Here is a 57,671-nt window from a genome sequence, read left to right on the forward strand (position 1 = left end):
TTCTTAACTACAGGAAGTTTTCTATGATCGTTAGCATTTAAGTTTTCTACCTTAAGGATTTCACGACCTACTTTTGCTTCAGCCTTCTGTACTACAAGATTAACTTTTCTACCTACCATTAGCTCCGCTAATTGGTCGATATTAGTATCCTTAGTATTTACAGTTCCAGTAACCTTACCTCTTCTTATTATGGTTACTCTGTCACTCATCTTCATAACTTCTTTGAGCTTATGAGTGATAAGAATTACTGACTTGCCTTGTGACTTTAGGTTATCTATAATAACTCCAAGCTCATCTATTTCTTGAGGAGTTAGAACCGCCGTAGGTTCATCAAGTATTAATATATCTGCTCCTCTATATAAAGCCTTTAGTATTTCTACCTTTTGTTGTTTACCAACTGTGATGTCTTCGATTACCTCGTTTGGATCTATATTAAAACCGTACTTTTTAGCAATAGCCTTAACATCCTCTATCGCTTTCTTCATGTCTACCTTCAAACCTTTTTTAGGTTCAATTCCTAGAACTATATTTTCTGCAACTGTAAAATTATGAACAAGCATAAAATGTTGATGCACCATACCAATTCCAAGCTTTATAGCATCGTTAGGGTTTGTTATCTTAGCTAGCTGTCCGTTAACGTATATTTCACCCTTCTCCTGTTGGTACAACCCATATAGTATGTTCATTAAAGTGGTTTTTCCCGCTCCATTTTCACCTAACAAAACGTGAGTTTCGCTTTTGTTAAGATCAAAATTAACATCGTCATTAGCTATGGTTCCTGGGAATATTTTTGTGATGCCCTTCATTTCTACCACTTTTGTCATGACTAATACCTCCTAATCAAAACTTTTTTCTCTTAAATTAATATTGATATGAGACCACCTATGTTTCAATTTCCAACCACAGACCCCTCAAGAGTTTAAAAAGATGTTTAATTATTTAACTTGTTCGTCTTTACGCCATATAAATATATAAGATTTCTACATTATTAAAAACCTAATTGTATAACAACAAGAATTTCTTATATTATTAGGCTTAGGCATCTTAAATATTATCTATTATGTAAGTGTAGTTAAATATGTTATCGCTTACATATTTATATTAATATACAAAAACTCTATCGTCAATTATATTTTTATGGTATTTGTAAACAATTTCAATATGTAACGCCTATAATTCTACATCTATCGACAAAACACTCTCGTGAAATTTATTCTAACATATTTTTTTCAACTAATAAAGTAACTTTATCATGTTAACTAGAGGAAATCTTAGCAAATAAACTAAATAGATGAAACTTATATTTTGGGTATATTTAAAGGTACTGTTGAAATTAAATTGTTATTCATCCGATGACTTGATGAGCTTTCGCAAAGAATTAATATGGCATCTCCTGTATAACCATTTAATTTCAAGATGGTACTTGAGCAAATCATTTGTTTAAAATAGCTTATATATGATAAAGCGCTTTCAAAGTAAAAAAAGGTAAACCAAATGACTTTAAAAGTATATTATGTGAAAAGTCTTATACTTTTCTAAACAAAAATAAAGTTATTATATTAAGAGAACAAAATTTCTCTTAATACAATAACTTTTACAACATATTGATCTCTATTTTTCTATATCCAAGTTACTACTTTATCTATACTTTGTCTTGTCTTAGGTCTTGGATCAGCTTTTCTATACCCGAAGGCTACCATATATGATACTGTAAGGTGTCCATCTTCAAGTATACCTCTGCTATTTAATACCTCTTCAACTTTATCCTTATTAAAGCCTTCTATTGGACATGAATCAATTCCTATTTGTGCTGCAGCGGTCATCATATTTCCTAAAGCGATATAGGTTTGCTTTGAGGCCCAGTCATTAAGTGCAGTGCTAGTTTCAAACAACTTAAAATCATTTTCTTGGAAATCTTTAAATGCGTTTTTCTTGCCTTCAGCAACTTCAGCAGGAAGCTGTTGAACCTCTCTCATTAGATCAGCCACATATTTTTCATCATACTTCATATCTTTATTTGTTCTTGAGAGAGCTACAATAAAATGACTAGCTGTAGGTAATTGCTTTTGAGCCCCCCATGAAACTTTTCTTAACTCTTCTCTAAATTCAGGGTTTTGAACAACAACAAACTTCCAAGGTTCAAAACCGAATGAGCTAGGTGATAATCTTGCGGTCTCTAATATAAAATCAAAATCTTCTTCAGATATCTTCTTACTATCATCAAACTCCTTACATGCGTGTCTAAAATCATATGCTTCTAATATTTTTTCTTTTATTGAATCCATTATGGTATTCCACCTTTCTAAATATATCTATTGAGGACTTACTCTTTATCTAAAATTATTTTTATAACTTTCTCGAGCTCTTAAGAAGGTTATAAAAATATCAGTTTCATCAAAAACTTATACATACTAAAATTCCAATAAAATAAAAATTACTTGTGAAACCTTAAATGTTATAGTTAAAAATTAAGATATAAATTTAATAGTAAGAGTATTTCCAACCTATGAATAGATTATATTACACCTTAATCATATATTGAAGAATGCACATTTTTAATATATAATATACAATAATATATCTAGGTATAAATTTTATACTTAGTATCAAAAGTGATGTAAAGAGGTGTCTTATGAATACAGAAGAAACTTTACCTATTGATCCACCTTGTGCCTCAACCAAGTGTGCAGTAGAGGCCACTTTAAGTATTATAGGTGGAAAATGGAAGGGAGTCATACTATATAGACTCTTATATGGAAAGAAAAGATTTAACGAACTAAGACGAGACATGCCAACCATAACTCATAGAATGCTTACCTTGCAGCTTCGTGAACTTGAAAGTGATGGACTTGTAAAAAGAACTGTATATGCAGAAGTTCCTCCAAGGGTTGAGTATGAACTAACTGAACTCGGATTAACTATAAAACCTATAATTAAAGAACTATACAACTGGGGAAAGACCTACTTACAAGAATTGCCATAAGCCATAATATATTTAAAAGGTTAGTTTAATTTTAGGATATGTTTAATATTATTGTTAAAATTAAGTGGTTATACTGGAGATGCTATATGAGCGAGCTATTAGAATTAAATGATTTTTTCAGATGTAGTGGCGTTAAAAAACTGTACTGTTCGAACGTAGTGAGTTTACAGTTTTAGCCATGGAATATGACAAAATCATATTAATTCTTTGCGTAAGCTCATTAAAGCATCGGATGTATAACCACTTAATTTCAACGCAAAACTTTAACAGCAACTTAAACTGATAATTTTAGAAGTTTAGTTCTTTCTCCAACATGGTAAATCTTTAGATAATGAAGAGGTCTTGTCATCGCCACATATAAAAGTTTTATATCTAAATCACTATCGGTATACATATCTTCTGAGGCATTACAGATTATTACCATATCAAATTCAAGTCCCTTTACTAGATAGGTTGGTATTATTACTATACCTCCATTAAAGTCACTTTCTCCTCCAGAAACCATCGAAGTATCTATATTTAAATTATCTAACCTTTTCTTGAGTTTTTTGCACTCTTCTAAGTTTTTGCAGATAAGCGCTAATGACTTATATCCTTTCTGCTTCCATAATTCTATATCATCTTTTATCCTTAAGGATAATTCATCAACACTGCTTACCTTATTGATTTTTATTGATTCACCATGTCTTATAACAGGCTTTGCTAAAGGAAGTTGCTTGCCTTTCAGGTTTTTAATCACCTCAGTAGCACCACTCATTATCTCAACAGTTGTTCTATAACTTTGCTCTAACGTAAGCATCTCAGCTTCTCCGTCGAATATACTCTTATTCACATATTCCCAATCCGTTGTGCCTCTATAGCTATAAATACCTTGGCATATATCTCCTAGTATAGTCATAGAACTAGACCCTATTACCTCTTTTAGCACTAAGAACTGAAATACACTAAAGTCCTGTGCTTCATCCACAACCACATGTCTTAGATTTAATTTCTCTTCTAATCCATAGACTCTTAACTTTATATACATGAGTGGCGCTAAATCTTCTATTTCTATGCTCTTACTATCTACAGAAAGAATAGTTTGCTCTGATAGTTTTGCTATAAGTCCTTCAGATTTCCACTCTTTCAGCATCCTCATGAATTCTTTATAATATTCACTAACACTAAGAGGATTTATTTTTTCAAAGTAGTCTCTGACTAAGCTGCTCATTTTAGTTTTTGCTCTTTTTACAACAAGATCCCTCTCATCTGCTATTTCAATTATCTTAGCTCTTCTTTCAGCGCAGTCACCCATATCTCTTCTTAATTTATTTATTCTCCAATCATAGTCTCTTTCAATAGTTTCAAGGATATCTTTTTTATTTAACTTTAATTTGTTAGAAAGGTGTTTCCTTATTTCAACTATTCTTTTTTCAAAAGGTAAGTGATTATAACTACTTATAAAAAGTGACTTAATATCCTTATAAGAATATATAATAGTATCATGAATCTTAAAATCTGCTTTTGGAATATATTTAGATTCAACAAACTTCAGAAATTTATCTAACATCAGTTTGTATTCAATAGATGATTTGAAGGCACTTATTTTATTGACCTTAATATCTCCTTCAATTATATCTTTCAGTTTTTCAGAAGGCTCTTTTATATCAAATTTTTCTCCAATAATCTCTAATGCAAAGTCTTCAAAGGTATTTTGCCGAACACTGTGAACGCCAAGTTCAGGAAGTACATCTGAAATATAACTTAGAAAAAACCTATTTGGTGCTATTATCATAAAACCATCTGAAGATACTGTATTTTCATAATTATATAAAAGATATGCTATTCTATGAAGTGCTATTGTAGTTTTTCCTCCACCTGCGGCTCCTTGTACTAATAAAGGTTTCCACATGTTTGCTCTAATAACTCTATTTTGTTCTTCTTGTATTGTGGATACAATGTCCTTTAGTCTGTTATCTTTTAAAGAATTTAGGCTTGCCTGTAGGAATTCATCATTTGTAGTTATATCTATATCATATATCTCTTGAATCTTTGACTTTTCAATACTGTATTGCCGCTTTAGACTTATGTCACCTTTTATATTTCCATCCTCGCAATCATAGTGAGCCTCACCTAGTCTACCCTCGTAATAAAGCGTTGCCACCGGTGATCTCCAATCTATAATTATCATTTCATTAGTAGCGTCATCAAGCAGTGAAGTCTTACCTATATAAAGTTGTTGAATCCTATCTTTATCTTGTTCTTTAAAATCAACTCTTGCAAAGTACGGTTTTTCTATGCTGCTTGCTAGACCCTTAGTTTTAAATTCTAAATTCTTCTGAAGCACATAATTTATAGATAATTCGTTGAACTGCTCTGCATTATCTGAGTTATAGTGAGATAAACCATATTCAACCTCTGTATCAACTTTATTCTTATGTGCTAATACTTTTTCATTATAGTTTTTTAGATACTTTAGAGTTAACTCTAGTCTTTGTATTTCCTTTTCATAATCAGGATGCTCTGTTCCTGCCATTCAACTCACTCCCTAAATTTTATTTTGTGCCACATTGTTTAAAGATGAAACATTTTCATCACTTTATGTATTAACTGAGATAAATAATATTTTATAGTAATTAGATAAAAATATAAAACATTAATTACCATTATATTACACCCCTTAATACCGTCTCTAATAATCGATTTGCTTCAAACTATGTTTTTTCTAAGTTTTTCTTCATTTCTCTTGACAACATCTAATTTTTTGTTTATAGTATAAGTATAAATTAGAAAAAGATATTAGTGTGGTGTATTTATACCTAAAATAATTTGTCAAATTTTGTCAATTGCTAGAGATTATACTTCTCTAGTTTTTTTATTTTATAAATAAATTAAAACTATACTAGAAGTAATCTTAACTATTAATAGCAACTTAACTGTCAGTTTTGATTGTATTTGGAACTGGTTTATCTAAAGATGCACCACTTCAATCCGAAATCTATTTTCATAAGCCATGATTATGAAACAAATATAACTTAAGTTTCTATAAAGAAACACCTTATAGTGCTTCTAGCACAATTACACATAGGAGAATACATAATGAAAAAATTCAAGAAAATATATATTGAAATTACTAATGTGTGCAATTTATCTTGTGAATTTTGTCCACAGACAAAAAGAAAACCTAAAACTATTACTGTGGATAATTTCAGCGAAGTTTTGGATAAAATCAAAGGAAATGGCGATCACATATATCTTCATGTAAAAGGTGAACCTTTGCTTCATCCTCAGTTAGAGCAATTGTTAGAAGTGAGTTATTTAAAAGGATTTAAAGTTAATATAACTACCAATGGAACTTTGATTAGTAAAGTAAAAGAAAAGATAATCAACAAACCTGCCTTAAGGCAAATAAACTTTTCATTACATAGCTTTGATGGAAACGAAACGTCTAACGACAAATATTCTTATATAAATAATATCTTAGATTTCACGAAGGAAGCCATAGAGAAGTCAAACTTAACTATATCCTTAAGACTTTGGAACCTTACTGAAGACAACACCATAAATATAAAAAACAAAAGAAATAATTATATATTAGAAATGATAGAAGACTTTTTTTCATTAGATTACAAGATAGAGGAGAAAGTCATTCCTGCTAGAGGTATAAAGATTAAAGAAAGAGTTTATCTAAATCAAGGCTCTGAGTTTAAATGGCCAGATACAAAGTTTGAAGCTGAAGACACCGTTGGTTTTTGCCATGGTCTTAGAAATCAGATAGCCATATTAGTCGATGGAACCGTCGTTCCTTGTTGCTTAGATGGTGAAGGTGTAATAAATCTCGGAAATATATATGCAGCTAATTCTCTTAACGATATAGTAGAAGGCGAGCGCGCATTAAATATATTTAACGGTTTTTCTAATAGGCAGGTAAAAGAAGAACTTTGCAGAAAGTGCGATTATAGAAGACGCTTTAGTAAATAATTTAAAGAGCATTCAGTTTTATTTCAGAATAAAACTAGATGCTCTTTATTTTTATCTCATTTGTTTTTCATACTAAATAGCACTTTAAATTCTCTAATTAAAGAATATACCGATACTACTAAGATCAATATTATGCCAAATAGTTTTGATACTCTGTATAGGAAGGTAGATATTATTATAGCCATTCCGATAAGAGCAGGAGGTATAGCAATTTCATTTATAAACCTATCCTTTTCCTCTATGTCTTCTGACGTTACATTATCATTTATCTTTGAAAAACTTTTGTTCCCCATACCAACTAAATAACTTAGTAAAAGTAATACAAATCCTACTGCAATCAGAATATATTCATATCCCTCCATCTACACTCCTCCAACGACATTGATAAATAACACTGCATAACTATAACTTAATTGAGGAACAATTTGTCATGGTTATACTTACGGTCTTATATCTCCTCCTACAAACCTCAATCATATTTTATTATATGTTCATTAAAGAACGAATATATATTGATAACTATTATATTAATTTATAAAAAGCAGCTAATGAGTTCAATGATGATCTCATTAGCCGCTTCTATATTATATATTATTCATTTTGTAATAAACTATGTTTTCTTCCATAAGTAAAGTAAACTATAAGCCCTATTACAAGCCAAACTGCAAAGCCGATCCAAGTTTTAGCTTGTAGTCTTGAAAGAAGATATAGACAGCATATAACAGTTATTATTGGTGTAAATGGAACACCTGGACATCTAAATATTCTGTTAAAGTTAGGCATTCTCTTTCTAAGAACTATTACACTTAAAGACACCACTATAAACCCTAATAGAGTTCCTATACTTAAAAACTGAACTATTATATCAAGAGGAAGTAATCCAGCAATAACAGCAGCAACAGCACCTGTTATTATAGTAGATAAATATGGTGTTTTATGAACTGGATGAACCTTTGAGAATAGTTTAGGTAAAAGTCCATCTCTAGACATAACCATGAAAACTCTTACTTGACCATAAAGCACTGCTAAAAGCGTAGAAATCATCCCTATAATTGCGCCAGTACCAACTAAAGCTGATCCCCAGTTAATTCCCACTCTAGCTAAAGCTCCTGGTACTGCATTTTCAGAAATTATCTCTTTAAAAGGAACCATTCCTGTAAGTACAGCTGCTACTGAGATATAAAGCACACTTACTACAATAAGACACATTATTAATCCTAAAGGTATATCTCGTTTTGGATTTTCTGCTTCTTCTGCTGCAGTTGAAATAGCATCAAACCCTATGTATGAGAAGAAAATAGTAGCTGTGCCTGCAAATATTCCCTTTAGTCCATAAGGATTAAAAGGTTTATAGTTAGCTACATTTATATGTGTAACTCCTAGTCCAACAAATAGAATTATTATACATATCTTAATTCCAACCATTATGTTGTTTACTTTTGCACTTTCTTGCATTCCATAACACAAAAGTGTTGTTATTAAAATGATTATAAGTACAGCAGGCAAGTCTATTATTCCACCTTTGCTTGGTGAAGCCGCTAAAGCTTTAGGTATATTTATGCCTAAATTAGCTAATATTCCTTGGAAGGTTCCTGACCATCCTGAAGCAACGGCACTACAAGCAACTAGATATTCAGCAGTTAAACACCACCCTATAATCATAGCTACTATTTCTCCAAAGGTAATATATGCATAAGAATACGTACTCCCTGCTACAGGAAACATTGTAGCAAGCTCTGAATAGCTAAGTCCACATAGGCATGCTACTACGGCAGCTATAATGAATGATATAATTACTGCAGGTCCAGCAAGATGAGCACCTTCTCCGGTAGCTACAAATATACCAACTCCCACAACAGCACCAATTCCTAATGCGGCTATATCTTTGGCCTTCAAATTCTTTTTAAGACCAGTCTTCACTACGCCTTCAAGCATCTGCTCTGCTGTCTTTCTCTTGAAAATATTCATTAAAATCCTCCTTAAATAGGCCCCAAAACAAATAATTTATTAATAAATAATAACATTTACTAAAAATATGTCATCTCGTTAATATATTATATATGAAATTATAAACTTTTCAAATTATATTCCTTTTGTTTAACAAGGTTTTTATTATATATCATCATTTTCCGCTAATTTCCCCTAAATTTCTTATATAAATTAGAAAATAGTTAATTTTATATGTTTTATAGTATAAATAACCAATATTTATTTGTTTCATTTTAACAATTTATTATTTTAATAGCATTTAATATTGTTTCTTATAATTTATTAGACTAATTTGTACTAATCAATTAACAATTTTGCATTTTATTCACTATCGGATATTCTATTACTGTAAAAGGTACATTAAATATATTCATAATGATTGCTAAAAAAATCAATGCTATAATCCAACTCAGCAAAGGTTTTCTATGATGTAGTGCTATTAAGGGAAACTGGACAGTATTGTGCAGCAATGACCACCATATACTCCAACCGTTAGAATATACTATTATTCCGGTTATTAAATCAACTACTTCTATAAACATATAAATTGCTATCCACATAATAATGTAGCTGATTTGGCAATATAGTTTTTGGGGATAATAGGTCAAGAGTAATAAAGTTGTAGGGAAGAATATACCAAATATTAACAGCAATTCATCAAGAGAAGAAACCAAAAAATTTGTTGGAAAATCCCATAAAACTTTATCATGAAAAACAGTAATATAAATTAAATCTCCAAAGCCGAAGAAAAGCATGGTAGGATAATACCTCTGCCATCTCTTCCAATCTCCCCATCTATATGCACTAAAAAGAAATACGAAAACTGGTATAATTCGTAACAAGATATGTCTCATTTAATATCCCCTTTATCTCTGGTATTAGTTTTCTGTATTATAGTATTTCTAAAAGATTTTTTAATTAATCACGGTCTCACAAATATATCTCCAGCTAACATCCCAAATAATAAATAAAAAAATCCGCTCCTGCGGATTTTTAGAAAATCAATTATTAAAATTTCTTAGCCATTATTATTGCTTCTGCAAAGGGTTCATCTATATTTTTTATTTCTTTTAGATGTCCTTGGAATATCTCTACTGGGTTTTTAGTTGGTTTCGACTCATCAGTATAATCGTTACTATGCTTTATATTTTTATCCTTCATAATAAAATTCTCCTTTTCTAAATAATATTTCTTTATATAAAGTTTTTTTATTTAAATCTATACTATCTATACATGAGACACCTTGTTTTTCCCGGTTTTTTTAGATTGATATAGGGCTTCGTCTGCTAATTCATATAGCCTTCTTATATCTTTTGTACTCTCAGGAAAACTAGCAGCTCCTATGGATACCGTCACATATATCTGATGCTCATTTAATAAAACAAAACTATGATTTTCTATATTGGTTCTTATCTTTTCGGCTATTTTTATAGCATTATCCTTGCCACAATCAAGAAGTATAGCTGTAAATTCTTCTCCTCCATTCCTCGATATAACATCAAAAGACCTGCTACTGTCCTTTAGTATACTAGCAACCTCTTTTAAAACTATATCTCCGTTGTTATGCCCATATGTATCATTAACATTTTTAAAATTATCTATATCTATTACCAGTAAAGAAAGCCTCTCAGCTTTATCTACAGCATTTACTGCAAGCTGTTTTAATGTTTTATGAAACTGCCTTACATTGTTAACCCCGGTAAGGAAATCTTGAGACGACTCCTTTGCTAACTTTATATATAACTTATTCAATGTAAAGCAATATTCTAGATAACTAAAGGTTATTACTGACACAACAATAGATGCTATTATATACACACTCAAAATAAACTTAAAATCTTTCCTATAAAAATAATTTATTATCAGCACTATGCTTGAAGCTATAGTATTGAATAACGTACAATAAACCCACTTTTGCCAGGTTCTAAGCTTATTACTAGCTATAAACCAACAGCCGGTGCCAATAATTATAGTTAATATTACACCATATATTGCTAGCGGATTAATTCCAAAGTATATGATTCTAAAAATAGCAGTCATAATACTACACAAATATATTGATACCCCTCCACCATATATAGCAGAAATCATTATAGCTACGTTTCTGAAGTCTATAACTGAACCATCATATATTATGAAACCAAAATACATTAGTGTAATGGACAGAATTCCTGTAAAAAATCCAAAAATTAATTGATGAGTATAAGGATTTGCTTTTAAATGATCATGCCCCTTTCCCAATTGTGTGCCTAAGCTTATGGCACTTATCAGTATTGAAAGGTTTATAATTAATTCTTTGATCATATAAAAAACCTCCTCTCACTCTTAAGTAACTGATTATAACCATTATAAAAGTTTTATTTTATTATTTGAAAACTGGCGCTTATTTATGTATCAGCCAATTTTCAAGTATAAAATATATAGATGAAACACTTCATAATAAAAAACTGTCTAAAGGTAATGCTATTACCTTTAGACAGTTTTTTTAATATCTTATTTCTATTATTTGACCTGGGTTACATATAAGCTTCTCGCCGTTTATAACAAATTCATTGCATTTATGGTTTATATTATCTGCTTTAATCGTTATTTGATCTTTTGTAATCTTTATAGAGTACTTTTGCCCATAATGTACTACTCTAAATTTTAGGAAAGTCCAACTTTCTGGTAGTTTAGGACTCATAGTTATCTGTCCTTCACTAGCTTTAACTCCCCCAAATCCTAAAACTGCAGTCATCCAAGCTCCACCATTAGATGCAGGATGAGTTCCTCCAATATAAAGAGTTCCGACATATTGTTTAGAATCCCCTGTTAAATCAATCGTAGCTGTCTTTAAGAAATACTTATATGCCCAATCAACTTTACCAAGATCAGCAGCTAGCAATGCATAAACGCAGGCACTTAAGCTAGATCCATGCTCAGTCTGAGGTTCATAATATTCCCAGTTGCTTTTCTTAACTTGCTCTGAGTATCTGTCCTTAAACAAATTTAGAGCCAATACAACATCTGCTTGTTTTAGTATTTTAGTAGTTGTAGCTAATCCATTACCACCACCTAAATACTCATTCGGATCTATAATTCTCTCTTTTAATTTTTCAAGGCTTATATTTTCTAATCGCTCATATCCATCAAATTGTTCTATTATATTTGTTTCTTTATCAGGAGTAGGAATATATAATTTTTCAAACATGTCTTTAAAATTATCTATTTCTTGTTCAAAATTAATTTCCAAATTTAAATTTATATATTCTTTTTCATATTTAGCCTTTAGCAGCTCAATACATGCTAATGCCGCTTCTAAAGTATACTTAACCATTATACTCGTATACGCATTATTATTTACTCTCTCGTGATATTCATCTGGACCAGTAACATCTAATATTTCATATCTGTTTTTATCCATATTAAAATAGCCATAAGAATAGAAGAACCTAGCACATTCAATTATTGTTTCTGCCCCTCCTTCAACAAGGAGGCTTTCATCTCCTGTAGCAAGATAATACTGCCATATAGCGTATGCAACATCTGCACTTATATGAACTTGCTTATCTCTAAAGTAAGTTCTCATAGGCCTTCCAGTAAATACATCTGTAACATTAAAATAAGTGCAGGCATCATCACCAGTATCCTGACTCTCCCAAGCATAAAATGCTCCTCTATATCCATAATCAGCCGCTTTTCTTCTAGCACCATCTAAGGTATTACATCTATATTTTAATAAGTTCCTAGCTATTTCAGGTTTCGTATTTAAGAAAAATGGTAGCATGAATATCTCTGTGTCCCAAAATATCGCACCTTTATAAACTTGACCTGAGAGTCCTCTAGCTGGTATTGATGTATTATCAGTATGAGTTGGTGCAATAATCATCAAATGATATATACTATATCTTAATGCTAATTGAGAATAGTCATCTCCTTCAATCTCTACATCAATATCATTCCATCTCTGATTCCATAACTCCTTATTCACTTCTAATAATTTATCATATCCAAGATTAACTGCTGCCTCATTAGACTCAATTGCCACACCAACACAATCTTCAACATCATCTCTATCTTTAAATACAGATACATACTTTACAAAGGTATATTCTTTGTCTGCTTCAATACTTGATGATATTTCTCTAAAGGAATTATAGCTATTGCTATCATAAACTTCACTACCAAAACCAATTTCAATTCTTTCTGCTATTGCTAAAGAATTTTTATTTTCATTAGTAATTGCATGGAATATGCAATTATCTTCGCGCTTGTATGTTTCTATATTTATAAGATGAGGTCCATTTATATCCCACACCTGTCCATCAATTCCTGTTTCAATCAATATATCACATGGTTCTGATGCCTTAAATGAGTACTTCATACATATAAGATGTAGATTATATAAGCTTAGAAATCTTTCAGCTTTTACTTCAACCTTTATTCCACTGCTAGTGATAAACTTAGTATATCTTCTATGAGTTGAATTTCTTATATTAAGCTCTTGTTCATGACACTCTATATCACTACTAAGAACACTAAGTAATTCTCCATTACAATATAATCTTGTAAGGAGTCCGTTTGGCGCATTGACTGGCTCTCTCCATTTATCGCCTACCTTATCATATAAATCAGATAAATTACATGCAACTAATTGCTCCTTTGAGAATTCCTCCATAGTGCCACGATAGCCCATATATCCATTGCCAATAAGAAATTTATTTCCATTTAGCTCAATTTTATCTTTATCAAATATATTTTCTTTTATTAACCACTCCACGATATCACCTTCCTATAAATATCCTCTTCAGATTTACTTTAACCTCTTGCAACCATAGGAATCTCCAGTGCTATTCCTTCCTTGTTTACAGCATAGTCCTTTCCATATACCTCAATATTAATTTCTGTTCCTTCCAAAACCCTTACTTTTACATCTGTTTTACTTACAAAAATCTCTACAACAGTTCCTTTATACAATATCCTAAAAGAATAACTATTCCAGGACTTTGGTATAGACGGATTGAGTTCTAGCTTATCACCATCAGACTTCAAACCTCCAAACCCATATACAATATTTACCCATGCTGCTGCAATTGAAGTAGTGTGCAAACCTTCGTTGGTATTTCTATTGTAATTATCTAAGTCCATTCTTGTTGCAAAGTTAAAAAAGTTGAAAGCCTCTTCATGCTTATTAAGCTCTGATGCAAATATTGAGTGTATTGATGGCGAAAGTGAGGATTCATGTATACATCTTGGTTCATAGTACTCATAATTCACTTTTTTACTTTCCTTTGAAAATTCACTACTGAAAAGGAACATAAACATAAGTACATCTGGCTGTTTGATCATATCATTTCTATAAATCCTGTCATAAGACCAATTGTTATATAGAGGGAATTCCTCTACAGGAATACTGTTAATGTCTACATGTGGAAGATTAAAATATCCTTCATGCTGTTCATATATCCCTGTCTCTTTATCTAAAGTTATCTTCATACTGTTTGCAATATCTGACCATGCCTTAAGCTCATCATCCAATAAATTAACTTTTTGTGCTAGGCTTGATAAACTATCAGCACAATTAATCTTCATATCCTTTATTACATCAATTGTATATTCAAAGGTTTTCTTAGCCATATAATTTGTATAACAATTATTGTTAACCATCATCTGGAACTCATCAGGACCCATAACCCCGAAATATCCGTACTCTCCTGTCTGCCCGCTCCAATCACCTCTAGTTGCTAAGTACCTGCATATCTGTACTAACATCTCACATCCTTTGTCATATAAAAATTCTTTATCGTCTGTAAGCTTAACGTAGTGAAACACTCCATAAGCTACCGCAGTGCTTGGCTGCATTTGAAGACTTGCATGCTGCCATAAAGAGCAAGCTTCTTTACCGTTCAGTGTGGCTATAGGATAACAAGCTCCCTGGCAGTCTAACTGCTTAGCTCTTTCTATTGCCATTGGCAAAGTATTATATCTATACTCTAGTAAGTTTTTAGCTGCTCTGGGATTATTAAAAATATAAAACGGCAGACAGTATGTCTCTGTATCCCAGAAGGTATGTCCATTATACGCTTCTCCAGTTAAACCCTTTGCTCCAATGTTTAGCGAAGGATCTTCACCATGATAAGTTTGATGCATTTGGAAAATACAGTATCTTATACCTTGCTGATTATCCATGTCTCCATCTATTGTTATGTCAAATTTATCCCAAACCTTTGTCCAATAATCTATGTGCTTTTCTTTTTCATTGTCATAGCATATGTTCTCAAAGTTATTTACTAGTTTAGATGCTGTACTTATGACTTCATCCGCTTCAATCTCTTTTCTTTTTTCTACGTAATTAAGTACAGCTTTATCTATTTTCGTCTCAATCCCTTGTCTTCCACTTATGATGATTTCATATCCTATAAAGTCTTCCTTTTTTACAACTTTACTCTCATGAGTACTATCTACTGATATATTAGAAGCTGATAATACCTTTTGCTCAGTGAAAGAAGTCTTACCAAGTATATATATATAATCCTCTAGGTTTTCCCTCCCAATAGTTGTCCAATACTTTTTCTCTGTAGATTTTTGAAGAACATCAAAATCAAGCCCCATGATAACCTTTACTTGACCATCAAAGTTTAGTGGTTTAATAGTGATTCTTTGATATCCATACCTTGGGCTATCCATACTAACAAATCTTTCAAAATCAAGTTGTACATGCTTTCCACTATATGTTTTCCATATAAAGCTTCGATTTAAGATTCCAGTTCTTAAATCAAGAACTCTCTTATATCCATCAAATTCACTTGAAGATAGATCTAATACTTCATCATCTACATAAATTCTTGTATATAGCCAATTGACAGAATTAATCATAAAATGAGTATATCTTACTATGCCTTTATAGTGTAGCGCTGCCGCTTCTTTGGTTTCTTCATACACTCCATTAAAATAAGATCCTATGAATTCACCTTTTTTATAGCCTTCCTCAAAATATCCTCTTACCCCCATGTACTCATTACCTAAGGAAAAAATTGATTCTGATACATTACTTCTATCTGAATCAAATCCTTCTTCAATTATCCTCCATGGATCTAATTTCAAGTACTTATCTGCATATTTTTGCATGTTTTCTGCTCCTCCTATATTCAATCCCATAGTTACTTCCAATTATGATTAAATTATAGTTTCTATAAATATCTGAGTATAGGCTGTAATTCTGCTAAATAGTTTCTAATAATGCTGAGTTTAAATATAAATAGTGAATTCTTATTAATCATTTGTTAGAATATATTTGAGGTAGTGTTTATACAGACGTACCACTTCGATCCGAAATCTATTACGAAGTTGTACATCATAAATGTATACGTTTTAACAATCCAGTAAGTAAGGGGTGGGGTTACTATGTATTCAATGTTGATTTTAGACGATGAGTATATTGTCAGATATGGAATTAGAGAAACAATTGATTGGAACGAATACTCCATTGAGATAGTTGCAGATGCCGATAATGGAAAAACCGGTTTAGAATTAGCTCTTAAGTTTAATCCTGATATTATAATAACTGATATCAGAATGCCTGAGTGGGATGGTCTAGAGTTTTTAAAGGCTATAAAAGCTTCTAATATAGACTGTATAGTTATTATTTTAAGCGGCTATGAAGAATTTGAATATGTTCGAACAGCACTTCACAGCGGAGCTTTTGCATATTTATTAAAACCTATTGATAATAATGAACTTATAAAAACCGTTTTGGATGGAATTAAAGAGTTGGACAAGAGGCGCAATAAGCAAAAACAATATTCATTGTTAGAAAGTGAACTTCCAAATGTAAAGCAATTATTTTTAAATAACCTCATTACAGGCAAGCTCTCTGACCTAGATGCGATAAAAGAAAAACTTAAACTATATAGCATTGATATATCTCCAACAAACAATTATGTAGTATTCTTAACAGTGAATTCAAGTGATGACATTCTTAAATCTTCAGATAAAGATACAATTAGTTTAATTCGAAATACTTTGACTAGCTTAATCTCCAAGTATTTAAATGATGGTAATATTAGTTATCTCTACACAGAAACTTCTGAATTGAAATGGACTATAATTTTAAGTCATCCACATATTGAAAATGCAGTTAAGGCAATAAAGAATGCTGCTAAAAAAATCATTTATGAATTTGAACAGATTACAACACTTACGTGCTGTGTAGGAATAAGCAATGTATGCAAAGACTTATCAATTATTCACAGTGCTTGTGAAGAGGCCGAAAAGGCTGTAAACAATAATATGTTCACTGATATAAACCGCATATTAAGTATTGATGGGATAGAAAACAATATGTCTTCAAGAAAGATTAATGAAGCTATAAAATATATAACATCAAATTACAATAAAGATATTTCAGTAGATGATGTGGCAAATGCATTATATATAAGTCCTTCTTATCTAATGCATCTGTTAAAAGATAATATAGGTAAAACCTTCAACGAATGTCTAAAGGAAGCTAGAATAAATGCGGCTAAAGAGTTGTTGGTTAATCCAAAATATAAGGTTTATGAAGTATGTTATAAAGTAGGATATAACGATATAAAATACTTTAGCCAAGTATTTAAGCGTTCTACTGGAATGACTCCTAGTGAATATTCAAAAAAGGCTCATATATAGCAAGTTTGATCTGACTGGTATATCTCTAGGCATATACCAGTCATTTTTGTACTGTATATGAAAGTATAAAACTTCCAGGTTAGTTAAACCTAAAACTTTTAAATAGTTCCAATAACCCCCTATTAATCTACAGTAAAAAAATAAATCTTATTCGCCTGCCAGAATTTCTTCACTACGTTTAGAAAAGGCAGATGCGTAAAAAAAGCTCGCTGAAGAAAGTCGCTTCAGCGACTTTTTTATGTGACATTAAACTGTCCCACTAGTAAGTTTAATTCTTCAGCTAAGCCTGCTTGATTCATTGCTGACTTTGCAACTTCTCTTATTGCTAAAGTAACTTCTTCTACACTTATGGATATTTCTTCTGATCCTCCAGCTGAACGCTCTGAAGTTGCTGATACATCTCCAATAGCTATCTCTACATCTGCTATCATGGAATTTATCTTATTAACAGAATGTGCCATATCTATTATTATGCTATTTATAAACTCTGTATCTTTATCATATTGATTTCCTATATCATTTAACATTCTATATGTTGGTTTCACACTTCCTTCCATGTAATCAAGGACTTCTTTTGCACTATTTGTAAGATTGTTAACTGAAGTTCTCACCTTTAACATCATATCTTGTATGGTTACAACCGCCTTTGATGATTTATCAGCTAAAAGCCTTACCTCTTCGGCCACAACAGCAAATCCTCGTCCATTTTCTCCTGCTCTAGCAGCTTCTATTGCTGCATTTAATGATAGCAAATTTATATTATCAGCAATTTTTCCAATAGATTCCGCAACTATTTTCACTTCATCTACCACCTTAACTTCTCTTATGGCATTAGATATATTTTCATAGTTTTTGCTATATATTTTGTTATTAACTTCTATACTAACCACTGCTTTTTCTTTTATATTAACAACTCTATTTTTTATATCTTCCAATGAATCCGCTGAATTTTTTGCTGTAACAGAAAGCTCTTTAGTTGTTCTTCCTATTTCTGATGTTGAAGAACTCACCTCTTCTGTTGAGGTTTTGATATTTTTTACTCCGAAGAAAATTTCATTAGTAGTTCCACTTACTATTTCAATTTTTGAAGCAACTTCTTCAGTTATGGCGGAAAGTTCTTCACTAGCAGCACCTATACTTTCTGAACTAGTTATTACTTTTGCAACTAGATTTTTTATATTAAGCGTAGCTCCATTTAAAGCTTCCCCCATTTGTCCTATCTCATCTTTAGAGTTAATTATTATAGAACTGGTTAAATCCCCCTTACCAAGGGACCTTGCAAAAATAAGTACTGCTTTTAATCTTTTAGATATATTCGCAGCTATACCAACTCCAAATATGATAGCTATGACAAATCCAATGCCAGTTATCACTATATTTATAAGCTTCGATTGGTTGTATGTTTTAGCGTTATTGGAATAAGCTATATCTGCTTTTTTTATGTTTCCTTCTATTAATTTATCATACTCACTATCTGCAGCAGCTCTTGATGATATTACTTCTGAAAAAGCATTTTTTGCATCCTCGTATTTATCTTGTGCTGCATACTTAATCACAACATTACTAGAGTCTCTAAACTTTTCAAGATCTTTTTTTAAATCTTGAAATCCATCACTTTCATCTTTTGATAATAGTTTTTGCTCATAGATAGCTATAAGCTTATTATTTTTATCTCTAAGGGAATTAATTTGTTGCTTTACACTTTCTCTCTCACTTACTGTTAACTCTTGATAAGTAATAATCAGCAATTCAGATCTTATATCTGCAAGATTTTGCTTCATATTATCAAGACTTTTAATAGCTTCCAAATTATAATCATGCATAGCTCTAGCGTTTGAATTTATATCACTTATATCTCTCAGTGAATTTAATCCTGAAAGCATTATAAACACTGCTATTAAAATAAATGCTGGTATCAATTTGTAGTATATTTTTAAATTATTGAACCATCTCATTTTTCATCCCCCTTATCTGTAGGAGGCTGTGAAAAAAGCTATTCTATAGGTTTCGCTATACCGCACTTGGGCGCCACGAGCGGCTCGCGAAAAAGAATAGCTACATTTTTCACATCCTCCTCTAGGTAAACTATACTGTATATATGTAAAAACACAGACCTTCTTCAGTTATAGATTAGTTGACTAAAGAAGGTCTGTGTACATTGACTCTATTTAAAATATTAAACTATTCCTTTATACTACCTTCCATTGCTCCTGCAGTAATCTGCTTTTGGAAAAGTATAAACAAAATTATAGGTGGTATGATTGCCAGAGTAATACACATCATAAGCTGATCTGGTGTCATTTTTCCACCTTGACGAGCCACAAATAACTTAACCATAACAGTGAAACTACTATCCTTCTTTAGAACCAAGTAAGGAAGAAGGAAATCAGACCATGCTGCATTAACTGCATACATACCGATAACCATATTTATCGCTTTACTTAATGGAGCTACTATTTTAAAGAATATCTGAAAATCTGAACATCCATCCAACCTAGCAGCCTCAATAAGAGATGTTGGAATTGACTTAAAAAATGTGATATACAGTATAACATAAAATGCATTTGCTCCTGCCACAAACCATAGTGGTGTGATTTGGTTGTTCAAATTTAATGCTACTATGTTCTTAAACACTGGAACTAAACTAGTAGTTGCTGGTATCATTAAGCTCACCATAACTAACGCATGAACAACTTTACTTCCTCTTGGTTTAATTATAGCTATTACATAAGCAAGTAACCCATTAAACACTATTGCACAAACTACACTACCTACAACGGCTATTAAAGAATTCTTGTAGTACTTTATAAAATCGAGTTTCTTCCAAGTTTCTGCCAGTCTTTCTGGATGAAATTGATCTGGCCAAAAAGTTGGTGGTTGTCTAAAAAACTCTTCTTGGGATTTAAAGCTTGATAGCATTACCCATAATGGTGGCACAACGGAAGCTATCACTATAACAAAGCATATTACAATCATAATTAGATATGCAAGCTTTACTGGTTTTCGTTTTAAATCAAAGGTAGTTATAGCACCATAGCTTTTATTACTTATTTTAGATTTAAACATTTGGCCTCTCCTTTCTATTCCTCACTGTTTCTGTTAAGAAGATTGTACACACAAGTTAATGCAATAAGTATTATAGCGATAATAACACTTAGCGCTGTTGCTTGAGCAATCTTCATATCTTGGAATGCATATTTATAATTTAACTGCATTAGAGAAATAGAAGCATTATTAGGCCCACCACCAGTCATTACCATTGGTTCATATAATACTTGGAAAACAGCTATAATTTGAAGTATAAATAAAGTTTTACAAGTACTAAATAGTCCTGGAATAGTTATATAGAAAATTCTTTGCCATATTCCTGCACCATCCATGGCTGCAGCTTCATAATGATCTTGATTTAAGCCTTGCAATCTTGCGAGGTAAACTAGAGCAGTTGATCCTGCACCCTTCCAAGTCATTGTAATTACTATTAAAAGAATAGTCCACTTTGGATCTTCTAACCATTTATGTGGCTCTACTCCAAACTTACTTAAAAAAACATTTAAAATACCATTTCCTCCTGGGGTCATGATTAAAGACCACATCATAACAGTAGCTACCCCTGGAACAACATTAGGAAAATACATCCCAACTCTAAATAACGATTTAAAGTACACAACTTCATTTAATAAAATTGCCATTATTATAGGGACTAAAAACCCTACTACTAAGGACCAAAAAATATAAACAAAAGTATTGCTTAACGCCTTCATAAACACTGGATCTTGAAATACATTTATGTAGTTTTTAAATCCTACAAAAGCTACAGGATTGAACCCCTGTGTACTATAAAATGATAGTTTAAGACTTTGAAGAATAGGTACCCATACGAAAAAAGCAAATAACACCAATGACGGAATCATTATCATCCATCCTGATATATCTTTTCGCCATACATTTTTGCCGATTTTTCTACTTTTTATTGGTGTTTGTGTAGCAAGTTTCATGGCATCATCGACTCCTTTCTTAATTCTTTATAATATAAAAGGCTGCATACCACTTTCTTGATAGATAAAGATGAACAATCTCTCTGACTAAATATTTCAAAACTCTGGGGGGTTAAACCAAGATGATTTGAATAAAAATTTAAATAATATAATTGTTCATCTTTATATCCTATTAGTGCTTTATACAGCCTTATTTAGTGCTAAAATAAATTATTTTTTATTTATATTCGCATCTAACTTTTGTTGGAAGTTGCTATTAGCTTTATCCATAAGAGCTTGAACATTTGCATCTTTGTTAGTTAATACTGCTTGAATAACTGGATATAATTCAGCATACATATCTTGAGTAAGATTTGGTTCTTCAGTGTGAAGAGTTTTTGGTACATTACTGAAGTAATCCTTAAATAAGTTGTAGTTTATATTTTCATTAGCTTTTCTAATTTCTTCAACCTTATCTAGGTAATCTTTATTTGTCCAAACTTGGAATGATGGAATAACTGGAATGTTATTTTTCTTACGATAATCTGCATCATCCTTAAGTCCCTTTTCTGTATCAGCGTTAAGAACTGGTGCTTTACCCATTATTTCTATGAATTTAAGAGCTCCATCTATTTCATCCTTTGAAGCTGTTGAAGAGAACATATAAGGAGTACCACCCATTAATGAGTATTGTCCACCAGGACCTGCTGGGAATGGTACTAAAGCTAAATCGTCTTTACTTAAACCGTAATCTTTAGTTGGAACATTTACACCATCTTGTGCTGCAAAGTACATTGCTGCATTGCTAGTGCCTATTGCTTGCATACCTGATGTCCAATCTTGAAGAATTTCATCAGTTAACGCATTATATTTCCATTTTAAATCCTTTACATATTGCATAGCTGCTACGGCTTCTTTAGAATTTAAGTTAGATTTCCACTTTCCATTGTCTTCTACTTGAAGCTTTGCTCCAAATGCCCATGCTATATTTGAGAAATGCCATCCACCAGAATTGTCTTTTGATAGTAATACAATTCCTGCTTTTCCTGTCTTTTGTTTAATAGTTGCAGCTGTTTGAGCTAATTCATCCATAGTCTTTGGATACTTAGGTATGTCTCCATCCATTAATCCTGCTTGTTTAAATAATTTTATGTTAACATACAAACCTAATGCGTATCCATCACGTGGAACTCCATATGTCTTTCCATCTTTAGATAATAGATCTTTTATCTTTGGATCCATTGCATCCAACCACTTATTATCTTTTAGTTCACCAGTGATATCTGCAACATATTTGTTTGCTATCAACTTTTGTGGCTCTGTATACCAAGTTTCAAATACTGTTGGTAGTTGTCCACTTTCTGCCAAAGGAACAAAGCTTTCTACACTATATTTATAGTGCGAAGGTTCAATTGTAATCCAATTATATTTTTTCTCACATTCTTCTTTGTACTTATTGAATAATGCAACTTGCTCGGCATCAGTATCCTCTGGCCACATTCCTATCTTTACTGTAACCTTCTTGTGTCCATCAGCTGTAGCTGGCTTATCTTCTTGCTTATTACATGCTGTCAAAGATGTAACTGCTAACATTGCAGATATAAGTATTAGTGCTAAACGTTTTCTCATTACATTCCCTCCTTAAATATTTCGCATCCCTCTTACAATTAAAAGTATACAAGATTCCCAAAAATGAAAACAGGCTATAATCATGCTAAATAGTTTGTTAATCTGCACATATTTTATACACAACATTGAAAAGGTTATCACGTACATATATAATTTAAATTAAGTTAGTTTCGTGAGGTGATTTAATGTCTGCAAAAACACGTATAATATTTCAATCAGTAGCAATTGTTATCTTATCTATTATTTTAATAATGTTTATTGGATATAAAAAAATGCAAAATGTACTTCTTCAAAATCGTATTCAGTCTTATGTGGAAACCATGAAAATACAGTCACAAAATATAGATTACTTTAGAAAGCTTATCGAAAACATTACCGATTATTCAATTAACTCTCCTCAAGTAACTGATTCACTTAAGGATACTTCATATAATTCTATTGTAACTAATAGTCTATCCGATTTGAGATCTATAAATCTTGATATAATTGGATCTACCATCTATTCCTCTAATGGACTTAGATATGAAAGTAATAGTAATTATAATTTTCCATCCTTTGATTCGTTTTCTAAAACAAAAGAATATAGTAACTTTATTAAGACTTCTAAAAGTTCAATGTGGATGCTATGTTCAGATGATATTCCTAAATACAGGTATACTAACTCAAAAAGTACAAACGTAGTATCATATATCTCCAAGATATATGATGTTTCTTCTTCCTTAGGAATAGTTATCGTCAACATAACCACTGGTTCATTTATGGATTATTTCTCTTATGATGTATTTGATTCTAAGTTCTCTCTTTCAGTATACACTCCTGGAACTGAACCAATATACGAGTACGGTGAACAATCCCTAATGCCTCCTAAAGAAGCAGAGCTTATGAACATTCTTTCTTCAGGAAAGAATTATACTCTCAGCAAAGATAAAACCAAATTAATAATAATAGAAAACTTACTAGATAAGGACACTTATGTTGTAAAAACTATATCCTTAGATAATTTCTACAAGGAGACTGGAAAGCTAAAGGCTTCTTTTGTATTGATAGCCATTGTATTACTTATGACACTCATACTACTTTATAGCAGGTTTGTGAATAATATATTAAACCCAATAATATCTCTTCATGATAAAATGATTCAATATCATGATTAACACTCTATAAAAAAATCGCTAAGTAATCTTCTTAGCGATTTTCTTATACATTTAATGAAGCAACCTCTCTATTTTAATACACTATTAAAATACCTCTAGTAACTTACTGTTTTTCTCTTCTTGCTATTCTTATGATTACAGTAGTACCTTTATTAGGTTGACTTAATATACTAATACCATACTTACTTCCATATTCTAATTTTATTCTCTCATCAACATTCTTCAACCCGTATCCACCAGATTTGCTTTTATCCAAGTTATCAAATTCATCTAGCATTTTAGGGTCAAAGCCTTTACCATTGTCTATAACTTCAAAAATCAACATATCATCATATTTAATCCCATTAATTTCTATCCTGCCATTTTCCTTCTTGCCCCTAACTCCATGCTTTAATGCATTCTCAACTATAGGTTGAATAGTGAGTTTAAGAATATATTCATCAAGAATATCATCAGGTATGTTATATGAAATTTGAAGTTCATTAGGAAATCTCATCTGTTCTATAACAACAAAGCTTTGTATTAAACTTATTTCTTCGCTTATTGTTATGTACTTTTCTCCCTTATGCAAACTCATTCTGAAAAACCTCGAAAGAGCCATAGTTATTTTTTCAATATCCTGTTGTTTTTTTATTTTTGCCATCCAAACAATTGTATCTAAAGTATTATACAAAAAATGTGGATTTATCTGAGCTTGCATCGCAGCCAATTCTAATTCTCTTTGTTTTTCTTTTTCCTCATTATTTTTAACAATAAGTTCATCTATTCTTTCTACCATATCTACATATGCTTTTTCCAATTCAAAAAATTCATCATGTACTTTAGTTTCTTTAGCTATACCAATGCTTTGTTTTCCTCCTTTAAAGCCCTTCATAGCAGCTTGCAATCTTCTTAGAGGTTTTAATATATATGCAACTGTTAAAAACGAAAGTACTATAGCAATCACTGCACTTACAGTTGATATAATCCATACGTTATAGCTTATCTGTTTAGTTATCATATCAATATTTTCTTCTTTTATATAAGTAAGTATATACCAATTAAATCCTATATCTTTAAGTTGTTTATCAAAGGCAGTATTGGCAACTACCATCTTTTCTCCCTTAAAATCTATATGATTCAATTTTTTATCTGTGATAGAACTAAATTTATAATCATATATAGTTTCACCTATACTTTCACTATCCATTGAAGACATTATTTTTCCTTCACTGTTTACAATCATAGAAAAGCTATTATTAACAAGTAAATGATTATATATTTTAATAAAATTATTAGATTTAACATAAGTTACTAAGTACCCATTTATTCTTCCAGTATCTAAATTTCTAAATTTACGACCAATCATTATATACGCTTGTCCGTTTTTATCTTTAACTACCGCATCGCTATATGTTATTTTGCCTGAATCATCAATCTTATCAAGAAAATTCTTATCAGGTAACGACAGATTTTCATCCTCAGCCATCCTGTAACTCTTTCCTTCTTTTGTTATTATAACTACATCTGCAATATTATCATACTCTTTCATCTGAGATAGCAACTGCTCCTTTATACGCCTTTGCTTTTCTTCATATGTTATTGAATCATCATTTATTATTTGATTGTAGATTTGTCTAGATAGAAGCCTCACCGAAGCCATATTTACGTCATTTATTACCAAGTCCATACTTTGACAAAGTTCACTTTGAGCAGAATATAGATATGCCGTTAAATCACTGTATATTATCCTATTAGAGTAAAAATTCATCACTGCAGAAATTATTATGGTTACAACCATTAAAGTTATGGCTGTAATTCTAAAAAAACTATTATATAAGCTTCCCTTTTTTAAAATGAATTTCTTTTTTAACATTTTAACTCCTTACTAGAGTGTTTCTCTATACATTTTAAATACCATCATAAAAACCGTTTACATTTAATATAACAAAATTTAAAATACATTATAACTAACTATATGTATATGTTTATATTGAAGTATCACATCTTTATCTATATTATATGGTTAATGTAATATGCTGTAAATATATAAAAAAACACCTACATAGGTGTTTTTATTCTTACATTATTTAAAAACTTTGATTCTCTCATCTATTGGCATAAAACTTTTTTCTCCTGGAATTTGTAGTGGTTTTCCAAAAGGCATCTGTGCAATTAGTTTCCACTCATCAGGTATATTCCATGTTTTTTTAACTTCATCATCAATTAAAGGATTGTAATGTTGAAGCGAAGCTCCTAGTCCTTCTATTTCTAGTGCTGTCCAAACCACATACTGAAGAATGCCTGAAGACTGCTCAGACCATACAGGGAAATTATCTTTATATAATGCAAACTGTTCTTGTAATCCCTTCACAATAGCTTGATCTTCAAAATACAATATAGTTCCGTGCCCCTTACTAAAAGAATCTATCTTTTCTTCTGTTTGAGCAAAGTTTTCTTCAGGTACTACCTTTCTTAAAGCTTCCTTGGTAATATCCCATAATTTTGTATGATGCTTATCTAATAGCAATACTGCTCTACAACTTTGTGAGTTAAAAGAAGTTGGAGCACATTTAACGGCTTCCTCTACCATATGTGCAATTCTTTCATCTGGTATTGTAGACTCATTACTAATTGCATAGATTGATCTTCTGCTCTTAATAGCAGTATAAAAATCAATAATCATCTTTCTGCCTCCTATTTTTAATTGCTAATTAAAGATTATTCTAATAACTTATTATGGATGTACCACTTCATAGTAAAATTTATTATTTTTAAATTCTCTCACCAGAAGCCGTGAGAGTTTTAAAAACAGATTTTGGATTGAAGTGGTACATCTAAAGTACGTTATTATTTTTAACCTTCATAGGAGGCTTTATGTATCCTATAATAAACCTTGTATCTTATTCCATATTTCTATATTGTTCTTTTTTAAGTTAATTATTTTAAAGTCCTTATTAACAAATGCATGAACTGTTTTTCCTTTAGCTAAGGTAATCTTATCTGCATCTCTTATTACTTCATATGAAAATACTACCTTCGCACCATTAAGTTCTTCAACCCAAGTTTTAATTGTGACTTCATCTTCATACTTAGCTCCAACCATATATCTGCAGTTGCTTTCTACTAAAGGCATCATTATGCCATTACTCTCCATATCACTATAGCTAATTCCTGATTCTTTTATGAATTCTGTTCTTCCAACCTCAAACCATGCATAATAGTTAGAATGGTGAACTATTCCCATCTGATCAGTTTCAACATATCTTACCTTAATTTTTGTTTCGCTTATATTCATATATATCTCCCTATATACAGATACCCTTATAATTGAATTTATTTTTAAAACTCTGGTCAGAATTCATCAGAGTTTTAAAAATAACTTTAGATTTAAAGTTATCCATCTTCATTAAACTATATAAAAGAATGAATTTATAGCCATGCCTTCAATCTCTCATAATTCTTTTTTGCATCTTCATAACCCAAATCATAAAGTCTATACAACTTCTCTGGTCTTTTTTCCAATCTATCAACTTGTAAGTCCTCACTTGGTCTTAATATGAATACATTTCCTTCTTTCTCCATGTCACCAGCTAAGTCCAAAGTTTCATTATAAACAGCGTGTCTATTTACCATTGCCTTTGATAACCCTTTGTATTTAGAATATACTTTATCTACAACCCACTTTCTCTTGAAAGCTTCTTTTCTGTATCCATCAGGCCTAGTTAGTATCACCACATGCTTTTTATTGCCATCATTAATAGATTTATTTAATGGAATTGGATCAGATATTCCTCCATCCAATAGACTATAATTATTGTAGCTTACCACTGGTGCAACAAAAGGCAGGCTACTAGACGCACGTATAATTTTTAGAATTTCATCATTGTCTTTAAAACACTGATTTTTTTCCACATAAAATGGCTCTCCAGTTATGCAATCAGTTGCTCCGATTATAAATTTTTGTTCTGAATCAAAAAAAGTATCATAATCGAAAGGATCTAACTCATTTGGTATTTTGTTATACACAAAATCTATTCCAAATAAACTTCTCTCTTTTAGCATATTTCTATAACTTAAGTATCTATGGTCTTTTACATATCCTATATTAATTCTTTTGTTTCTCTCAAACTGTTTAGAAATATATGATGCTGCATTACATGCGCCTGCCGAAACCCCTATTATGTATGGGAAGTGTAAAGACTTTTCCAGGAAGAAATCCAGTATACCAGCTGTATATACTCCCCTTAAGCCGCCTCCTTCAAGTACTAATCCTATATCTTTCATCATAACACCTTCTAATTTTTATATTTACTTTATTATACTAAATTGTTTCAATTTATAATAGTAAAAATACTTATGTAACCATTTATTTACATAATATATATTTGTAAAACTAAAGTCCATATGCATAAATAATATTAAGTAAGGTATCTATGGTATCTTATGTTGTGTAATAAAGTCTATTATTTCTCCATATATTATCATGCCATATACTCCAAGAAGCGAATAAAAAGCTTAGACTAACCCTTTTAAATTAGTCTAAGCTTTTCTTAAACTGTATTAATACATTACGTCACATACACTTAAGTAGCTTTAGCATTCTATATTTGCATAAATACTTAAAACTAATTAAACTTAGGAATTTCATAATAGAACATTGAATTATTCATTTTACTTATTATTGATTTCATTATCTGTGATTGCTTATACGCCCAACCTATATCCGTTGCATACTGATGAGCATATAAAGTATTTGGAGATTTATATATAGTAAGCATATCCCATCTCATTTTATAGAGAGTATCCTGCTTATAGGTTGTGCTGTTTATATAACTTTGAGATATAAACTTAGCCCCACCAATGATTGCTTTATCAACCGTTGACCAGCCTTGCTTATAAGCATTTTCTGAACCCCATAAATTAGGATTTGAATCATAAGCTGCAACTCCATAAACATTATATACCTTAACTGGAGCAGTTACATCTATAAGCTTAGAGTTCTCATCACCAAATATCTCATGTACTGCACTAACTGTTATTCCTGTAGCTAAAGCTGAAGTACCATTACCAGTTTCTAATAGTGAATGAGCAACTAAGTATACTGGATTGATGTTATAAGTCTTTCCTGCTTCAATAAAAGCGGCTCCCTTACCTTGAAGAACTCCTTTACCTGCTAATACATTGTTTAAATCTTCTACAGTTATCCCATCAACATAATTAAGCTTTAAAAATTGATATATACCATAATCATTAATAAAATTATTTGGGTTTACATAGTATGCTACCTGATCTTTTGTGGCATCTATCCAATTACCATTACTCCAAACTTGTGACTTAGTGTATAGCCCCATTTCACTGTTAATAAAGCTTTCTAAACCTAGTTTTGAGTCTACGTAACTTACTATCCCATATTTTAATATCTCAAAGTCAATCTCTTTCGAGTTATCTAAACTTCTTAATGAGGTTGTATCTTTTATATCAACTTTTATCTTATATTTTCCTTCTTTTATCGGAACCCAATTATAGTTATTATCATTAGAATAATCTCTAACTAAAGTCCATTGAATTCCGTCGCTAATCCAATATCTATATAATATTGTAGTTCCTCCTACTACTTTAGTAGTAGCAGTTATTGTATTACCAAGTCTTCTTGGTGAAACTAGATTTGTTGATAAATTCTCAATCTGAGGTATATTATTCACTACAAAGGTTTTCTCCATGAAATTGTCATAATTACTTGTAGAGCCTTGATATTTAACTTCTACTCTTACTTTATAGGTACCCTCTGACGTCGGCATCCATATGAACTTACTACTGCTAGAGTAGTCCTTTAAGATAGCCCATCCTGTTCCTTTATCTACCATAAACTTATATAACACATTGGTTGTACCACCACTTACTGCACTGATTGTAATTGGAGTATTAATTAAAGCAGGCGAGCTTTTATCGAATATAACACTACTTATTGTTGCTATTGGATTTTTAATCTCGTAACTTTTTTCAATATATGTATCTGGATTCCTTAAGGAATTAGCCTGCTTTATATCTACTCTCACTTTATAATTACCGATTTTAGTAGGACTCCAATTATATGTTTTATCATAAGTATAATCTCTGAGTACACTCCATGCTTGTCCGTTATATATAGAATACTTATAGAGTACTCCACTTGTTAGATTTGTGTTAGTAGTAAACTTAACTGTTGTCCCTATATTACTAGGTGAGCTAAAATTTGTAGTAATACTCTGAGCCTTTACTGTGCTGTAAACTTCGTAGTTTATTTGCTTATATACTGTGGCAATGGATTTATTATATTTGTCTTTTACCTCAACTTTTATCTTGGAAGTAGAAGCTCTATATGGAACCCACTGAGTATCCTTTCTTGAAGTATAATCTTGAAGAGTATACCACCTTGTTCCGTCATAGATAGAGAATTTATAAAGTAAACTTCCAGAACCAATAGCGCTAGCACTTATCTTAACAGTCTCTCCTACTTTTACAGTTTGTCTATCTGTGCTCAAACTTTTAATTTGAATAGTTGCAGCTTGAACTTTAACATTATGCAAAACTATGCTTGTCATAATCATTACCAAGAAAATATATATTTTCTTTTTAAGCTTCAGAATAATCCCCCCTAATCTTTGGTTTAAAACATCTTAACAAAAACTTATAAAAAGTTTTTATATAGAGTTATATGATTTTATTAATATAATCGTTAAAACCTACTTTACTCTGAAGCTTATTTCGTTGATACTTTCTAGTATACTACTGGTAATGAATCCACGTATTTCCACATAATTCTATCTTAAAGAAAAGGACTGTTGCATCTTGCAACAGTCCTTTTCTTTATACACGATTTATTCTAACTTTCCTAAAACAAAAGGAAATTTTATTTTCTAATTATTGATTATTTTTTTTAAAACAGTTTTAAATTTTTTAAGTTTAGGTCATAGCTATAATATTACATAAATCCAAATTTAAAATTTAAGATACTTAAGAGGACTAACCCCATCTCTTGCTTTAAGAAGATCGCCTCTTACTGCCATCATATAAAATCCTACTGTAAATAGGATTACGAATGGTCCAAGTAAATTACTTATAAAAACTGCTATTAAAAGTGTATGGTTAGCATAATTATAAACATTCGTAAATGGAATATTAATATGCTTGAATTTATTGTATGCGAAAAATATTCCGCTAAGAAATAATGCTGCAAAAGCAACTCCTATGGTTGCGTAAAGAACAATCCCAATTAAAGTAGGTATTTCTAGAGTTTTATAATATAGTAGAAACACATCAAAATTACCGTAAATAACTGATTTGAAACCTTTCATTATTGTATAAAGTATGAGCCCTGCGATTGAAACAATTAAATCAAATCTTAATAATTTCCCAAAGGATTCACCTTTTAAAGTATGGTATAAATGAGGTTTAAAGAGACTTATTTTTAATTCATTTAGAAGATTCAAGATCAAAACCCCTTTCAAAATTTTTAGTATATTTATATGTACATAGGTGGTTACAAGTATGTAACCACCTATATTTTATATTATATACTATATTGTGCTTTTATACAGTTGCATTTTCTGCTGAATTGTAAGCTTTTTCTTCTTCGAAGTATTGCTTATCAACAGTTCTGATGAATGGATAGTAGCAAAGGAATGCTACAGCTAATTCTACTATTTGTAGTAATGCTCCTCTAACACCAGCTATTAAGAATCCACCGAATACTGCAGGAGTTGTCCAAGGAATTATAACTCCTGAAGGTCTTGGAACTAATCCAGTAGAAATTGCTAAATAACAAACTACTGCAAGAATCATTGGTGTTAATATGAATGGTATCATCATTATTGGGTTAAGAACTATTGGAAGACCGAATGTTATAGGTTCATTGATGTTGAATAAACCAGGAAGTATTGCAAGTCTACCAAGTTTCTTACATTGTTCTGACTTACAAAGGAATACCATTGTTAAACATAATGCTAATGTAGAACCAGATCCACCTAATTGTAAGTATATTTCTTGGAATTGTTGTGTAATAACGTGTGGTAATGCACCGCCAGCCTTAAATGCTGTTAAGTTATCAGCTGATAATGAAAGCCAGATTGGTGACATAACTGAACCAACAACGTTAGCACCATGAATACCAAATACCCAGAATAATCCTATGAATAGGTTTGCAATAAGTGTTGCACCTAAACTATCTCCTAATGAAGTTAATGGAGCTTGAAGTATCTTGTAGATGAATCCATGTACTGTGTTGTATGAAGTAAATGTGAATAAAAGTCTAACGATATCGAAGCAAGCTATTACCATGAAAGCTGGTATAAGTGCTGAGAACGCTTTAGATACAGTTGGAGGAACTCCTTCTGGCATCTTAATAACCCATCCTCTAACGTTTACAAATCTTATTATTTCAGTAGTAAAGATTGCTGTAAACATACCAACGAATAATCCTTTTGATCCAAGCCATTCCATTGGTATAACACCAGTTATATCATAAACTACTTTTGAATCTGCAGGAGTAAATGTTGTAGCAAATGGTGTAAGTATAAAGAATGCTACAAGTGCTATTGCACCACTGCTAATTCCTTCTAATTCATAGTGAAGTGATAAGCTGTTTGCTATACCGTACACTACGAAGATTGTCATTATTGACATTGTTGCATCAAAAGGAATTGTAAAGAATGTTTTCCAGTTAGCTCCGAAGATGCTAGCCATGAAGTCTAAGAATCCTTGAATTGGGAAGTTTGCCACTAAAAGTGACATTGCACCGATGATCAGTAATGGCATTGCAAGCATGAAACCATCACGGATTGCTAATAAATATCTGTTACCAGAGATTTTAGCTGCTACGGGCATAAGCTTTTCTTCTAATAAGTCCATAGGTTTTGACATAATTTTTATCTCCTTTCAAATTTAAAAAATATATAATGAAAAAATTTCAAGCTATTTAATAATTATTTCTTTATAAGTGCTATTGCTTTTTCTAGAACCTTTTGACCATTCATCATACCATAGTCTTGAGGAGCTATTACATCTATTGGAACATTATGCTCATCGCATATTTTCTTAGCTCTTGCAAGAGCAAATCTTATTTGAGGTCCTAACAAAACTACATCAGCTTCTGGAACATACTTATTCATTTGAGCTTCAGAGTAAGCATTAATCTTAGCTTCTATACCTTGAGCTTTTGCTGCTGCCTCCATTTTAGTAACTAATAAACTTGTTGACATACCTGCTGAACAAAATAAAACGATATTGTACATAATAAATTCCTCCTAATAAATTAAGTTTTTTATTTCAATCTGAATATTTAATGTTTAATTTTTATATATAGTTCTCTCTAAAACAAACCCTTATTTATTTTATGTTTTTATTGTTGTGCTGCCTTTTCAAGTAATGGTTGCATTTGTCTTCTTAGCTCAATGATTTGAAGTATAAGATTTTTTTCTGTTATAGCAGTCATTAGATGATCTTGACTGTGAACAAATAATGCTGTTATTTCAATTTTTTCTCCTTGAGCTTCCTTGTGTAAAAGTGAAGTTTGTGAATCATGAGCGCGTCCTATTGCTTCGTCTGCAAGTTCTATCGAGGAAGAGGCTCCTTGAAAATCTCCACTATTTGCTTTCTCTAGTGCTTCATGAGCGTAAGCTCTAGCATCACCAGCGTTGATGATAATACCCATTATAATTTCTTCCATATTCATCGTCCTGTCCCCCTTTAGGTGAGTAAGTTGTTTTATTTTTTTCTTATGCCATATACTATAGCAAGACTCGTGCCAAAACTCTAAAAACACCTAAGCAAAAGGATTTCAGTAAATGTTTACATTGTGTTTTGGTTAAAATCATTAGTGTTTCGTATAAAAAACAGTAGTGTTTTGATAATAAATACAGTGTTTTTTTTTGTAAAAATAGTGTTTCTTAAAAAATACACTAATAAAATTAATTGTATTTACTTTTCTTATAAAAATGTTTTAATATATACTTAATTACTATTATGTATATAATTGAGATTATATGTAGGAGGGAGATGAAATATGAAGAGAATAGATCTAATTTATAATAAACTTTTAGAACTTTCCCGCCCAGATGGTGTAAGTGCTTCAGAGCTTTCAGAGATTTTAAGTATATCTAGAGCGAATGTTAGCTTTGATTTAAATAGATTGTGGGAAGAAGGTAAAGTTAGCAAATCAAGTGGAAGACCCGTCAAATACTCTATTTCTTCAAAAGGCCAGAATCACTCTAATAATGAAACTTCTTTAGATAGGCTATTAAGAAAAAACGAAAGTTTAGCAGAGCCTATAGAAGGTGCTAAGGCAGCTATCTTATATCCACCAAAAGGCATGCATTGCTTAATTTTAGGCGAGACTGGTGTAGGAAAATCAATGTTTGCAGACTACATGCATGAGTATGCCACAGAAATGGGTGTTAAGAAAAAAGATTCTCCTTTTATAATATTCAACTGCGCGGACTATACTAATAATCCACAATTATTAAACGCTCAGCTGTTTGGAGTTAAAAAAGGCGCCTATACTGGAGCTGAAAATGATAAAGAAGGCTTGATTGAAAAAGCAAATGGAGGAATATTATTTTTAGATGAAGTTCACAGATTACCTCCAGAAGGACAAGAAGCCTTTTTTACTTTCATGGACAAAGGAGTTTTTAGAAGGATAGGAGAATCTGATACTAGAACAGCAGATGTGCTAATAATATCTGCAACTACAGAAGATCCATCTTCAGTTCTTCTTAAAACATTCACCAGAAGAATTCCAATGACTATCAAGTTACCTGCTCTTAAAGATAGATCAGCAAAAGAAAGACTAGAGCTAATAAGAGACTTTTTTGAGGCAGAGAGGATAAGGCTAGATAGAGAAATTGCAGCTTCTTTAAATACCATGAGAGCCTTATTATCGTACGATTGTCCAAATAACGTTGGACAATTAAAAGCCGACATACAACTTTTATGTGCAAAAGCATATTCTGATTTCTTAACTGGCAAAAAAGGAGAGGTTAAGATAACAAGTACTGATCTTCCCCCTCATATAAAAGAAGGATTATATAATGAAAAAGGAAATAGAATTCTATGGAATGAAACACTAGGAGAAAAAATTAACTTTTTCAAGTTCTCAAAGGGTGAAGACGATATTGTAAAGCAGCATGAAGAAGGAAGTATCTATGATATTATAGATAGAAAAGTACAAGAACTACGACTAAAAGGTGTTTCTAATTTTGATATAGAGACCATATTGGAAAATGATATAACAAAATACTTTAAGATGTATATAAGAGGTGCAGAAAATGCTATAAGCAGAAAAAATCTTATAAACATTTTAGGCGAAGACACTCTTTTACTTATTGATAAGATGTTCTATTATGCAACAACAACTTTAGGAAGAAACTTTGATTCGAATACTTTTTCCGCATTAGCACTACATGTTAATACTCTAATAGAAAGATTAAATAACAACAAAACAATAATAAATCCTCAGCTAAACTGGATAATAAAACAGTATCCTAAAGAATTTCAGGTAGCTAAGGAATGTGTTAAGATTCTAGAAGATCATCTTAAAATTAATGTACCTGAAGATGAAGCTGGATTTATTACATTGTTCTGGGTTTTAGAGAAAGAAAATAGAGAAAAAGATAAGGTTAAAGTTATCTTAATAGCTCATGGAGAAAGTACTGCAACCTCTATGGCAGACGTTGCCAATAAACTTTTAGGTGAGGATTATGTAGTTGCTATTAATGCACCTATAGAAGTAAGCCCATTAGAAGTTTTAGGTGCTTTAAGGGCATATGTAAAAAATGATATGAATCCAATGGGATATTTGATTTTAGTAGACATGGGTTCTTTAACCACCTTTGGAGAAACAATAGAAAAAGAATATGGTATGCCGGTTAGAGTTGTAGCTTTAGTATCAACTTTGCATGTATTAGAGGCTACTAGAAAAGCTAGACTAGGCATAGGCTTAGAAGAGATATATAAAGATGTAATTTCAATGAACTCCTATATGTTTGAACACAATTATGATAGACCTACAAAGGAGCATACTAAAAAACTTGCAATAGTAACTGCGTGTCTTACAGGAGAAGGAACAGCAGTAGCTATGAAAAGCTTCTTATCTCATAATTTAAGATATGATAAAGATTTACTTGAGATAATTCCTTTAAATTTTGTAGATAAACATTTAATAAAATCTAGGCTAAAGGAAATAGAAGAAGAGAAAGAAATTATATTTATAGTATCATCTTTCCCTATAGATTCAGACTTAAAACAATTTAATATTCAAGATGTAATTAGTCTTAGAGTTATAAAGGAATTGCAAGAAAAAGTAGATATAAAAACAACCCTTATAAAAATGGAAGATGTTATATCTGAGAATATACAAGGCGTGGATGGCAAAGCACTTTATAGAGACATATTAGATACCTTAAATAAAGCTAAATCCTTGCTTAGAATAGAGCTTGCAGAATCTACTCTTCCTGGCATAATTCTTCATATAGCCTTTATGGTAAATAGAATAATGAATGGTCAGAGTCCAAGCGAATACAGTGAAAAAGAGTCCTTTATTGAAGATAACTTAGACATTTACAATGCAGTAAAAAAATCCTTGGAACTTCTAGAAAATAAATACCTAATAGAAGTTTCACAAGATGAAATATGTTATATAATGAACTTTTTTAGATAAAGTTGAGATAGAAGTTTATGAATTTATTCACAAGCTTCTATCTTTACTTTTAGATGAAATTTTCTACACCTATGTTAATATATATCTAAGGAGGCGATTTAATGTCAAAAAATATTGATACTAAGCTTGAAGGCTTTAATCTTAGATTTGCCACGAAAGAAGATATCAGTACTATTTTAGGTTTTATAAAAGAATTAGCTGAATACGAAAATATGCTTGAAGATGTCATTGCTACAAAAGAGAGATTAAATGAGTGGCTTTTCGAGAGAAAATCTGCTGAAGTTATAATAGCTGAATTTGAAAACGAACCTATAGGCTTCTCATTATTTTTCCACAACTTCTCTACCTTTTTAGGCAGATCAGGTATTTATCTAGAAGATTTATATATAAAACCACAGATGAGGGGAAAAGGGTTCGGAAAAATTATGCTTGCATATCTAGCAAAACTTGCTGTTGAAAGAAAATGTGGAAGACTTGAATGGGCCTGCCTTGATTGGAATGAGCCATCAATCAAATTCTATAAAGGTTTAGGCGCAAAGCCTATGGATGAATGGACCGTATATAGAGTTCATGATAAATCCCTTGAAAATCTAGCTCAAAAATTTTAAGCTACTAAATAATAGTATAAATACCATCTATACTTATAAAACCTAAGTTCTTAAGAATTTAGGTTTTATTGTTGTAGACTAATATAATTTATTCAGATGGAAACCTTATATATAATGTAAATATACTATACAATAAAAGATGGTTATATTAAACTTTTATATAACTATCTTTTATTCCATACCACTTAGATAAAAATATAACTGCAATATGGATGTTTGATAAGTACCACTTAACTGATACAATAAATATATAGATTATTTAGGAGATGATGGCTTTGAAGATGATGCATCCAGTTTGGGTAGAAATAAATCTTGATAATTTAGAATTCAATTTGAATCAAATAAAAAATAAGATAGGAAATAGTGAAATAATAAGTGTTATAAAAGCTAATGCCTACGGACATGGTGCTCTAGAATGTGCAAAACTTTTATCAAACATAGGAATAAACAGGTTTGGTGTCGCTAATATTATGGAAGCTATTGAACTCCGAAAAGATGGTGTTGATGATGCTATAATGATATTAGGAATATGCGGAGAAAACGCTATAGAGGAACTAATAAAATACGATATTGAAGCTACTGTATCAACTTATACTTTTGCTAAAAAGTTATCAGAAGCATCAGTTGAAAATCATAAAATAAGTAGCATTCATATAAAGCTAGATACTGGCATGGGAAGAGTAGGTTTTCTTCAAAGCGATGAAGATATAAAGATTATAGAAGATATATGCAATCTAGAAAACATAAAGGTTGAGAGTATCTTCTCTCATTTTGCATCAGCAGATAGTAAAGATAAGAGCTATACTGAAAAGCAATTAGATATATATAATAGAGAGATTAAAAGAATTAATGATAAGTACAATGGAAGAATTAAAAGAAATATTGCAAACAGTGCTGGAATAATAGATGTTCCTGAGAGTTGCTATGATTATGTAAGACCTGGAATAATTCAATATGGCTATTATCCTTCTGAAGATGTTATGAAAGAGCGCTTAGATTTAAAGCCAGTACTAACATGGAAAAGCAGGATTGTACATTTAAAAATGTTAGATGAAAATAATTATATAGGCTATGGTCAAAAATTTAAGACCACAAGAAAGAGTAAAATAGCTACTATACCTGTAGGATATGCAGATGGTTATTCAAGAATACTTTCTGGGAAAGCTAAAGTTATAATAAACGGAAAACTCGCTCCTGTTGTTGGAAATATATGTATGGATCAGATTATGGTTGACGTTACTGATTTAGAAGATGTTCAATTATCAGATGAAGTAATACTTTTAGGTAGATTTGAAGACGTTAAATTTGATGCAGATGATATAGCAGAAATAATGGGAACTATAAATTATGAAATTCTTTGTAATATAGGAAGAAGAGTTACGCGAGTATATAAAAGACATGGCGAAAGAACTGATGTTGTAAATTATGTATTTTGATTTAAAAGGCTATTGCATTTTGCAATAGCCTTATTTATAAGTAAAGAGTTATAATATTATTGTGTACTTATAGATGAACCACTTCATAATTAAATATATATTTTCAAATTCTCCTCTCAGAACCCAGAGGAGTTTTGAAAATAGATTTCGGATTGAAGTGTTTCATCTTTACATTGTTATTAATTAAGGAGGAGATACTTATGAAGATAGTATTATTAGAGCCGTTAGGCATAAGTAAAGATACTCTTTCAAAGCTATCATCAAAGCTTAATGAAATGGGGCACCAGTTCCTAGCTTTTGATACAGTTGAAAAAGATATTGAAATATTGAAAGAAAGAGCTCAGGGGGCTGATATCTTAATGATTGCAAACAATCCATTAAGTGGCGAAGTTATAAGAAGTGTGGATACACTTAAATATATAGCTGTAGCTTTCACTGGAGTTGATCATGTTGATAAATCAGCTTGCGAAGAAAGAGGACTAAAAGTATCAAACGCAAAAGGTTATGCAACTGAAGCCGTTGCAGAACTTACTATAGGAATGATAATTTCTCTACTTAGAAATGTTAAACAATGCGATGAAGTTGTCCGCACGGAAGGTACAAAACTTGGACTTGTAGGAACTGAATTAAACGGTAAAACTGTAGGTATAGTTGGTACTGGTGACATAGGAATAAGAACAGCACAAATCCTTAAAGCCTTTAACTGTAAACTTCTTGGATACAGTAGAACAGAAAGAACTGAGGGAAAAGAACTGGGAATCACTTATGTAGACCTAGATACTTTACTAAAAAATAGTGACATAGTATCTCTTCATGTTCCATTAACAGAACAGACGACAAAACTTATAAATAAAGAAACCTTATCACTAATGAAAAAAAACTCTATCCTCATAAACATGGCAAGAGGACCTGTTGTGGATAGCGCTGCACTTGCAGAAGCCTTAAATAGCGGAACTATTGCCGGAGCAGGGATAGATGTTTTCGAAGTTGAGCCACCAGTTGCTTCATCTCATCCACTTTTTAGCTCAAAAAACACTCTAGTAACCCCACACGTAGCTTTTGCTACTAGCGAATCTATGATAAAAAGAGCAAATATAGTTTTTGATAATGTCTATGCATGGATAAATGGTGAAGAAAAAAATATAGTTTTTTAGACATCCAAACATTAATTTTTCAATAGATGCTAATATATAAATTATCCTGCAAAACAGCTTAATTTCAGTTTCATTGGCATCTATATAAATTAATCCATAAAAAAATCAACTCTAGATGAGTTGATTTTTTATATTATATATATACTTTTTTATCTAAATATTATATCTCTAAAAGCCATTATTACCTCAATAAGTATTAATAATATTACTATGATTTCAAGATTATTTGCTCTTTTAGAGTGACTTAAGTTAGCAAAAATTTCTATTATATCTACCATAGTTTGTGATTTAGCATTTAACTTTTCATACCTGTCATTAAGTTCAAATAAATCAGCTAAATCATTAAATAAATTTTCAGCGCTTTCATTCTTCCAAGCAATGGCTGGTTTATCGAGAAGCATTATATATGATATAGTTGTATGTTTGAAAGATAGTACTCTTCCAATTATAGAAGCAGCCTGTTTTTCATTAATATTAAGATTACCATTTTCAAGACTCTTTATAATCTTCTCCACCTCATCAAAAACCACATCCATCGTTACTTCAATAGTCTCTAATGCAACTGATTTTGCAACCACTAAAGCAGTCATAGAAAAATGATGTTCATCTATACTATTTATAACCAAGCTCTCATATTCTAATTGCTCTTCCATATGTTCATGTAAAACTATCCTAAAATCTTCTCTGCACTCATATCTCATATATTTATTTAGACTTTTTATACTATTAGGTGTTAGTTTAATTATATTTATAAAATCATCAATTTCATCATTTGTAAAATTTACAAATACAATTGAACCAAAATGATAGATATATACAGCCTTATCTTCTATATTCTTAACATACCCTTGAAGTTGACCATCCTTAAGTATTAATGGCTCCTCCCACTTTATCTTCTTGTTTATATCAAATCTTTTAGCTATGTTAGATATGCTAAACTCACTACATATTGCCCTAGCCTTAAATATATATTCTTTCATTATTTCCTCCATAAATTATTAAAAGCTAACTTAAAAAATGAAACAAATTTCTTTACATATATCTATTAAGTAAAAATATACTTATACTTATTCTTTTCTATTTATATTTTATTGCTGTTATACTATCTGCAAATAATTATTTAATATATCCTATTAATATAAATCTATTAATATTTAATAATTAGAAAAATAAATTTTCATAAATATTCCATGTATTTAAATCTTTATTCAGGTTATATTAATATCATAAGGAACATGGTGATAGGTCAATTCTTATAAATAGTTTAATCTATTTTTGTAAGAGGAATTTAAATAGTTGCAGTTAAAACTGTTGTTATTTAAATAAGATTTTATATGGTTAGGAAAGGCTTTATTATAGTCATTTCTTGATTATAATAAGGTCCCAACTTATCATATAAGGTCGAGATAAGATTTTATAGAGTGTTGTAATGGTTTTATATAGCCGAAAGGTTATATATAGTTGTGTAAATATTTTATGAGGTCGAGCGAACCATTAATACTTGGTAGTGATGTGCTTCTTTATAGTCGAAAGATTATACTTAGGTGATAAATTATCTTTATTAGTGCTAGTCATATCACCATGTTTCTTATATTAAAAACAAATTTAACACCCCTACTCTGGTATACTTTGCCACCTTAATGTCAATAATCCTAAGGATTATAAAATTAGGTGGTGTTTTTTATGAAAAAAATATATAAATTTTTAGGTTTAGATAATATAGAAAATTTTTGTAAAACTGATACAAAAGATTTAATTAAGCTTTCTATAATATTTCTCGTAGCTTCTTTATATTCATCATTTTATACTTATGATTATTATAGAAGTTATTTAGGCCATTCATCTGACTCAACACTTATTGGAAATGCAAAAGGCGCATTTGTAACTTCCTTGGGCTTGGGATATACATTTTTATATTTTTTCATAAATATATTCCTATCTAGAAGAAACCCTATAAAATCTAAATTGAAGAAATAAATTAGGACATAGTAAAAAAACAGCCTAATGTTCTTATGGCTGCTTTTTTGTTGTTAATAGTTATTAATTTAAAATTATTATTTATATAATAGTTCTAGTTTAATTATCTACTTGTACATACTCTAAGCTCTTAATGCTTACAGCTTTTAATAAAATTATATTTTATCATATAAAACAATTATAAAACTAAATCTCCAACTTCCGAATATACAACTTTATTTTTTATTTCTTTGGCCTTGTACAATGCTCTATCAGCTAAATCCACTAATAATTGAGTATCAACTTCTTCGAAAACTGAAACTACACCTATACTTACAGTAATACATCTTTGATCCTGTCTAAATGTAAATACATGACTTCCAACTAAGTTCCTTATCTTTTCTGCTACCATAATGGACTTTTCCTTATTAGTTTCAGGTAGGATTATTGCAAACTCTTCTCCTCCGAATCTAGTTATAGTATCTTTAGATCTTATATTAGGCCTTATTATATCAGCTAGTTCTTTTAGAACCAAATCACCAGCACTATGTCCGTAGGTATCATTTATTAATTTAAAGTTGTCCACATCTATCATTAACAATGATATTCCTAACTCATTATGTCTTACTTTTTTCATTTCATTTAAAATCTTACCAACAAAAAACCTTCTATTGTACAACTCTGTAAGCTTATCTGTATATGCAAATACATGAAGATTTTTTATTGTTACTCCACACCTAAAAGCAAATACTATATCTATGGCTGAAATTACAATCCATAAAAATATAACATACTTTCTTTGAATATATAAATCTAATATATACCCAATAATATGAAGCATTAATACATTGGCAGAAATAATAAATGGGGCAAATTTGTTAAAAAATCTATCCATTTTATCCCTCTTTTATATAAAAATACGTTTATCATTATATCACTTTTGATAACTATAATAAATATATAGATAAACTACTTCATATTAGAATTTATCAAAATAAAGATTCGTAGAACCATCGAAATCTTTATTTTGAGTTTAAGGATTGAAATAGTTTATCTATAGTTTACATTTAAAAGTGCTATACGTGACTTATTTTAATCTAAGCATTTGTTAAATTGCTCACTAATATATATTATAATACTTAAAGTAACTATACTAAAGTACTTAAACCCTTATGATTATATTTTTTTATTTATAAAGGTGTACAGATTAGTTCAGATATTTAATTATATCTCATATGAATTTATTGTTAAAACATAAATATTTTTCATACAACGTATTGACAGTTAATTGATAAAATATTATCATTTAATTGATAATGAATTTCATTACTAATACTTTAATGAAAAGGTGGTTAGACTAATGTCAAAGGTAACTATTATTTATTATAGTGGTACAGGCAATACAGAAAAAATGGCAGAATTAATAAGTTCTGCACTATCTGAACAACATTCCGTTGTCAACCTATTGCAAGTATCTTCAGCAAATAAGAACGATATAGAAGATTCAGATGTAATAATCTTAGGATCCCCATCAATGGGAAACGAAGTGATAGAAGAAACAGAAATGGAGCCTTTTATCGAATCTATAAAAGAAGTTATTGCAGGTAAAAAAATAGCTCTATTCGGATCTTATGGTTGGGGAGATGGAGAATGGATGAGAAATTGGCAAGATAGAATGTCTGAATACGGCGCTATTCTGTTAGCAGATGGCCTTATAGTTAATGGATATCCTGAAGGCAATGAGGAGGACCGCTGTATAGAATTTGGCAAATCATTAATATAAATTGTATTTAGGAGGTTCTAATTTGGATAACCTATTGTTTTTTAGAAAATTAGACGCTATGCGGGATGAAGATTATATTAAATCTTTTATCTCATATTTGATATCACCAGTAATAACAGGAGTTAAACCATGTTCAATAATTAATATATTTAATAATACTAGAAACCTGTTACCCTTATGGCATGATATAAGCTTACAATTTACGTCTAATTTAGAACTAGACTATATGCCTATAGAGCAATATAACGATAGGGAAACTATCTTAATTTATGATAAATCCTCCGTTACAAATATATTAAAGTGCCAAAAAATTAGATCCTTACTAGCAACTTATGGATACACTGATTTAGACAATACTGATATTGTTCTAGATTATTTGTATAAAAGACTAAAATCAAATAACTTTCCTCATGAAGCAGGAGTTTTTCTTGGTATACCACTTCATGATGTAGAAGGTTTTATAAAGAGAAGTGAACCTTGTTTATTATCAGGTTATTGGAAGGTTTACTCTGAAGCCAATTATGCTAAGGAGATATTTGAATTGTATGATAAGTCGAAAGACTTAGTTGCCGATTGTATCTTAAATGGCAATGATATACGATCACTTAGCAAAAATTTTACACCTCCATTTTTAAATTAAGTAACGACATACCACTTCAAACCGAAATCTATTTTTAAAACTCTAACGGTTTTTGGTGACAGAATTTAAAAATATAAATTTTATTACCACGTGGTACATCCATAACTGTCAGCCCTTAAGCATCTATGACCCCAAAAGATTGGATGCCAATTTATAATAAAGCTTATCGCGTACCATTTATTAAAGATGTACCAGTTCGATCTAAAAACATAAGTTTTATTACGAAGTGTTACATCTCCAGCTTGGCTCTGCCGCCAAGTTAATAAAATTAATTACTTACAATACTATACTAAAAGCCTATATCTTAGCTGCAAGATATAGGCTTTCTTCAATTTATTAAATTACTATTTATATTAAATTGAAATGTTTTAATTAATAATTAAGTGCTGCATCCATGCTTAATAACTGCACATCGCTCACAAAAACAGGTTGTCCAGCAAGTAAAAACCAGTGTCCCATAGCTAGATTATTAGCAAGATACATCATGAACCATTCATCATAACTTTCTAGCTCAAATTCAAACTGTCTATAGAAGGTAGTATAATTCTCTACCTCGTTAACTTTTCTAAGTCCCTTTATTTCAGAGAATGTAAATCTCTTTTTAGAATTAGTTTTATCATCACCTATTACCTTACCCATAAGTAATCCATAACTAGGATCATCAAACCATTTATTTATTGCATCTTTAAGTACATGATTGTAGTTCATAGGTAATATAAGTTTCTCATCTAATGAAATAGTTAATTTAATCTTCATCCACGCACCCCTTAAAATATTAACTATAAAGATGAATCACGTCTCAATTCATCTTTATTTTATTACTTTTCATCAAATATTTTATAATTCTTAAATCTTACTACCTCTATATATTATCTCGAAATATACTTGAATGTAATAGAATTGTTTTGGGTACAAAGTTAATTATTAGTATTGCTTGTAACTATTATTTTTTTATATTATCAAATAAAAACTGCATCTAAATGAATTCAAATTTAAATAGATGCAGCCACTTTTATAACTATAAAAAAGAAAGATTACATTGCTAATAAAGATGTCAATAAATCAACAGTGCTATCTAATGATGTGTCCTTAATTATTCGTTCTATATTTTCTTTCATTGCTTCAAGCCTTTTAGGGTTATTAAATAGTTCTTTTACAACCTCATCTAATCTGTCTACCTCAGTATACAATGCTGCTTCTTCTCCAACTAAAAATGTTACATTCTCTTCTTCTTGTCCTGGAATATAATAAGGCACTATTATAGGTAGCTTTTTATTTAAAGCTTCTGTAATAGTAAGACCACCAGCTTTAGTTATTATAACATCAGAAACATCCATAAGTTCTGAAATCTTTTGAGTATATCCAAGTATAATGAGCTGCTTATCAAGAGGAACACTTTCATATATGCCTTCAAGCTCCTGTTTAAGCATTACATTGTTACCACAAACTACTATAACTCTTATTGGTACATCTACCTCCATTATTCTCATCAAAGCTTTTTTCATAGACTTTACTCCCATACTTCCTCCCATTAAAAGTATAGTGAACATATCATCTTGCTTTAATGAATTGCTTGAGTTTAAAAATGTTCTTTTTATAGGAATTCCATATGTATGAACCCTATTCTCATCAACGCCTTTTTCTAAAAGACTACTCTTAGTATAATTACTTCCAACTATATATCCATCTACCCGTGAATTTACATAAGAACTATGTGCCTTGTAATCTGTTACTACCGAAATAAATGGAATATCTATTTTCCCAGCATCTTTTAAAGAAGAAATTACACTTACAAGCAAAGGATGAGTTGATATTATTAAACTTGGTTTATATTCTTTTATTATTTCATAAGTGCTTTCCTTTATGGAGCTTCCCATTATCTTGTTTAATCCTACACTAGTAACTCTATGATTACTAGCTTTGTACAACATACCAAATAAAGTTGGAGTTTTAGTTGCTAATATCTCATATCCTCCAGATACCACTTTATCCAGCATCTTTGCACTTTCTCTTATAGGCTCTATACATTTAACCTCATACCCCTTGTCTTGAAGTTCATTTTTTAAAGAATCAGCCACTGAATTATGACCTTGTCCTGTAGATGCTGTAATAATTAATATCTTTCCGTTCATATATATCACTCCTTTTAATATTCACACTTAATGTTGAAAATATTAAAGTTAAATCTTATCTACAAATTAACCTCTATATTTAAGTACTACTTCTAAAAAGCGCCTTTAACAACTACAGTACTTAGTATAAAGGTATTTAATTAAAATTCTCTTAAGTAAATCTGAATTATTTCTTAACAAATTCATAACAACTTCTTACTATTATTATAATATCAAATATATATTTAATTTTCTTAGTACATTCTTATATTTAACTTAATTTAATAAACTTTTAAATTTGCACATCCTAAGTTAATATGCGCAATAATTTTTTTTATAGTATGTAATCATAAAGTAATTATAAATTTCACAGTTATTAATATCAATTATTTTTATATGGTGGTTTTACATTCTCTTACCTATGTAAAAATTTAGAAAACTAAATCACAGTAGTTTGAAAACTACATACCTCGTAATGCAATAAAAAAATCCTATCACAGCATACATGATAGGATTTGTGCTAAATTCATTATATTTATATATTTTTAGTGAAACGGATTATCACGGACTTTTTCCATAGCCTTAGTTAATTCATTTATCACATCTATTCTAAACTGAGTCTTCATTTCATTCATCTTATTGTATAGCCTTCCGTTCTCAGAAGCAGCATAAAGCGGCTTTAAATTGTTCAGAGCAATTGCCTTAACATCATCTATACACCTACTACAAGTACATACCCCTTCATAATTAACTAAGACCACAGGAAGTAAATCCTCAACTATATCTTCCATACAATTTTTTATCATCCTATTCTCCTACAATTAAATTATATTTGTTATAAATACTACTCTTGATGTATTCTTAAGATTATTATATTAATAATATTAGCCCTAATATTAATTTATATATTATAAACATTATATACTTTCTAATATATATTTTCGTCCATTTATTAACAATCTATATAGATAAATCCTATATTATAGAAATAATTTGATTTAAATTTAAAATCTATAATTACAATTTATAAATTACCGTTTGAAAATATAACTCCATTTTATCACTATTTTTCATTAAATTAATCAGACGTATCCCTTGTGCAAGTAAGATTTTGTTGAACAAATTACTTTGAATATCAAATTATTTTATGATAAACTAAGAATACATATTCTATTGATAAAATATCGCGTGAGGAGTTAAGTATGATAATTAAACCTAAATTTAGAGATTATATATGTTTAACAGCTCATCCAGAAGGTTGCGCTATAAATGTACGTGAACAAGTTGAATATATAAAAAAACAAAAAAATATAACAGGACCTAAAAATGTTCTTATTCTTGGAGCTTCAACTGGTTACGGATTAGCTTCAAGAATAGCAATGGCTTTTGGTGCAAAAGCAAATACTATAGGCGTTGTCTTTGAAAGACCTGCCGCTAAAACAAGAACCGCTAGTGCAGGATGGTATAATACTGCTGAATTCGAAAGATTAGCAAAACAAGATGGCCTTTATTCTAAGACTATAAACGGTGATGCTTTTTCTAATGATGTCAAAGAAAAAGCTATCGAATTAATAAAAAATGACTTAGGAAAAATCGACTTAGTTATTTATAGTATTGCTTCACCAAGAAGGATTGATCCAATTACAGGCCAAACTTATCAATCAACATTAAAACCAATAGGTGAAGCCTATACAAACAAAGCAGTAAACTTCCACACTGATATAATACAAGAAGTAACAATATCTCCTGCTTCAGAAGATGAAGTTGAAAGCACAAGAAAAGTTATGGGCGGAGAAGATTGGGAGCTTTGGATTAAATCTTTATCAGAAGCTGGAGTTTTATCTGATGGTGCATCAACAGTAGCATACACATACGTAGGTTCAGAACTTACTTATCCTATATATAGAAATGGTACAATAGGTGAAGCTAAAAAGCACTTAGAGAAAACATCTGAAGGGTTAAACCAATATCTTTCACCTATTGCTGGAAAAGCTTATATATCTTCAAACAAAGCTTTAGTAACTCAGTCAAGCTCAGCAATTCCTGTTGTTCCTCTTTATATAGCTTTATTATTTAAAATAATGAAAGAAAAAAATATCGATGAATCTTGCATTGAACAAATCTATAGACTTATGGATTCAAAATTATATTCTGATGATAAACTTGATGAAAGTGAAATGATTAGATTAGATGATTTAGAATTAAGAGAAGATATACAAAAAGAAGTAATAATTCAATGGGATAAAATAAACTCTGAAAACATTAGAGAATTAACCGATATAGAAGGCTTCAGAAATGAATTCTTTAAACTTTTTGGCTTCGGTCATGAAGGGTTAGATTATGATATTGATATAGATCCTAATGTTGATATCCCTGGTTTGATTCAAATATAGTTTTATAAATCCAATAACTCTATACTAAAATCAATAAAAACAGCTGTATTATGACGAGTTTTATCTCCCATAGTATAGCTGTTCTTTTAATTACCTGATACATTAAATTATAGAAAGCACTCTCTTATCCATAGTATACTTTTCTAGGTTTACTTTGTTTTTTGAGTAGAAAATTACTTTTCCGTCCTTATTTATATAACCATTTCTGTCATCCATTAAAAACTCGCCAAGTCCATATTCAAAATCAAAAGCCATTTGTAATGCCGGCTTAACCTTATAATTTCCCTTTAAATCTATATATCCAAACTTATTATTCTCTTGTACTGAAGCTAACCCCTCACTATAGTAAGATGTATTTTCAAATTTGAAGTCAGAAGCAGGTTTACCTGAAGAATTTATATATCCCCAGACCTCTTTGCCTCCTCTATCAATTCCTACAGCACATCTTCCTTCACTAAATTCTAATGAATAGTCAAATAAGAACCCTGTAACATATCCACCCTGCTTGTTTATTACAGCTAACTTACCATTTTTCATCACTATAGCAAGTCCTTCAACAAAACTCTCCGCCATATCAAATTGAGCAGGAATTACAACACTTCCTCTCTTATCTATATAGCCATATTTATCCCCATCTTCAAAAACTGCTAAGCCTTCATTAAAAAGACTACAGCGATGAAATTTTGTACTTATTACTATATTACCTTTAGTGTCTATATACCCCATCTTTTCATTATCTCCTACAACCGCAAGCCCCTCACTAAAACTACTAGCTTCTTCATATCGAATAGGGATTTGTACCTTTCCACTTGAATTAATATAGCCCTTCTTACCATCCAATTCCACCAAAGCCAATCCATCTGAAAAATTCATAACACCATCATATTGTGGATCAACAATCACGTCTAAATTTTTATTAATGAAGCCATATTGTCCATCTCTTTCAATAATGGACATTCCACCAAAAAACTCGAATGCTCTAAACTCATTGAAAGTTTCTGACATTTTACCATCATAGCTTATAAATCCATAGCCATCCTCTCTATAAAATGGAATAAAACCTTCAGACGCTGGCAAAAGACCTAGAAACTGAGGCTCAATCACAACATCACCTTGTTCATTTATGAATCCGTAAAGTTCTCCTTCTAAAAACTTATATAACATAGTTTCCTCCAAACCACATAAACTTCATAATATGATATATGATTTAATCATGAAATTATGAACCTAAATACACGAGATCAACATAATAAAAGAGCATCCAAAATGAATGCTCTTCCATAAATTATTTTTACTATTTAGAAATTTCTTTTTCTTTTTTTATGTCTCTGTCTACTGCCTTTATAAGTTCATCTACTTCATCTGTCTTTTTTCCCGCAAGTATCAAATTTCTCTTTTGTAGTTTCAAGTTAACTAATTGTTCTTCCAATTCCTTTAGTTTTGTCATCGTCCAAACACTCCCCATCTCAAACTCTCATATTCTATAAATTCTTCATTTCTACCCCATGTAAAAGTCTATGGATGTACCACTTCGCAATAAAGTTTATATTTTTAAATTCTCTGCTCAGAACCCAGCAAAGTTTTAAAAATAGATTTCGGATCGAAGTGGTACATCTATAATACCATTTATAAATAAATACCTAGCTTACTTTAATTAAAATCTGCTTTTTTATATAAGTTAATTATATAATAAAATCACTGTAATTACATAAGAAATTTATTAACATTTTTTAACATTTATTTCCTGTTTTCGATGCATATATATCATATAAATAATCCGCAGTTTATGACCTATGGTCAATAATTTCTCATATTTTAGTATATAATATGTTCATATTTTCATAAAGTTACTATTCAGCTTACCTTAGACGTTCTAAGCCTTTCCTTTCTTCTTGTGGCTAATCTTAAAACAAAGTCTGAAACTATAGCAATTATTATAGGTATAATAACTGATAAATAGCCAAAATCTATGATAAAACTATCATTCTTTTTCCTAAATTGAAATACCATGTACCAGTCTTGTCCTAAAGACATTGATGTAAAACCTTTAACGTCATAATTATAACTAATAACGATGATAGTTATTATTAAAATAACAAATGCAATTACACCATATTTTAAAACTCTTATAATATATTCATTTGGCACTGCTCTTTCCTCCATATAGATGAACCACTTCATAATTAAACTTATATTTTAGGATTGAAGTGTTTTATCTTTAAATATACCTTCTCTAGATATTGATATGAAATTTCTATAAGCAAAATTACTGTAGTTGATGAATTTTAAAGAATAAATAAAAGAATATGTATTATTAATTTGTTGAACTTACTCTTCTATAATGTGATAATCTATTATGAGATGAAAATGCAAATTTTTTTCATCTATATACTAAATTTAATTCATGGAGTTGATATTATGAATTGGGATAGCAATTATATAGCTAAAGCATCTATACAGATGGCTATATCAAGTAGAGAAAGCGAAACAAATCTTATAAACGATTTTAATCATAAAGGTATTAAAGCTGTTGCTGTAGATGTTGGCGGAAATCTCCTGTCATCAATACCTAAAATCATAGAGAGAGCTTTAGTAGCTTCCAAAAGAAATGGTCTCATAAGAGATTGTCATGTTCATGATGGTGCAGTTGCAGGTGCAACGCGGGAAGCATTGATGCAAGTTTCCGCAAAGGCTAATGGTCTTAATGTAGGCGGAAAAATAGGGATTGCACGATATGGTGAGCATATAAGCGTATGTATATTCATGAGTATAGGGCTTCTTCATTTGAATGAGGTAGTTATTGGATTAGGTCATAGATCTATACCAGAATAATCGTACATAAATAGATCATAATCTAGCGCTTTAAGGTTGCTTATAATAAATTATTTTATAGGTATACCTTCTTATTAAGATAAATAATTTTTCACTGTTTAAAATTATATAAATTTGATACATTCCCTATACACAGCGTTTTTTATTATTAAATTGTTAACAAAGCGAACGATGCGCTAACTCTTTGAAAAATATTACTTGCATTCGTATTAACAATGTTAATTGCAATAGCACTAATACCCATATTGACAACCTTTATTAGCTATTATAAAATCTGTTTAAGTCATTTGTAGAAATTTTGTAGGTAAAGATTAATAGTAAAATTAATTAATCTTTTGTAATTTTTTTAAGTTTTTTATAGAAAAACTTCGTAGTAGTATTGTTATGACTTAAATTTACGTTTAAAACTGTAGTATTTGTAGAATTTGTAGGAGATAATGAATTTTTAGGCCTTTATAGGTTTTATTTGTGATATCACAAACTCTCCTAAGTATTTTCTTAGTGAGAGTTTTTTAGTTATACACTAACTTAACCTAAAGTATATAAAGTCTAGAATTAATATTCATTAGCTATATAGAGTCTCTATTATTTACGCTATAGAAACTCTTTATTTAATATTTATTTTAAAAATTGGAGGATGGTAGTATGGTAGCACAGAGAAAAAAAATCATTTCATTTCTTTCCTTAGGAGTATCAGTATTTCTTTTAGTTGGGTGTAGCTCAACTTCAAAAAGTTCTAACAAGGTGAAAAATATAGGAATAACTCAAATAGTTGAACATCCAGCTTTGGATTCTGCGAGAAAAGGCTTTATAGCTGCTCTTGAAGAAAATGGTCTAAAGGATAAAGATAATATAAATATAGATTTTCAAAATGCCCAGGGTGATCTACCCACAACTCAAAGTATTGCTCAAAAATTCGTATCTGAGAAGAAGGATTTAATATTTGCAATTTCAACCCCAAGTGCGCAAGCAGCATTTAATGCCACTAAAGATATTCCAATTGTAATAACTGCAGTTACTGATCCACAAAAAGCAGAATTAGTAAAATCTAAAGATAATCCAGATACAAACGTAACAGGAACAAGCGATTACGTTCCTATAGATAACCAATTTCAGCTAATAAAAGACTTAATACCAAATGCAAAAAACATAGGCTTCATATACAACACAAGTGAAACAAACTCGCAAAACCAGCTTGATGAAGCAAAATCTGTAGCTTCAAAATTTGGATTTACTATAAAACCTGTAGGGGTAACAAGTACTAATGACGTTCCATCAGCACTTGATGGATTGCTATCAAAGGTTGATGTTCTGTACACGCCTACTGATAACTTAATAGCTTCTTCTATGCCTATAATATCTAAGAAAGCTATAGATCATAAAATTCCTGTTATTGGTGCTGAAAAAGCTCATGTTGATTCTGGTGCCTTAGCTACAAAAGGCATAGACTACTACAAGCTTGGTCATGAAACTGGCCTTATGGCTGTTAAGGTATTAAACGGACAATCTCCTAAAAATATGCCTATTAAAACACTAGATAATTTGGATATAGTGGTAAACGAAGCTACAGCAAAAGCTTTAGGAATAACAATACCTGATAAACTTAAGGGTAATATTAAGACCGTAGGAGGTAATTAACTATGTGGTTAAGCATCCTAGAACAAGGTCTTATATTCGCAATAATGGCTCAAGGAGTTTATATAACTTATAGAATATTAGATTTTCCTGATATGTCTGTGGATGGCACCTTTGTTTTAGGTGCATCTGTTGCAGCCGTTTTTATATCCAATGGAATGAATCCGTATCTTGCAACGCTTCTCGCATTTTTAGCTGGAATGTTAGGCGGGTCATTGACAGCTTTACTTCATATAAAATTCAATATATCCAACATACTTTCAGGAATACTAGTTATGCTTGGTATATACTCAATAAACTTAAGAGTAATGGGAAGACCAAATATACCTTTGTTTAATAAAAATACAATATTTAATCACAACCTACCCAACGTAGTAACTATATTATTGATAGTCTTAACAACTAAAATATTGTTTGACTTATTTATAAAAACTAAGTTAGGCTTTCTCCTAAGAGCAACAGGAGATAATCATCAGTTAGTAACTTCACTTGGTTTTAATTTATCAGTAACAAAGCTTCTTGGCCTTATGATATCAAATGGATTAGTAGCTTTGTCAGGAGCAATAATGGCTCAATACCAAGGCTTCTCTGATATAACTATGGGTACAGGCACTATAGTTATGGGACTTGCTGCAATAATATTAGGTGAATCTATCTTTAAGACTTTTAAGTTTCTTAAAGCCACAACCTTAGCTACTTTAGGTGCCATATTATATAAAGGTGTAATTGCTATAGTCCTTAATCTAGGATTGCCTCCAACAGATCTCAAATTAATAACCTCTCTTATTGTAATAGTTATACTAGCTATATACAGCAAAGGCGGCAAGCTAGTATTTAAAACTGCAAACGCAAAAAATAAAGGAGGTGTTTCCCTTGCTTCAAATTAGTAATATTAAAAAGTCTTTTAATAAAAATACTGTAAATGAAAATATATTATTTGATAATCTTTCAATAACTATAAATGATGGTGATTTTATTACTTTAATAGGAAGTAATGGTGCTGGTAAATCTACTTTATTAAATATAATTTCCGGAAATACCAATTTAGATGAAGGCAGCATTTTATTGAATAATAAAAGTATAGAAAGCCTTCCTGAATATAAAAGAACCAAATTTATAGGCCGTGTATTCCAAAATCCTTCTAGTGGTATCGCTCCATCTATGACGGTATTGGAAAATTTAACAATGGCTAACAGTAAAAATAAAAGATTTAATCTATCTTTTGGTGTAACAAAAAAAGATAGGGAATTATTTAAAAATATATTATCCAATCATTCACTTGGATTAGAGGAGAAATTAGATGTTAAAGTTGGAATGTTATCTGGAGGTCAAAGGCAGGCTCTTTCTTTAGTAATGGCTACTTTATCAAAGCCTGCATTACTTCTTTTGGATGAACATACTGCTGCTTTAGACCCTTCAATGTCAGAGAAGGTACTCAATATAACTAATAGTATAATTAAAGATAATACTATAACTACTTTAATGGTTACTCATGATCTTAATCAGGCTATCTCTTTAGGGAATAGATTAATAATGCTTCACAGAGGTAAGGTAGTAATCGATATATCTGGTGAGGACAAGAAAAGCCTAACCATAGAAAAACTGCTTGGATACTTCAAAAATATATCAGATATAGGTTTATTAAGCGATAGGTCATTATTTTCTTAACAACTTTTCGAAGTTTAACTCATTTTAGCTTTGTTATCATTTAAAAATTCTAAAATTATTAGTTAATAAAAATTAAGGCTAAATAAGTGAACTACTTATTTAGCCTCTCTTTATGAACATATATATCTACTTAATTATAATTTAAAATAATCATCTAATTTTTCAAAATTTATCCAAACTTAAATATTCAAGTTCTTCTTAGCAAAAGCCATCATCTTTTCAATTTGATCAGCTTCAAAAATAGCCTCTCCTCTTACAGGATAACTATCTTTAGCGCCTAACCCATAACGACCTAATTCTATAGCTTTTTTATAATCATTATTAATGTAAAGTTCATATGCAATCTTTACACGATATCCTGATATAGTATCATTTTGTGAAATACTCTTTTTTATCTTTTCAAAAATATCTTTTGCCTTATTGCTATCTTTACTTATTGAGCAGTAAGCATAAAATACATTGTAAAGCATCTCTGCTCGATAATATTCTGGATATACTTCAATATTTTCTTCAATTAGCTTTATAAACTTCATAGCTTTATCTTCATTTCCCAAATCTAAAAAATGATAAAACCTATAGTAATTCATAACAACTCCCGAAATGTCATTGTCAGCTAAATAGTTATTATCACTAAAGAAACTTGTATTAATATCTCTAGGTCTTATACCAGCCATAAGCTGATTGCTTACTAACACAGTAGATAACTGGGCCATATCATCAGGTGATTTTCTAATGACGCTTAATGCCAGTAATCCATCAGTTTTAAATCCTTTATTTGAGAAAGGTACGATGTTTATCAACACAGTAAAGATCCCTACACCCCATCCTAATATGAAGAATGCACTTAAAAGAAAATTATTTTCTTGCGGTGCTATATATAATGATCCTAGAAAGAATACTATCGATAAAATAACATTTACAATGATTCCACCTAAAGAATATATAACAAGTTTTGAATATACCTTATCTGTACTAGTTGGGAGCATAGAACATCTGCTACCATAGCCTAGATTTCTTTCTGTACCATATCTCAGCTCATCATTCTCTCTATACCAGCTAAATGGTCCGATTTTATAACTAAACAGCTTAAACCTAACCAAAGTTCCCGCTATAAGATGCCCAAATTCATGAAGCGCTAAATGTATGTAAAAAACTAAAAAGAATAATATTATTACTACTAACCAATGATAAGGTTTAACATTATCTGTTGGCAGGTTTAATACTTTTATGCTTTGTCTCTTTACAAATATAAATGCTAAAACCACACCTAATGCTAATCCAAAAATTAAATTAATGGTTGTATCAATTGTCGATTTCTTATTTGCCATGAATATTCTCCTATAATGACTATTTTTTATGCATTTCTACTATACCTTCTATCTTATAATATACATATAGAATTATAACTTCAACCATTAATTTATTCTTGCCTAAATCATATAAGCTTCTTAATAATATTAGTCTACTAAAACCTTTTCATACATGATAAAATAACTGTATTGATACAGACATATTAGGTGGTGAAGTTATATGAATAGTATATATAAAAAAATAGTTTCAGATATTGAAGAAGATATACATAGAGGCATATATAAATCTGGTGAAAAAATGCCTTCTATTCGAAAGCTTTCTATACAATATAATTGTTCCCAAAACACCGTAGTAAAAGCTTTTGATACTTTAAGATATAATCACGTGATTTACTCTATACCTCAAAGTGGATATTATGTAGTAGAAAAAAACTTAGAAAACAACATCGAAAACTCTAAAATAATAAACTTTGATACTGGTAATCCCACTATAGGAACAATGAGTACCCCTGATTTAAAGCATTGCCTTGATAGAGCAGCGGATATATATAACAACACCTCTCTAAACAATACTATGTCTGGGGTGGAATCTTTAAGGAAGCTATTAAGCAAATACCTATCTGATTTTCAGATATTTGTTGATATAAAAAACATATTTATAACATTAGGGGTACAACAAACTCTAAGCATACTGACCCTTATGCCTTTTCCTAATAAAAAAGCTAAGATTCTTATAGAGCAACCTACTTACAGACACTATATTGATTTTTTAAAGTATTCGAAGGTTGATGTGCTTACTATAGAAAGAAATGAAAACGGAATAGATATAAAAGAACTTGAAAGACTTTTTAAATATGAAGATATAAAATTTTTCTATACAGTTCCTCGTAATCATAGTCCCTTAGGCACCTCTCTTAGTAAAAAGCAACGAAAGGCAATAGCATCCTTAGCAGCTAAGTATGATGTATATATAGTTGAAGACGACTATTTTGGTGATATTTCAATTGATGCAAAATATGATCCAATATATTGTTATTCTGACCATAAACACAGTATATACTTAAAAAGCTTTTCAAAAATAATGCCATGGACAAGAATAGGATTAATTGTAGTTCCTTCTAGCTTATTAGATACTTT

Annotated in this window: 49 protein-coding genes (1 of these 49 running past the window's edge); 17 read left to right on the forward strand and 32 right to left on the reverse strand. The window is 30.5% G+C overall.

Annotation, left to right across the window (positions count from 1 at the left end):
- Together J3477_RS25020 and J3477_RS25025 are read right to left on the reverse strand one after the other, a co-directional pair.
- Positions 1-824, reverse strand: an 824-nt coding sequence (locus J3477_RS25020; RefSeq protein WP_206872822.1) for an ABC transporter ATP-binding protein, incomplete at its 3' end; no start/stop codon positions are given.
- 795 nt (positions 825-1,619) lie between these two features.
- The gene (locus tag J3477_RS25025) at positions 1,620-2,285 is read right to left on the reverse strand and encodes an NAD(P)H-dependent oxidoreductase (RefSeq protein WP_206872963.1); all 666 of its coding nucleotides are present in this window, start codon (positions 2,283-2,285) and stop codon (positions 1,620-1,622) included.
- Positions 2,286-2,632: 347 nt separating this feature from the next.
- Between J3477_RS25025 and J3477_RS25030 the strand changes: the two genes are divergently transcribed.
- Complete coding sequence (locus J3477_RS25030; protein ID WP_206872964.1) at positions 2,633-2,983, forward strand: winged helix-turn-helix transcriptional regulator; 351 nt, start codon at positions 2,633-2,635, stop codon at positions 2,981-2,983.
- Between the two features lie 274 nt (positions 2,984-3,257).
- On the opposite strand, the gene helD is transcribed toward J3477_RS25030, so the two are convergent.
- Positions 3,258-5,498, reverse strand: coding sequence for an RNA polymerase recycling motor HelD (gene helD, locus J3477_RS25035; protein WP_206872965.1), 2,241 nt, complete (start codon positions 5,496-5,498; stop codon positions 3,258-3,260).
- A 563-nt stretch (positions 5,499-6,061) separates the two neighbouring features.
- Here helD and J3477_RS25040 point away from each other — a divergent pair.
- Complete coding sequence (locus J3477_RS25040; protein ID WP_206872966.1) at positions 6,062-6,943, forward strand: radical SAM/SPASM domain-containing protein; 882 nt, start codon at positions 6,062-6,064, stop codon at positions 6,941-6,943.
- Between the two features lie 56 nt (positions 6,944-6,999).
- On the opposite strand, the gene J3477_RS25045 is transcribed toward J3477_RS25040, so the two are convergent.
- The 7 genes from J3477_RS25045 to J3477_RS25075 all read right to left on the reverse strand — a co-directional run bounded on the left by J3477_RS25045 (position 7,000) and on the right by J3477_RS25075 (position 16,039).
- Positions 7,000-7,305, reverse strand: a complete 306-nt coding sequence (locus tag J3477_RS25045) for a hypothetical protein (RefSeq protein WP_206872967.1) — start codon at positions 7,303-7,305, stop codon at positions 7,000-7,002.
- A 229-nt stretch (positions 7,306-7,534) separates the two neighbouring features.
- Positions 7,535-8,911, reverse strand: coding sequence for an amino acid permease (locus J3477_RS25050; protein WP_206872968.1), 1,377 nt, complete (start codon positions 8,909-8,911; stop codon positions 7,535-7,537).
- 326 nt (positions 8,912-9,237) lie between these two features.
- Complete coding sequence (locus J3477_RS25055) at positions 9,238-9,786, reverse strand: CBO0543 family protein (protein WP_206872969.1); 549 nt, start codon at positions 9,784-9,786, stop codon at positions 9,238-9,240.
- A 154-nt stretch (positions 9,787-9,940) separates the two neighbouring features.
- Positions 9,941-10,093: a hypothetical protein gene (locus J3477_RS25060; protein WP_206872970.1), complete on the reverse strand. Its 153-nt coding sequence runs from the start codon at positions 10,091-10,093 to the stop codon at positions 9,941-9,943.
- 66 nt (positions 10,094-10,159) lie between these two features.
- Positions 10,160-11,236 carry a diguanylate cyclase gene (locus J3477_RS25065; protein ID WP_206872971.1) on the reverse strand — a complete coding sequence of 359 codons (1,077 nt, stop codon included), beginning with the start codon at positions 11,234-11,236 and terminating at the stop codon, positions 10,160-10,162.
- A gap of 181 nt (positions 11,237-11,417) precedes the next feature.
- Entirely contained in the window at positions 11,418-13,691 is a 2,274-nt protein-coding gene (locus J3477_RS25070; protein WP_206872972.1) for a glycoside hydrolase family 65 protein, read from the reverse strand.
- A 38-nt stretch (positions 13,692-13,729) separates the two neighbouring features.
- Positions 13,730-16,039, reverse strand: a complete 2,310-nt coding sequence (locus J3477_RS25075) for a glycoside hydrolase family 65 protein (protein ID WP_206872973.1) — start codon at positions 16,037-16,039, stop codon at positions 13,730-13,732.
- 276 nt (positions 16,040-16,315) lie between these two features.
- Between J3477_RS25075 and J3477_RS25080 the strand changes: the two genes are divergently transcribed.
- A complete protein-coding gene (locus tag J3477_RS25080) occupies positions 16,316-17,578 on the forward strand; it encodes a response regulator (RefSeq protein WP_206872974.1) in 1,263 nt (420 codons plus the stop codon).
- A 236-nt stretch (positions 17,579-17,814) separates the two neighbouring features.
- Here the strand turns inward: J3477_RS25080 and J3477_RS25085 are convergent, their stop codons facing one another.
- The 4 genes from J3477_RS25085 to J3477_RS25100 form a co-directional block, all read right to left on the reverse strand.
- Positions 17,815-19,533, reverse strand: a complete 1,719-nt coding sequence (locus J3477_RS25085) for a methyl-accepting chemotaxis protein (RefSeq protein WP_206872975.1) — start codon at positions 19,531-19,533, stop codon at positions 17,815-17,817.
- 226 nt (positions 19,534-19,759) lie between these two features.
- On the reverse strand, positions 19,760-20,644 hold the full coding sequence (locus tag J3477_RS25090) for a carbohydrate ABC transporter permease (RefSeq protein ID WP_206872976.1): 885 nt from the start codon (positions 20,642-20,644) through the stop codon (positions 19,760-19,762).
- A 14-nt stretch (positions 20,645-20,658) separates the two neighbouring features.
- Positions 20,659-21,573 carry a carbohydrate ABC transporter permease gene (locus tag J3477_RS25095; protein ID WP_206872977.1) on the reverse strand — a complete coding sequence of 305 codons (915 nt, stop codon included), beginning with the start codon at positions 21,571-21,573 and terminating at the stop codon, positions 20,659-20,661.
- A gap of 210 nt (positions 21,574-21,783) precedes the next feature.
- Entirely contained in the window at positions 21,784-23,181 is a 1,398-nt protein-coding gene (locus J3477_RS25100) for an ABC transporter substrate-binding protein (protein WP_206872978.1), read from the reverse strand.
- Between the two features lie 185 nt (positions 23,182-23,366).
- Between J3477_RS25100 and J3477_RS25105 the strand changes: the two genes are divergently transcribed.
- The gene (locus J3477_RS25105) at positions 23,367-24,335 is read left to right on the forward strand and encodes a hypothetical protein (RefSeq protein WP_206872979.1); all 969 of its coding nucleotides are present in this window, start codon (positions 23,367-23,369) and stop codon (positions 24,333-24,335) included.
- A 103-nt stretch (positions 24,336-24,438) separates the two neighbouring features.
- Here the strand turns inward: J3477_RS25105 and J3477_RS25110 are convergent, their stop codons facing one another.
- The 9 genes from J3477_RS25110 to J3477_RS25150 all read right to left on the reverse strand — a co-directional run bounded on the left by J3477_RS25110 (position 24,439) and on the right by J3477_RS25150 (position 34,026).
- The gene (locus J3477_RS25110) at positions 24,439-26,190 is read right to left on the reverse strand and encodes a cache domain-containing sensor histidine kinase (RefSeq protein ID WP_206872980.1); all 1,752 of its coding nucleotides are present in this window, start codon (positions 26,188-26,190) and stop codon (positions 24,439-24,441) included.
- Between the two features lie 210 nt (positions 26,191-26,400).
- On the reverse strand, positions 26,401-27,000 hold the full coding sequence (locus tag J3477_RS25115) for a nitroreductase family protein (protein WP_206872981.1): 600 nt from the start codon (positions 26,998-27,000) through the stop codon (positions 26,401-26,403).
- A gap of 198 nt (positions 27,001-27,198) precedes the next feature.
- Positions 27,199-27,612, reverse strand: a complete 414-nt coding sequence (locus tag J3477_RS25120) for an acyl-CoA thioesterase (RefSeq protein WP_206872982.1) — start codon at positions 27,610-27,612, stop codon at positions 27,199-27,201.
- Positions 27,613-27,746: 134 nt separating this feature from the next.
- Complete coding sequence (locus J3477_RS25125; protein ID WP_206873020.1) at positions 27,747-28,601, reverse strand: patatin-like phospholipase family protein; 855 nt, start codon at positions 28,599-28,601, stop codon at positions 27,747-27,749.
- A gap of 341 nt (positions 28,602-28,942) precedes the next feature.
- Complete coding sequence (locus J3477_RS25130; RefSeq protein ID WP_206872983.1) at positions 28,943-30,898, reverse strand: triple tyrosine motif-containing protein; 1,956 nt, start codon at positions 30,896-30,898, stop codon at positions 28,943-28,945.
- 396 nt (positions 30,899-31,294) lie between these two features.
- Positions 31,295-31,786: a hypothetical protein gene (locus tag J3477_RS25135; protein ID WP_206872984.1), complete on the reverse strand. Its 492-nt coding sequence runs from the start codon at positions 31,784-31,786 to the stop codon at positions 31,295-31,297.
- Between the two features lie 100 nt (positions 31,787-31,886).
- On the reverse strand, positions 31,887-33,215 hold the full coding sequence (gene celB, locus J3477_RS25140) for a PTS cellobiose transporter subunit IIC (RefSeq protein ID WP_228731367.1): 1,329 nt from the start codon (positions 33,213-33,215) through the stop codon (positions 31,887-31,889).
- Positions 33,216-33,277: 62 nt separating this feature from the next.
- The gene (locus tag J3477_RS25145; protein ID WP_206872985.1) at positions 33,278-33,586 is read right to left on the reverse strand and encodes a PTS sugar transporter subunit IIB; all 309 of its coding nucleotides are present in this window, start codon (positions 33,584-33,586) and stop codon (positions 33,278-33,280) included.
- A 107-nt stretch (positions 33,587-33,693) separates the two neighbouring features.
- Entirely contained in the window at positions 33,694-34,026 is a 333-nt protein-coding gene (locus J3477_RS25150) for a PTS lactose/cellobiose transporter subunit IIA (protein WP_371876619.1), read from the reverse strand.
- A gap of 330 nt (positions 34,027-34,356) precedes the next feature.
- Between J3477_RS25150 and J3477_RS25155 the strand changes: the two genes are divergently transcribed.
- The 4 genes from J3477_RS25155 to J3477_RS25170 all read left to right on the forward strand — a co-directional run bounded on the left by J3477_RS25155 (position 34,357) and on the right by J3477_RS25170 (position 40,206).
- Entirely contained in the window at positions 34,357-37,008 is a 2,652-nt protein-coding gene (locus J3477_RS25155; protein ID WP_206872986.1) for a sigma-54-dependent transcriptional regulator, read from the forward strand.
- 101 nt (positions 37,009-37,109) lie between these two features.
- Complete coding sequence (locus tag J3477_RS25160) at positions 37,110-37,616, forward strand: GNAT family N-acetyltransferase (protein WP_206872987.1); 507 nt, start codon at positions 37,110-37,112, stop codon at positions 37,614-37,616.
- Positions 37,617-37,897: 281 nt separating this feature from the next.
- Positions 37,898-39,052 (forward strand): alanine racemase, encoded by a 1,155-nt coding sequence (gene alr / locus J3477_RS25165; RefSeq protein ID WP_228731368.1) that lies wholly within the window; start codon positions 37,898-37,900, stop codon positions 39,050-39,052.
- Between the two features lie 200 nt (positions 39,053-39,252).
- On the forward strand, positions 39,253-40,206 hold the full coding sequence (locus J3477_RS25170) for a 2-hydroxyacid dehydrogenase (protein WP_206872989.1): 954 nt from the start codon (positions 39,253-39,255) through the stop codon (positions 40,204-40,206).
- Between the two features lie 149 nt (positions 40,207-40,355).
- Here J3477_RS25170 and J3477_RS25175 read toward each other — a convergent pair whose 3' ends face one another.
- Complete coding sequence (locus J3477_RS25175) at positions 40,356-41,186, reverse strand: RMD1 family protein (RefSeq protein WP_206872990.1); 831 nt, start codon at positions 41,184-41,186, stop codon at positions 40,356-40,358.
- 703 nt (positions 41,187-41,889) lie between these two features.
- Here J3477_RS25175 and J3477_RS25180 point away from each other — a divergent pair.
- Complete coding sequence (locus J3477_RS25180) at positions 41,890-42,183, forward strand: hypothetical protein (protein ID WP_206872991.1); 294 nt, start codon at positions 41,890-41,892, stop codon at positions 42,181-42,183.
- 178 nt (positions 42,184-42,361) lie between these two features.
- On the opposite strand, the gene J3477_RS25185 is transcribed toward J3477_RS25180, so the two are convergent.
- On the reverse strand, positions 42,362-43,057 hold the full coding sequence (locus J3477_RS25185; protein ID WP_206872992.1) for a GGDEF domain-containing protein: 696 nt from the start codon (positions 43,055-43,057) through the stop codon (positions 42,362-42,364).
- Between the two features lie 465 nt (positions 43,058-43,522).
- Between J3477_RS25185 and J3477_RS25190 the strand changes: the two genes are divergently transcribed.
- Entirely contained in the window at positions 43,523-43,945 is a 423-nt protein-coding gene (locus J3477_RS25190) for a flavodoxin (RefSeq protein ID WP_206872993.1), read from the forward strand.
- A 22-nt stretch (positions 43,946-43,967) separates the two neighbouring features.
- A complete protein-coding gene (locus J3477_RS25195) occupies positions 43,968-44,585 on the forward strand; it encodes a DUF3793 family protein (RefSeq protein ID WP_206872994.1) in 618 nt (205 codons plus the stop codon).
- A gap of 372 nt (positions 44,586-44,957) precedes the next feature.
- Here the strand turns inward: J3477_RS25195 and J3477_RS25200 are convergent, their stop codons facing one another.
- From J3477_RS25200 to J3477_RS25210, 3 genes are all read right to left on the reverse strand, one after another.
- Positions 44,958-45,341: a hypothetical protein gene (locus J3477_RS25200; protein WP_206872995.1), complete on the reverse strand. Its 384-nt coding sequence runs from the start codon at positions 45,339-45,341 to the stop codon at positions 44,958-44,960.
- A gap of 278 nt (positions 45,342-45,619) precedes the next feature.
- Positions 45,620-46,717: an MGDG synthase family glycosyltransferase gene (locus tag J3477_RS25205; RefSeq protein ID WP_206872996.1), complete on the reverse strand. Its 1,098-nt coding sequence runs from the start codon at positions 46,715-46,717 to the stop codon at positions 45,620-45,622.
- A 524-nt stretch (positions 46,718-47,241) separates the two neighbouring features.
- Positions 47,242-47,502 carry a late competence development ComFB family protein gene (locus tag J3477_RS25210; RefSeq protein WP_206872997.1) on the reverse strand — a complete coding sequence of 87 codons (261 nt, stop codon included), beginning with the start codon at positions 47,500-47,502 and terminating at the stop codon, positions 47,242-47,244.
- A 396-nt stretch (positions 47,503-47,898) separates the two neighbouring features.
- Here J3477_RS25210 and fabV point away from each other — a divergent pair, with 396 nt between their 5' ends.
- A complete protein-coding gene (gene fabV, locus J3477_RS25215; RefSeq protein WP_206872998.1) occupies positions 47,899-49,089 on the forward strand; it encodes an enoyl-ACP reductase FabV in 1,191 nt (396 codons plus the stop codon).
- A 102-nt stretch (positions 49,090-49,191) separates the two neighbouring features.
- On the opposite strand, the gene J3477_RS25220 is transcribed toward fabV, so the two are convergent.
- From J3477_RS25220 to J3477_RS25230, 3 genes are all read right to left on the reverse strand, one after another.
- Positions 49,192-50,253 carry a WG repeat-containing protein gene (locus J3477_RS25220; RefSeq protein WP_206872999.1) on the reverse strand — a complete coding sequence of 354 codons (1,062 nt, stop codon included), beginning with the start codon at positions 50,251-50,253 and terminating at the stop codon, positions 49,192-49,194.
- Between the two features lie 130 nt (positions 50,254-50,383).
- A complete protein-coding gene (locus J3477_RS25225) occupies positions 50,384-50,536 on the reverse strand; it encodes a hypothetical protein (protein ID WP_183279981.1) in 153 nt (50 codons plus the stop codon).
- 407 nt (positions 50,537-50,943) lie between these two features.
- Entirely contained in the window at positions 50,944-51,252 is a 309-nt protein-coding gene (locus J3477_RS25230) for a hypothetical protein (protein ID WP_206873000.1), read from the reverse strand.
- Between the two features lie 255 nt (positions 51,253-51,507).
- On the opposite strand from J3477_RS25230, the gene J3477_RS25235 reads away from it, so the two are divergent.
- The 4 genes from J3477_RS25235 to J3477_RS25250 all read left to right on the forward strand — a co-directional run bounded on the left by J3477_RS25235 (position 51,508) and on the right by J3477_RS25250 (position 55,224).
- The gene (locus J3477_RS25235) at positions 51,508-51,921 is read left to right on the forward strand and encodes a HutP family protein (protein ID WP_206873001.1); all 414 of its coding nucleotides are present in this window, start codon (positions 51,508-51,510) and stop codon (positions 51,919-51,921) included.
- 645 nt (positions 51,922-52,566) lie between these two features.
- Positions 52,567-53,559 carry an ABC transporter substrate-binding protein gene (locus tag J3477_RS25240; protein WP_206873002.1) on the forward strand — a complete coding sequence of 331 codons (993 nt, stop codon included), beginning with the start codon at positions 52,567-52,569 and terminating at the stop codon, positions 53,557-53,559.
- 2 nt (positions 53,560-53,561) lie between these two features.
- Positions 53,562-54,443, forward strand: a complete 882-nt coding sequence (locus J3477_RS25245; RefSeq protein ID WP_206873003.1) for an ABC transporter permease — start codon at positions 53,562-53,564, stop codon at positions 54,441-54,443.
- The gene (locus J3477_RS25250) at positions 54,430-55,224 is read left to right on the forward strand and encodes an ABC transporter ATP-binding protein (RefSeq protein WP_206873004.1); all 795 of its coding nucleotides are present in this window, start codon (positions 54,430-54,432) and stop codon (positions 55,222-55,224) included. Before J3477_RS25245 ends, J3477_RS25250 begins: the two co-directional genes overlap by 14 nt.
- 179 nt (positions 55,225-55,403) lie before the next feature.
- On the opposite strand, the gene J3477_RS25255 is transcribed toward J3477_RS25250, so the two are convergent.
- Positions 55,404-56,552 carry a M50 family metallopeptidase gene (locus tag J3477_RS25255; protein ID WP_206873005.1) on the reverse strand — a complete coding sequence of 383 codons (1,149 nt, stop codon included), beginning with the start codon at positions 56,550-56,552 and terminating at the stop codon, positions 55,404-55,406.
- 202 nt (positions 56,553-56,754) lie between these two features.
- Between J3477_RS25255 and J3477_RS25260 the strand changes: the two genes are divergently transcribed.
- A protein-coding gene (locus J3477_RS25260; RefSeq protein ID WP_206873006.1) for an aminotransferase-like domain-containing protein crosses the window boundary here: on the forward strand, positions 56,755-57,671 show its 5' portion. Its footprint extends 454 nt past the window's final position; the window shows 917 of its 1,371 coding nt (coding positions 1-917); the start codon lies at positions 56,755-56,757; the stop codon falls past the right edge of the window.

This window comes from Clostridium zeae, from assembly GCF_017312485.1.
GTDB lineage: Bacteria > Bacillota > Clostridia > Clostridiales > Clostridiaceae > Clostridium_AR > Clostridium_AR zeae.

Excerpts from the sequence above, each read along its gene's own strand:
- J3477_RS25025 (WP_206872963.1), bottom strand. The coding sequence starts at position 2,285 with ATGGATTCAATAAAAGAAAAAATATTAGAAGCATATGATTTTAGACAC.
- J3477_RS25030 (WP_206872964.1), top strand. The coding sequence starts at position 2,633 with ATGAATACAGAAGAAACTTTACCTATTGATCCACCTTGTGCCTCAACC.
- helD (WP_206872965.1), bottom strand. The coding sequence starts at position 5,498 with ATGGCAGGAACAGAGCATCCTGATTATGAAAAGGAAATACAAAGACTA.
- J3477_RS25040 (WP_206872966.1), top strand. The coding sequence starts at position 6,062 with ATGAAAAAATTCAAGAAAATATATATTGAAATTACTAATGTGTGCAAT.
- J3477_RS25045 (WP_206872967.1), bottom strand. The coding sequence starts at position 7,305 with ATGGAGGGATATGAATATATTCTGATTGCAGTAGGATTTGTATTACTT.
- J3477_RS25050 (WP_206872968.1), bottom strand. The coding sequence starts at position 8,911 with ATGAATATTTTCAAGAGAAAGACAGCAGAGCAGATGCTTGAAGGCGTA.
- J3477_RS25055 (WP_206872969.1), bottom strand. The coding sequence starts at position 9,786 with ATGAGACATATCTTGTTACGAATTATACCAGTTTTCGTATTTCTTTTT.
- J3477_RS25060 (WP_206872970.1), bottom strand. The coding sequence starts at position 10,093 with ATGAAGGATAAAAATATAAAGCATAGTAACGATTATACTGATGAGTCG.
- J3477_RS25065 (WP_206872971.1), bottom strand. The coding sequence starts at position 11,236 with ATGATCAAAGAATTAATTATAAACCTTTCAATACTGATAAGTGCCATA.
- J3477_RS25075 (WP_206872973.1), bottom strand. The coding sequence starts at position 16,039 with ATGCAAAAATATGCAGATAAGTACTTGAAATTAGATCCATGGAGGATA.
- J3477_RS25080 (WP_206872974.1), top strand. The coding sequence starts at position 16,316 with ATGTATTCAATGTTGATTTTAGACGATGAGTATATTGTCAGATATGGA.
- J3477_RS25085 (WP_206872975.1), bottom strand. The coding sequence starts at position 19,533 with ATGAGATGGTTCAATAATTTAAAAATATACTACAAATTGATACCAGCA.
- J3477_RS25090 (WP_206872976.1), bottom strand. The coding sequence starts at position 20,644 with ATGTTTAAATCTAAAATAAGTAATAAAAGCTATGGTGCTATAACTACC.
- J3477_RS25095 (WP_206872977.1), bottom strand. The coding sequence starts at position 21,573 with ATGAAACTTGCTACACAAACACCAATAAAAAGTAGAAAAATCGGCAAA.
- J3477_RS25100 (WP_206872978.1), bottom strand. The coding sequence starts at position 23,181 with ATGAGAAAACGTTTAGCACTAATACTTATATCTGCAATGTTAGCAGTT.
- J3477_RS25105 (WP_206872979.1), top strand. The coding sequence starts at position 23,367 with ATGTCTGCAAAAACACGTATAATATTTCAATCAGTAGCAATTGTTATC.
- J3477_RS25110 (WP_206872980.1), bottom strand. The coding sequence starts at position 26,190 with ATGTTAAAAAAGAAATTCATTTTAAAAAAGGGAAGCTTATATAATAGT.
- J3477_RS25115 (WP_206872981.1), bottom strand. The coding sequence starts at position 27,000 with ATGATTATTGATTTTTATACTGCTATTAAGAGCAGAAGATCAATCTAT.
- J3477_RS25120 (WP_206872982.1), bottom strand. The coding sequence starts at position 27,612 with ATGAATATAAGCGAAACAAAAATTAAGGTAAGATATGTTGAAACTGAT.
- J3477_RS25125 (WP_206873020.1), bottom strand. The coding sequence starts at position 28,601 with ATGAAAGATATAGGATTAGTACTTGAAGGAGGCGGCTTAAGGGGAGTA.
- J3477_RS25130 (WP_206872983.1), bottom strand. The coding sequence starts at position 30,898 with ATGACAAGCATAGTTTTGCATAATGTTAAAGTTCAAGCTGCAACTATT.
- celB (WP_228731367.1), bottom strand. The coding sequence starts at position 33,215 with ATGTCAAAACCTATGGACTTATTAGAAGAAAAGCTTATGCCCGTAGCA.
- J3477_RS25145 (WP_206872985.1), bottom strand. The coding sequence starts at position 33,586 with ATGTACAATATCGTTTTATTTTGTTCAGCAGGTATGTCAACAAGTTTA.
- J3477_RS25150 (WP_371876619.1), bottom strand. The coding sequence starts at position 34,026 with ATGAATATGGAAGAAATTATAATGGGTATTATCATCAACGCTGGTGAT.
- J3477_RS25155 (WP_206872986.1), top strand. The coding sequence starts at position 34,357 with ATGAAGAGAATAGATCTAATTTATAATAAACTTTTAGAACTTTCCCGC.
- J3477_RS25160 (WP_206872987.1), top strand. The coding sequence starts at position 37,110 with ATGTCAAAAAATATTGATACTAAGCTTGAAGGCTTTAATCTTAGATTT.
- alr (WP_228731368.1), top strand. The coding sequence starts at position 37,898 with ATGATGCATCCAGTTTGGGTAGAAATAAATCTTGATAATTTAGAATTC.
- J3477_RS25170 (WP_206872989.1), top strand. The coding sequence starts at position 39,253 with ATGAAGATAGTATTATTAGAGCCGTTAGGCATAAGTAAAGATACTCTT.
- J3477_RS25175 (WP_206872990.1), bottom strand. The coding sequence starts at position 41,186 with ATGAAAGAATATATATTTAAGGCTAGGGCAATATGTAGTGAGTTTAGC.
- J3477_RS25180 (WP_206872991.1), top strand. The coding sequence starts at position 41,890 with ATGAAAAAAATATATAAATTTTTAGGTTTAGATAATATAGAAAATTTT.
- J3477_RS25185 (WP_206872992.1), bottom strand. The coding sequence starts at position 43,057 with ATGGATAGATTTTTTAACAAATTTGCCCCATTTATTATTTCTGCCAAT.
- J3477_RS25190 (WP_206872993.1), top strand. The coding sequence starts at position 43,523 with ATGTCAAAGGTAACTATTATTTATTATAGTGGTACAGGCAATACAGAA.
- J3477_RS25200 (WP_206872995.1), bottom strand. The coding sequence starts at position 45,341 with ATGAAGATTAAATTAACTATTTCATTAGATGAGAAACTTATATTACCT.
- J3477_RS25205 (WP_206872996.1), bottom strand. The coding sequence starts at position 46,717 with ATGAACGGAAAGATATTAATTATTACAGCATCTACAGGACAAGGTCAT.
- J3477_RS25210 (WP_206872997.1), bottom strand. The coding sequence starts at position 47,502 with ATGATAAAAAATTGTATGGAAGATATAGTTGAGGATTTACTTCCTGTG.
- fabV (WP_206872998.1), top strand. The coding sequence starts at position 47,899 with ATGATAATTAAACCTAAATTTAGAGATTATATATGTTTAACAGCTCAT.
- J3477_RS25220 (WP_206872999.1), bottom strand. The coding sequence starts at position 50,253 with ATGTTATATAAGTTTTTAGAAGGAGAACTTTACGGATTCATAAATGAA.
- J3477_RS25225 (WP_183279981.1), bottom strand. The coding sequence starts at position 50,536 with ATGACAAAACTAAAGGAATTGGAAGAACAATTAGTTAACTTGAAACTA.
- J3477_RS25230 (WP_206873000.1), bottom strand. The coding sequence starts at position 51,252 with ATGGAGGAAAGAGCAGTGCCAAATGAATATATTATAAGAGTTTTAAAA.
- J3477_RS25235 (WP_206873001.1), top strand. The coding sequence starts at position 51,508 with ATGAATTGGGATAGCAATTATATAGCTAAAGCATCTATACAGATGGCT.
- J3477_RS25240 (WP_206873002.1), top strand. The coding sequence starts at position 52,567 with ATGGTAGCACAGAGAAAAAAAATCATTTCATTTCTTTCCTTAGGAGTA.
- J3477_RS25245 (WP_206873003.1), top strand. The coding sequence starts at position 53,562 with ATGTGGTTAAGCATCCTAGAACAAGGTCTTATATTCGCAATAATGGCT.
- J3477_RS25255 (WP_206873005.1), bottom strand. The coding sequence starts at position 56,552 with ATGGCAAATAAGAAATCGACAATTGATACAACCATTAATTTAATTTTT.